The organism is Bifidobacterium imperatoris, assembly GCF_002860405.1.
GTDB lineage: Bacteria > Actinomycetota > Actinomycetes > Actinomycetales > Bifidobacteriaceae > Bifidobacterium > Bifidobacterium imperatoris.
In genome coordinates this window covers 173,015-230,685 of the sequence record NZ_NMWV01000005.1, presented here as the reverse complement: position 1 = coordinate 230,685, position 57,671 = coordinate 173,015, and the positions used below count along the sequence as shown (strand labels likewise).

50 protein-coding genes and 1 riboswitch (1 of these 51 cut by a window edge) are annotated in these 57,671 nt (G+C 57.0%); of the genes, 6 read left to right on the top strand and 44 right to left on the bottom strand.

Going from position 1 to position 57,671, the window contains the following annotated elements; translation table 11 throughout:
- Positions 1–51 precede the first annotated feature (51 nt).
- From eno to glyA, 10 genes are all read right to left on the bottom strand, one after another.
- Positions 52–1,350, bottom strand: coding sequence for a phosphopyruvate hydratase (gene eno, locus Tam1G_RS02135; protein ID WP_033890350.1), 1,299 nt, complete (start codon positions 1,348–1,350; stop codon positions 52–54).
- Between the two features lie 281 nt (positions 1,351–1,631).
- Positions 1,632–2,543 carry an aldo/keto reductase gene (locus tag Tam1G_RS02130; RefSeq protein ID WP_423220483.1) on the bottom strand — a complete coding sequence of 304 codons (912 nt, stop codon included), beginning with the start codon at positions 2,541–2,543 and terminating at the stop codon, positions 1,632–1,634.
- Positions 2,525–6,130, bottom strand: a complete 3,606-nt coding sequence (mfd, locus tag Tam1G_RS02125; protein ID WP_101625276.1) for a transcription-repair coupling factor — start codon at positions 6,128–6,130, stop codon at positions 2,525–2,527. Before mfd ends, Tam1G_RS02130 begins: the two co-directional genes overlap by 19 nt.
- Positions 6,120–6,719 carry an aminoacyl-tRNA hydrolase gene (pth, locus tag Tam1G_RS02120; RefSeq protein ID WP_101625275.1) on the bottom strand — a complete coding sequence of 200 codons (600 nt, stop codon included), beginning with the start codon at positions 6,717–6,719 and terminating at the stop codon, positions 6,120–6,122. Before pth ends, mfd begins: the two co-directional genes overlap by 11 nt.
- A 58-nt stretch (positions 6,720–6,777) precedes the next feature.
- Entirely contained in the window at positions 6,778–7,281 is a 504-nt protein-coding gene (locus tag Tam1G_RS02115) for a GNAT family N-acetyltransferase (protein ID WP_101625274.1), read from the bottom strand.
- A 483-nt stretch (positions 7,282–7,764) separates the two neighbouring features.
- Positions 7,765–10,911 (bottom strand): UPF0182 family membrane protein, encoded by a 3,147-nt coding sequence (locus tag Tam1G_RS02110; protein WP_423220505.1) that lies wholly within the window; start codon positions 10,909–10,911, stop codon positions 7,765–7,767.
- Between the two features lie 147 nt (positions 10,912–11,058).
- Positions 11,059–11,784, bottom strand: coding sequence for a nicotinate-nucleotide adenylyltransferase (gene nadD, locus Tam1G_RS02105; RefSeq protein ID WP_033890344.1), 726 nt, complete (start codon positions 11,782–11,784; stop codon positions 11,059–11,061).
- Positions 11,781–12,329, bottom strand: a complete 549-nt coding sequence (locus Tam1G_RS02100; protein WP_033890343.1) for a hypothetical protein — start codon at positions 12,327–12,329, stop codon at positions 11,781–11,783. Before Tam1G_RS02100 ends, nadD begins: the two co-directional genes overlap by 4 nt.
- Positions 12,326–13,621: a glutamate-5-semialdehyde dehydrogenase gene (locus Tam1G_RS02095; RefSeq protein ID WP_033890342.1), complete on the bottom strand. Its 1,296-nt coding sequence runs from the start codon at positions 13,619–13,621 to the stop codon at positions 12,326–12,328. Before Tam1G_RS02095 ends, Tam1G_RS02100 begins: the two co-directional genes overlap by 4 nt.
- 132 nt (positions 13,622–13,753) lie before the next feature.
- A complete protein-coding gene (glyA, locus tag Tam1G_RS02090; protein ID WP_101625272.1) occupies positions 13,754–15,061 on the bottom strand; it encodes a serine hydroxymethyltransferase in 1,308 nt (435 codons plus the stop codon).
- 242 nt (positions 15,062–15,303) lie between these two features.
- On the opposite strand from glyA, the gene thrC reads away from it, so the two are divergent.
- Both thrC and Tam1G_RS02080 read left to right on the top strand, forming a co-directional pair.
- On the top strand, positions 15,304–16,794 hold the full coding sequence (gene thrC, locus Tam1G_RS02085) for a threonine synthase (protein ID WP_101625271.1): 1,491 nt from the start codon (positions 15,304–15,306) through the stop codon (positions 16,792–16,794).
- A gap of 186 nt (positions 16,795–16,980) precedes the next feature.
- Positions 16,981–18,699, top strand: a complete 1,719-nt coding sequence (locus tag Tam1G_RS02080; RefSeq protein WP_165781868.1) for an ATP-binding protein — start codon at positions 16,981–16,983, stop codon at positions 18,697–18,699.
- A gap of 70 nt (positions 18,700–18,769) precedes the next feature.
- Here the strand turns inward: Tam1G_RS02080 and Tam1G_RS02075 are convergent, their stop codons facing one another.
- From Tam1G_RS02075 to Tam1G_RS02060, 4 genes are all read right to left on the bottom strand, one after another.
- Positions 18,770–19,489, bottom strand: a complete 720-nt coding sequence (locus tag Tam1G_RS02075) for an ABC-2 transporter permease (protein ID WP_101625269.1) — start codon at positions 19,487–19,489, stop codon at positions 18,770–18,772.
- Entirely contained in the window at positions 19,489–20,067 is a 579-nt protein-coding gene (locus Tam1G_RS02070) for an ABC-2 transporter permease (protein ID WP_242689604.1), read from the bottom strand. The genes Tam1G_RS02075 and Tam1G_RS02070 overlap by 1 nt, the downstream gene beginning before the upstream one ends.
- A gap of 137 nt (positions 20,068–20,204) precedes the next feature.
- The gene (locus Tam1G_RS02065; protein WP_101625267.1) at positions 20,205–21,137 is read right to left on the bottom strand and encodes an ABC transporter ATP-binding protein; all 933 of its coding nucleotides are present in this window, start codon (positions 21,135–21,137) and stop codon (positions 20,205–20,207) included.
- Positions 21,134–21,517, bottom strand: coding sequence for a GntR family transcriptional regulator (locus Tam1G_RS02060; protein ID WP_101625266.1), 384 nt, complete (start codon positions 21,515–21,517; stop codon positions 21,134–21,136). The genes Tam1G_RS02065 and Tam1G_RS02060 overlap by 4 nt, the downstream gene beginning before the upstream one ends.
- Before the next feature lie 246 nt (positions 21,518–21,763).
- Here Tam1G_RS02060 and Tam1G_RS02055 point away from each other — a divergent pair, with 246 nt between their 5' ends.
- Complete coding sequence (locus Tam1G_RS02055; RefSeq protein ID WP_081889994.1) at positions 21,764–22,384, top strand: GNAT family N-acetyltransferase; 621 nt, start codon at positions 21,764–21,766, stop codon at positions 22,382–22,384.
- Positions 22,385–22,470: 86 nt separating this feature from the next.
- On the opposite strand, the gene Tam1G_RS02050 is transcribed toward Tam1G_RS02055, so the two are convergent.
- The 3 genes from Tam1G_RS02050 to Tam1G_RS02040 are packed head-to-tail and all read right to left on the bottom strand — an operon-like array spanning position 22,471 to position 25,816.
- Entirely contained in the window at positions 22,471–23,118 is a 648-nt protein-coding gene (locus Tam1G_RS02050) for an HAD family hydrolase (protein WP_033890334.1), read from the bottom strand.
- Entirely contained in the window at positions 23,115–24,851 is a 1,737-nt protein-coding gene (gene recN / locus Tam1G_RS02045) for a DNA repair protein RecN (protein ID WP_033890332.1), read from the bottom strand. Before recN ends, Tam1G_RS02050 begins: the two co-directional genes overlap by 4 nt.
- On the bottom strand, positions 24,851–25,816 hold the full coding sequence (locus Tam1G_RS02040) for an NAD kinase (protein ID WP_051917325.1): 966 nt from the start codon (positions 25,814–25,816) through the stop codon (positions 24,851–24,853). Before Tam1G_RS02040 ends, recN begins: the two co-directional genes overlap by 1 nt.
- A gap of 224 nt (positions 25,817–26,040) precedes the next feature.
- Between Tam1G_RS02040 and Tam1G_RS02035 the strand changes: the two genes are divergently transcribed.
- The 3 genes from Tam1G_RS02035 to Tam1G_RS02025 all read left to right on the top strand — a co-directional run bounded on the left by Tam1G_RS02035 (position 26,041) and on the right by Tam1G_RS02025 (position 29,032).
- Positions 26,041–27,525 (top strand): TrkH family potassium uptake protein, encoded by a 1,485-nt coding sequence (locus Tam1G_RS02035; RefSeq protein ID WP_033890331.1) that lies wholly within the window; start codon positions 26,041–26,043, stop codon positions 27,523–27,525.
- Positions 27,526–27,579: 54 nt separating this feature from the next.
- Entirely contained in the window at positions 27,580–28,242 is a 663-nt protein-coding gene (locus tag Tam1G_RS02030; RefSeq protein WP_033890329.1) for a potassium channel family protein, read from the top strand.
- Between the two features lie 112 nt (positions 28,243–28,354).
- Complete coding sequence (locus Tam1G_RS02025; protein ID WP_033890328.1) at positions 28,355–29,032, top strand: bactofilin family protein; 678 nt, start codon at positions 28,355–28,357, stop codon at positions 29,030–29,032.
- Here the strand turns inward: Tam1G_RS02025 and Tam1G_RS02020 are convergent.
- The 27 genes from Tam1G_RS02020 to Tam1G_RS01895 all read right to left on the bottom strand — a co-directional run.
- Positions 29,014–29,787, bottom strand: coding sequence for a TlyA family RNA methyltransferase (locus Tam1G_RS02020; protein WP_033890327.1), 774 nt, complete (start codon positions 29,785–29,787; stop codon positions 29,014–29,016). The two genes, Tam1G_RS02025 and Tam1G_RS02020, sit on opposite strands and share 19 nt — an antisense overlap.
- A gap of 8 nt (positions 29,788–29,795) precedes the next feature.
- Entirely contained in the window at positions 29,796–29,945 is a 150-nt protein-coding gene (locus Tam1G_RS11585) for a hypothetical protein (RefSeq protein ID WP_162832212.1), read from the bottom strand.
- A gap of 32 nt (positions 29,946–29,977) precedes the next feature.
- Positions 29,978–31,012: an HAD-IIA family hydrolase gene (locus Tam1G_RS02015; protein WP_033890326.1), complete on the bottom strand. Its 1,035-nt coding sequence runs from the start codon at positions 31,010–31,012 to the stop codon at positions 29,978–29,980.
- Positions 31,013–31,022: 10 nt separating this feature from the next.
- Positions 31,023–32,798, bottom strand: a complete 1,776-nt coding sequence (locus Tam1G_RS02010) for a hypothetical protein (protein WP_033890325.1) — start codon at positions 32,796–32,798, stop codon at positions 31,023–31,025.
- A 23-nt stretch (positions 32,799–32,821) separates the two neighbouring features.
- Complete coding sequence (gene tyrS / locus Tam1G_RS02005; RefSeq protein ID WP_033890324.1) at positions 32,822–34,144, bottom strand: tyrosine--tRNA ligase; 1,323 nt, start codon at positions 34,142–34,144, stop codon at positions 32,822–32,824.
- A gap of 145 nt (positions 34,145–34,289) precedes the next feature.
- Positions 34,290–35,114: a putative ABC transporter permease gene (locus Tam1G_RS02000; RefSeq protein ID WP_033890323.1), complete on the bottom strand. Its 825-nt coding sequence runs from the start codon at positions 35,112–35,114 to the stop codon at positions 34,290–34,292.
- Between the two features lie 10 nt (positions 35,115–35,124).
- Positions 35,125–35,685: an HD domain-containing protein gene (locus Tam1G_RS01995; protein ID WP_101625265.1), complete on the bottom strand. Its 561-nt coding sequence runs from the start codon at positions 35,683–35,685 to the stop codon at positions 35,125–35,127.
- Between the two features lie 119 nt (positions 35,686–35,804).
- Positions 35,805–36,158, bottom strand: coding sequence for a rhodanese-like domain-containing protein (locus tag Tam1G_RS01990; RefSeq protein ID WP_033890322.1), 354 nt, complete (start codon positions 36,156–36,158; stop codon positions 35,805–35,807).
- Between the two features lie 77 nt (positions 36,159–36,235).
- A complete protein-coding gene (thiF, locus tag Tam1G_RS01985; RefSeq protein WP_033890321.1) occupies positions 36,236–37,045 on the bottom strand; it encodes a thiazole biosynthesis adenylyltransferase ThiF in 810 nt (269 codons plus the stop codon).
- 1 nt (position 37,046) lies between these two features.
- Positions 37,047–37,916, bottom strand: a complete 870-nt coding sequence (locus Tam1G_RS01980; protein ID WP_101625264.1) for a thiazole synthase — start codon at positions 37,914–37,916, stop codon at positions 37,047–37,049.
- 45 nt (positions 37,917–37,961) lie between these two features.
- The gene (thiS, locus tag Tam1G_RS01975) at positions 37,962–38,156 is read right to left on the bottom strand and encodes a sulfur carrier protein ThiS (protein ID WP_101625263.1); all 195 of its coding nucleotides are present in this window, start codon (positions 38,154–38,156) and stop codon (positions 37,962–37,964) included.
- Between the two features lie 167 nt (positions 38,157–38,323).
- Positions 38,324–38,425: riboswitch (TPP riboswitch) on the bottom strand.
- 93 nt (positions 38,426–38,518) lie between these two features.
- Positions 38,519–39,991 (bottom strand): argininosuccinate lyase, encoded by a 1,473-nt coding sequence (gene argH / locus Tam1G_RS01970; protein ID WP_101625262.1) that lies wholly within the window; start codon positions 39,989–39,991, stop codon positions 38,519–38,521.
- Positions 39,992–40,113: 122 nt separating this feature from the next.
- Positions 40,114–41,352: an argininosuccinate synthase gene (locus Tam1G_RS01965; RefSeq protein WP_033890316.1), complete on the bottom strand. Its 1,239-nt coding sequence runs from the start codon at positions 41,350–41,352 to the stop codon at positions 40,114–40,116.
- An 86-nt stretch (positions 41,353–41,438) separates the two neighbouring features.
- Positions 41,439–41,954, bottom strand: coding sequence for an arginine repressor (locus Tam1G_RS01960; RefSeq protein WP_101625261.1), 516 nt, complete (start codon positions 41,952–41,954; stop codon positions 41,439–41,441).
- Positions 41,951–42,916 carry an ornithine carbamoyltransferase gene (gene argF / locus Tam1G_RS01955; RefSeq protein ID WP_101625260.1) on the bottom strand — a complete coding sequence of 322 codons (966 nt, stop codon included), beginning with the start codon at positions 42,914–42,916 and terminating at the stop codon, positions 41,951–41,953. Before argF ends, Tam1G_RS01960 begins: the two co-directional genes overlap by 4 nt.
- Before the next feature lie 119 nt (positions 42,917–43,035).
- Positions 43,036–44,331, bottom strand: coding sequence for an acetylornithine transaminase (locus Tam1G_RS01950; protein WP_101625259.1), 1,296 nt, complete (start codon positions 44,329–44,331; stop codon positions 43,036–43,038).
- Positions 44,321–45,277, bottom strand: a complete 957-nt coding sequence (gene argB, locus Tam1G_RS01945; protein ID WP_033890310.1) for an acetylglutamate kinase — start codon at positions 45,275–45,277, stop codon at positions 44,321–44,323. The genes Tam1G_RS01950 and argB overlap by 11 nt, the downstream gene beginning before the upstream one ends.
- Before the next feature lie 141 nt (positions 45,278–45,418).
- Complete coding sequence (argJ, locus tag Tam1G_RS01940) at positions 45,419–46,594, bottom strand: bifunctional glutamate N-acetyltransferase/amino-acid acetyltransferase ArgJ (RefSeq protein WP_101625258.1); 1,176 nt, start codon at positions 46,592–46,594, stop codon at positions 45,419–45,421.
- Positions 46,591–47,685, bottom strand: coding sequence for an N-acetyl-gamma-glutamyl-phosphate reductase (gene argC, locus Tam1G_RS01935; protein WP_101625257.1), 1,095 nt, complete (start codon positions 47,683–47,685; stop codon positions 46,591–46,593). Before argC ends, argJ begins: the two co-directional genes overlap by 4 nt.
- Positions 47,686–47,809: 124 nt before the next feature.
- Positions 47,810–48,436, bottom strand: coding sequence for a DUF4190 domain-containing protein (locus Tam1G_RS01930; RefSeq protein ID WP_033890307.1), 627 nt, complete (start codon positions 48,434–48,436; stop codon positions 47,810–47,812).
- 110 nt (positions 48,437–48,546) lie between these two features.
- The gene (pheT, locus tag Tam1G_RS01925; protein WP_101625256.1) at positions 48,547–51,156 is read right to left on the bottom strand and encodes a phenylalanine--tRNA ligase subunit beta; all 2,610 of its coding nucleotides are present in this window, start codon (positions 51,154–51,156) and stop codon (positions 48,547–48,549) included.
- A 7-nt stretch (positions 51,157–51,163) separates the two neighbouring features.
- A complete protein-coding gene (gene pheS / locus Tam1G_RS01920) occupies positions 51,164–52,219 on the bottom strand; it encodes a phenylalanine--tRNA ligase subunit alpha (RefSeq protein ID WP_193349258.1) in 1,056 nt (351 codons plus the stop codon).
- Between the two features lie 77 nt (positions 52,220–52,296).
- On the bottom strand, positions 52,297–53,166 hold the full coding sequence (locus Tam1G_RS01915; protein ID WP_101625255.1) for a TrmH family RNA methyltransferase: 870 nt from the start codon (positions 53,164–53,166) through the stop codon (positions 52,297–52,299).
- 83 nt (positions 53,167–53,249) lie between these two features.
- Positions 53,250–54,077: an energy-coupling factor transporter transmembrane component T family protein gene (locus tag Tam1G_RS01910; protein WP_101625369.1), complete on the bottom strand. Its 828-nt coding sequence runs from the start codon at positions 54,075–54,077 to the stop codon at positions 53,250–53,252.
- Positions 54,078–54,136: 59 nt separating this feature from the next.
- Positions 54,137–55,663, bottom strand: a complete 1,527-nt coding sequence (locus Tam1G_RS01905; RefSeq protein ID WP_165781866.1) for an ABC transporter ATP-binding protein — start codon at positions 55,661–55,663, stop codon at positions 54,137–54,139.
- On the bottom strand, positions 55,663–56,262 hold the full coding sequence (locus Tam1G_RS01900; RefSeq protein WP_101625254.1) for an ECF transporter S component: 600 nt from the start codon (positions 56,260–56,262) through the stop codon (positions 55,663–55,665). The genes Tam1G_RS01905 and Tam1G_RS01900 overlap by 1 nt, the downstream gene beginning before the upstream one ends.
- Positions 56,263–56,547: 285 nt before the next feature.
- Positions 56,548–57,671: the 3' portion of a dipeptidase gene (locus tag Tam1G_RS01895; protein ID WP_101625253.1), read on the bottom strand. Its footprint extends 244 nt past the window's final position; only the last 1,124 of its 1,368 coding nucleotides appear in the window; its start codon lies off the right edge, out of view — the gene reads right to left on this strand; its stop codon occupies positions 56,548–56,550.

Below are 57,671 nucleotides of genomic sequence, written 5' to 3'. Positions count from 1 at the left end.
CAGCGGGTATTGAGCATCAGTGGAATATCACGCCTTTACAGGCGTTTCAATTCACTTGGCCAGGTACTTCTTGCAGGCCTTGAAGGCGCTGTAGCCGGCGTACTGAGCGGTGGAGCCGAGCTCCTCCTCAATCTCGAGCAGGCGGTTGTACTTGGCAACGCGCTCGCCACGAGCCGGGGCACCGGTCTTGATCTGGCGGGTGTTCTTAGCAACAGCCAGGTCGGAGATGGTGGTGTCCGGGGTCTCGCCGGAGCGGTGGGAAACCATAGAGGTGTAGCCGTTGGCGGTGGCCAGCTCGATGGCGTCGAGGGTCTCGGTGACGGTGCCGATCTGGTTCAGCTTGACCAGCAGGGAGTTGGCAGCGCCGAGCTCGATGGCCTTCTGCAGGCGAGCCGGGTTGGTGACCAGGAGGTCGTCGCCAACGAACTGCAGGCGGTCGCCCAGCAGCTTGGTGATGGCGGTCCAGTCTTCCCAGCCCTCTTCGTTGAACGGATCCTCGATGGAGACGATCGGGTACTCCTCGATCAGCTGCTCGTAGAAGTCGAGCATGTACTGGGAGTCGCGCTCGTCACCCTCGAAGTGGTACTTGCCGGTCTCCTTGTTGTAGAACTCGGAGGAAGCAACATCCAGGGAGATGCCGATCTGCTTGCCCGGCTCGTAGCCGGCAGCGGAGATGGCGTCCATGATGTAGTTCAGGGAGTCCTTGTTGGACTTCATCTTCGGAGCGAAGCCGCCCTCGTCGCCGAGGCCAGTGTTCAGGCCTTCCTTCTTCAGGACGTTCTTCAGGGTGTGGTAGACCTCGACACCAGCCTGCAGAGCCTCAGAGTAGGTCTTGAAGCCGTACGGGGAGATCATGTACTCCTGAATGTCGGTGGCGAAGTCAGCGTGAGCGCCACCGTTCATGATGTTCATGTTCGGGACCGGCAGGATGTGGCCGTTGGTGCCGCCGATGTAGCGGTACAGCGGTTCGTCTGCGGACTCAGCGGAAGCGTACAGAGCAGCCAAGGAGACACCCAGGATGGCGTTGGCGCCCAGCTTGCCCTTGTTCGGGGTACCGTCGAGCTCGATCATCAGGTCGTCGAGAGCGCGCTGGTCGGAAGCATCCATGCCGATGACCTTCGGAGCGATCTCTTCGTTAACGGCCTTGACAGCGTTCAGAACGCCCTTGCCGCCGTAGACGGACTTGTCGCCATCGCGACGCTCCCAAGCCTCAGCTTCACCAGTGGAGGCACCGGAAGGAACCAGGCCCAGGCCACGAGCACCGTCTTCGGTGTCCAGGACGACCTCAACGGTCGGGTTGCCACGGGAATCGAGAATCTGACGTGCGTACACGCTTTCAATTGCTGCCACAACTACTCCTTAAAACGGTTGTGTATCTAATGACAGTCATAAGACTAGTGCGATTTGTGGACGTTGTGAACGACACGCCCAAAAATAGTGTGAGCGCTCACATTTATCTGTGCAATGTCATCAGCTGCAAACTTGCACTCTCAAACAAGCTATTCCTCATGCCGCTCACAGCAGTTGCCTTCAGCTCCCAAGCAACCGCTAACCTCATACATCCATCACAGGCCGACTTTGTGCACGCTTTTCCGGAAAGGAACCGGCCTGCATGCCTGAATAAGGATCAATCAGCTCAGGTATTCGAGCTCATCTTGAGATAAATGCAGCGCTACCGCTTGGAATGAATCCTCGATCTCATGAGGATTGCGAGCTGAAGGAATAGTAAACAGATGCGGATATTGCGCGAGCTCCCAGGCAAGCGTGACCCGCTGATACGAGCAGTCATGTGCCTTAGCGACTTCCTTAAACCGGTCGAACACATGCTCATTGAATGGGTCAAGGAATCCCCCGAGCGGTGACCAACAAACGAACGCCAAGCCAAGCTTTTCGCAGGTTTCCATCGTGTGCTCCGGATCACGATGCACTGGTGAGAACTGGTTCTGTACTGCAACCAGCCTAGACCCGAGAATCTTGTGCGCGGTTTCGATGTCTTTGCTGTCGATTCGCGATATGCCTACTGCTTTTGCAACGCCTTCATCAACCAGCTGTTTCAATGCCTCCATCTGCTCCTCATAAGGCACTTGCGGATCGTTGCAGTGTGAGTACAGCAAATCGAGCGTATCCACGCCAAGACGGCGAGCGGATTCCTTGGCGTTGGCAAGCATGGTTTCCGGTCGGGCATCAGCTTGCCAACCATAATGACCCTGCTCATCAAGGGTGCGCAGCCAACCGGTTTTGGTGGCCACGAGCACTTCATCTTGAGGGCCGTGCCAGCTGGCGAGCGCATCACGGACCAAGTATTCGCCGTAGCCCATATCTTCCGGCTCTCCCGTGCCCGGCTTGCTGGGCAGATAGTACGACCACGCAGTATCCAGGTAGCGTACGCCGAGATCGAGGGCCCTATGGATTGTTGCGATGGCTTCATCGCGGTTTCCCGGACGTCCTTCAATCGCAAGCGCCATCGTACCCATGCCCAGACGTGGGATTTCATGACCGGCAAGCGTTGCCGTGTTCCGATATGTCATCGTTGTGGCCTCCATGCTAAATCGTCAAGGAGTTGGTTGGTCCATAGAACAATCTGGTCGGAACTCATTGGCCCCTGGCCGAGCGACCCGTTGAATGGTGCAGGAACAAAAAGCTGATGCGTGACCGGGCGGTATTGGGCACCTTTGTAGATGCGCGCCATACGCATTTGGATGGATTCCGGCGGATCGATACGGCCAACGCGCACGCGGTTGGACTGTGCGAGGATTTCCGAAATGCCGAGTTTCCTGGCCTTGAACTTGAGACGGGCAACATCGAACAGAGTCTCGAATTCGACTGGTGGCTTGCCGTAACGGTCAGCGAGTTCCTCTTGAAGATCTTTAAGATCGTTCTCGTTGCGAGCGGAAGCGAGCTTGCGGTATGCCTCCAGACGCAGCTTGTCTGAATCGATGTAATCCACCGGAATGGATGCTTCAATCGGCAGGTCTACGGACACGGAGATTGGTTCGACGTTCTCTTCCGGCTCCTTGTACTTCTCCACGGCTTCGGAAACCATGCGCACGTAGAGATCGAAACCCACGCCTTCGATATGACCGGACTGTTCGTCGCCCAGCAGGTTGCCGGTGCCGCGCAATTCCAAATCCTTCATGGCCACATCAAAACCGGAACCCAATGCAGTGTTCTGCGCGATGGTAGCGAGTCGGTCATGCGACTGCTCGGTCATCGGTTTGGTCGGGTCATACAGGAAGTAGGCGTACGCACGTTCGCGGCCACGGCCCACACGGCCACGCAGCTGATGCAATTGGGAAAGGCCGAAGCGGTCGGCATGGTCCACGATCAGCGTGTTGGCGTTGGAGATATCCAGACCGGTTTCGATGATGGTGGTGCATACGAGCACATCGATGTCACGATGCCAGAAGTCGCGGATAATCTGATCGAGCTGCTTCTCCCCCATTTTGCCGTGCGCGATGCCCACACGCGCTTCAGGCACGAGTGTGTGAATCTTATCGGCGATGTGGGAGATGTCCTGCACACGATTATGCACGTAGAACACCTGGCCACCACGCAGCAGTTCGCGGCGTACAGCCGCGGTGACCTGCGCGTCCTCGTAGGCGCCCACATAGGTCAGCACCGGCAGCCGGTCCTCAGGAGGCGTGGCCAGCGTCGACATTTCGCGAATGCCGGTCACCGCCATTTCAAGCGTACGCGGGATAGGCGTTGCCGATAGGGAAAGTACGTCCACATTGGTTCTCAGGGCCTTCAGCGTTTCCTTGTGTTCCACGCCGAAGCGCTGCTCCTCATCGATGATGACGAGGCCCAGGTCCTTGAACTTGATTTTCGGATTCAGCAGCTTATGGGTGCCGATGACCACATCCACCGAGCCGGCGGCAAGCCCCTCGATGGTGGCGTTGATTTCCTTGGTGGTTTGGAATCGGCTCATAGCGGCCACATCCACCGGGAACCCCTCAAAGCGCTCGGTGAACGTCTCATAATGCTGCTGCACGAGCAGTGTGGTGGGCACGAGCACAGCTACCTGCTTGCCATCCTGCACGGCTTTGAAGGCCGCACGCACGGCGATTTCGGTTTTGCCGAAGCCCACGTCGCCGCAGATCAGACGGTCCATCGGCACCGGCTTTTCCATATCCGATTTAACTTCGTCAATAGTGGTGAGCTGATCGGCTGTCTCCTGATATGGGAACGCGTCTTCCAGTTCCTTCTGCCACGGGGTGTCCGGGCTGAACGCGAAGCCTTTCGCGCGCTGGCGGGCCGAATACAGCTTAATCAGATCGTCGGCGATTTCGTGCACATGCTTGCGGGCTTTGGCTTTGGTGGCCGCCCAGTCCGATCCGCCGAGCTTGTTGAGCTTCGGGGCTTCCGCGCCGATGTATTTGCTGACCTGGTCGAGCTGGTCGGTGGGAATGAACAACTTATCCGCTGGCGCACCTCGCTTGGACGGCGCGTATTCGATGACCAAGTATTCGCGGGTGGTGCGGTTCGCACCGGTGCCGATGGTACGCTGGCGCATTTCCACGAATCGGCCGATGCCGTGCTGCTCATGCACCACATAATCGCCCTTCTTGAGCTCCACCAAATCGATGGCCTTACGGCGACGTTTCGGCGTTTTTGCCACGGCCACAGCCGATGTGCGGCCGGTCAGGTCTCGTTCGGTGAGCAATGCGATTTTGGCGGCATTGTCGACAAAACCATCGATTGCCTGGGACCGGATGCAATCGAACGTAGTGATACCGGTGGTATTAATCGCGCGCTTGAGTCTGGCCAAAGTACCAGCTGCGGCAGCAGTAATGGTTACTTGGAAGCCGGCATCAATCAATCCCTCGATACCTTGTGCGGCCTTGGTTTCGTTACCGCGGAACTCAGCCGGATTCTGCGCGTCGAGTTGTACATGACCCGGCAGGGTGGCATCCACGCCGAAGCTGGTCAAACGAATCACATCATGTTCGGAGTATTCGAGCGAACTGATGGTTTCCGCATAGTCGAGGAAGCTGGCCTCATCGAAACTGATGGGTGCGCCTGCGCCGTGGCCGGATGCGGCCACATGCCAACTGGCAGCTAGGAATTCGTTGGCGGTTTTAGCCAAGTCTTCGGCCGAGCGACGCAGTTTTTCTGGATCGCTCAACACGATGACGGCATGCTCAGGCAGCATAGAGCCCACGGGCTCGAGATGATCCACGAGTGCGGGCATCAATGATTCCATGCCTTCGACCGGAATGGCATTGGCGATGGATTCGAGCATGTCTTCGGCATTGGGAATCGAGCCGATCAGCGCTTTGGCTCGCTTTCGCACTGCGTCGGTCAATTGCAGTTCACGGCATGCAGTGGCCCAAATGGTCTTGAGACCCTTGCCATAGGTGCGCTGGTCGGAGGCGTGGAATTCCTTGATGGTGTCGATTTCATCGCCGAAAAATTCGATGCGCACCGGGTGTGGGGCTGTTGGCGGGAATACGTCGAGGATGCCTCCACGCACGGCGAATTCGCCTCGGTCCATGACCAGATCGACGCGTGTGTAGGCGTTTTCGATGAGTCGTTTGGCGGCCTCGTCGAGCGCGAGCTCCTCCCCTACCGTGAATACCAACGGTTCCACGTCGCCGAGGCCTTTGACCACTGGCTGAATCAGCGAGCGGATTGGCATCACGAGGATGCGAATCGGACCGAACATCGGATTGTCCGGATCCGGATGCTTCAAGCGGCGGAATACGGCCATACGGCTGGCCACCGTGTCCGCACGTGGGCTTAGACGCTCATGAGGCAAGGTCTCCCATGCTTCCAATTGGGCGATGTCGTTTGGGTCGCCGTCATACCAGGAGCGCAACGCGCCCACGGTTTCCTCGGCTTCGCGTCCGGAAGCCACAACCATGACCACTGACTTGCCGGGTTTGCCGTTCATTCCTTGCCCGATAGCAGCCACCAGTGCCGGACGCAAACCTTCCGGCATACCGACTAACAGCGAAGGGTCAGCGGCATTTTCGCTGGGCTCAACCTCACCGGATGCAAGGGCTTGAAAATTCCGATCGTGGTTCAGTTCGCTCAATACGCCTGCGAGTGAGCCGTCGATGGGCTGGCCGTTCGCCGCCGCAATAGCGATGGCGGACGCGTCGGCAGACTTTGCGGCGTCAGCGGCCATTGAACTTCTCCTGAGTCTTGGCGAGTCCCTGGAAAATGATGTCTTCGGCGGCGTCGGCGCCATCGGCCAGGAAGTCCGGCAGCTGTTTGCGCTGGTCCGGACCGAATCCGCCAAGCACCCAGTTCACCGTGTTGTCGTGCGCGTTGGGGCCACGCTTGGCATGGCCGACACCCATACGCACGCGCGCGTATTTGGGCGTGCCCAGCGAACGGTCGATGGATTTAATGCCGTTGTGTCCACCCGCGGAGCCGCCGGACTTGACCTTGATACGGCCGAATTCCAAGTCCATGTCATCGTGAATCACAACGATACGATCCGGCTCAATCTGGTAATAGGCCGCGATGGAAGCTACGGCGTTGCCGGACTCGTTCATATAGGTCAGAGGCTTGGCGAGAAAGAACTTCACCGTGCGGCCATCAAGATTCATCGTGCTTTTGCCGAGTATGGCCAAGCCCTTGTGGTCGGCGAAGTTCACCGTCCACCGTTCGGCCAGCACATCCGTCACCATGAAGCCCATGTTGTGACGGGTGCCTTCATACTTTTTACCGGGGTTGCCCAATCCTGCAATCAGCCAAAAATCCGATGCCATGTTTCTCCTTCAAAGCCTAATCAACTTTGAAGATTGTACCCTGACCCCTTCGGCAGAATCACAAATCCAAGTACCAATACGACATATCTCTCATGGTGCCGGTGGAGTCGGTAGCAGCAGCCGGCATCAGGCCAAACTGAGTGAATCCGAAACGGTGCATCAGCGCAATGGAGCCGGCATTGTCGGCGAAAATGATGCCACAAGCTTTGCGCATGTGACGGTTACGAGCTTCATCCAAGAGGTGTTGAAGCATGAATGTGCCCACACCTTTGCCCTGCCATGCGGGGTCGATGTAGTAGGCGAGGTCGGTGACACCATCGTAGCCGGCACGATCGTAGAAGACAGATAATGCACCAAAACCAATGGGTTGGCCAGGCTGCTCGGATGATTCAACCACGAACACACCGTACGGCGGCTTGTGAGAATCCACCCAATCCCGACGCTGTTCAAACGTTCTTGGAGTCAAATCAGCGGTGGAGCCACCTGCGATGACGGAAGCATTGTAAATGTCGGTGATGGCTTGGGTATCAGATGCAGTTGCTACGCGGAATGTGTATGACATGGCACACAGACTAACATTCAGCGCAAGAAATTCAGGAGAATATTGGCTTCATCCCGAATTTCTTGTACTGGCCACAACTCAGTACAAGTATTTTGGGAAATCAGGCGTAACCTCCCGAATTTCTTGTACTCAGCATCACTCAGCGCAAGAAATTCGGGGAAATAACGTTAATCTCCCGAAATAGTTGCACTCACAAAAGCTCAGTGCAAGAAATTCGGGAGATTAGGGGTTATTACCCAAAATTCTTGTGCTGGGATATGACGGGGAGGGATGCCGCTGAGCCACATAAGGAACACCACTGAGCCACATACACGAAGGAACACCACTGAGCCACATACACGAAGAAACACTACTGAACTACAGAAGGCACAGCGGCGCGGCTGAGTCATATAACGCTACTACGCCGTATAAGAGGAGAAGCCAAAACAAATAACGGCTGTGGGTTCGTGTTGGAACCTACAGCCGTTATTTGTTGTAAGGGGATTACTTATCGAGCTCGATGGCCTTGTTGATGGCGTCTTCGAGCTTCTTCTGCGCCTCACCGTAGGCGGTCCAGTCGCCATTCTTCATAGCGTCCTGACTGTCCTTCATGGCTTGAGCGGCATCATTCAGCGCCTGTTGGAGTTCAGGGCTGCGCGAAGTGTTTGCTTCACCAGAGCCATTGGCATTGGACTGGTTGGAACCATTTTGATTCTCGGACTTGTTGGATTCCGTGGACTTGTTGGATGAGCTCGAGGAATCCGAACCGTTCGCGTTCTCGGCATCACCGGCACTGGCACCGGAATCACCACCGAACACCTGATCCAATGCCTCATCCAACGTATCCGCGAAACCGACCTGATCGCCAAAGGCCACCAACGTCTTCTTCAACAATGGGAACGACGTGGCACCCGAGGATTTCACGTACACGGGCTGCACGTAGACCAAGCCACCACCGAGCGGCAAGGTCAAGAGATTACCTCGGACCACCTTGGTATCACCGGACTGCAACAGGTTCAGTTCCTTAGACACATCGGCGTTGGCATTGAAGTTGTTCTGCGCCTGTCCGGGGCCTGGCACATTGGAATCCTTCGGCAGTTCCTGCAGGCGGATGGTGCCGTAGTTGGGCCCGATTTTGCCCTTCTGATTACCGGCATCGGAATCCACCGACAGGAATCCGGTCAGGATTTCACGAGTGGACTGACCTGCCGGAATATACGTGGAGGTCAAGGAGAAGATCGGTTCCTTGGTGCCACCGGTTTGCAGCGTCAAGTAATACGGCGGCTGCAGAATATCCTGATCCTGCTGGGCCTGGGATTCGGTGGGGTCGACCGGCGTCTGCCAGAAATCCTCACCGGAATAGTACTGGCTGGCAGAAGTCACATGGTACTTGGAGAGCAGTTCGCGCTGCACCTTGAACAAGCTTTCCGGGTAACGCATGTGGCTCATCAGGTCGCCGGAAATATCGCTCAGCTGGTGGTACTGGCCGGGGAAGATCTGTTCCCATGCCTTAATCACCGGGTCAGAGGTATCCCAAACGTAGAGGTCCACGGAACCGTCATAGGCGTCAACGGTAGCCTTAACCGAGTTGCGGATATAGTTGGCCTGCTGTGAGCCCAGCGAAGACACCGTAGAGGAGGAGACCGTGGTGGAATCCTGGGTGGCGGTACCGAGATTGGTCATCTGCGAGTATGGATAGGCGTCAGAGGTGGTGTAGCCATCTACGATCCACTTAACACGACCGTCGACCACCGCGGGGTAAACACGACCGTCGAGCGTCAGATATGGAGCCACCTTGGCCACGCGCTCCTTCGGGGAACGATCATAGAGAATCTGCGAGGCGGAGGTCACACGGTCGGAGAACAAGATCTGATCGGAACCGAATCGAATCGCATACAGCAATCGCGACAACAGATTGCCCACCGAAGGACCACCGTTGCCCTTAAACGTGGTCAATGCACCTTCGGAACCAGTCGGGTAATCGAACTCCCACGGTTGGGTACCGCTTGGGGCACCCACAATGGAGTACTCCGTGGTGTTCGGGGAGAAGTAGATACGCGGCTCATACTTCTGGGATTCAGTGAGCTTGCCCTGAGTCGGAATGCCGGATTCGAAGAATTCCGGCTGGCCATCGGCGGTCACCTTGTTACCGTAGGCGGCCACCACACCGTAACCGTGCGTGTACACGGTGTGGTCGTTGACCCAGTTGCGGTTGTCGTTGCCGTCCAAGTCGAGCTCGCGGGCGGCAATCACCGTATCCTGGGAGACTCCATCCACCTCATACTTATCGACGGCAAGCGTGTCTGCGAAGGTGTAGTACTGCTTGGACTGCTGCAGCTGCTTGAACGTGGGGCTCACAACCTGCGGATCCAAGAGACGAATCTGCGCGGTGGTGTCCGCCTCCTTGGCGAGCGCACCCTGTTCGCCCTTGCTGGTGACCTTGTAGTTCTCGGTCTTGAGCTTATCCAATCCGTAGGCGGCACGAGTGGCGTCGATATTGCGCTGAATATAAGTGGATTCCATTTCCTGCGCGTTCGGATTCACACGGAAACGCTGCAGCAGCGCTGGCCATGCCACGGAAAGCACCATTGCCACTACTACAGTGACAGCAATGGAGATGACCGGCACTCGCCAAGCCTTCAATGCAGCGGAGGCACGAACACCCAGCGACGCTGGGCCTTCCAACGCATGTGAGCGCATCAACCAGATACCAAGCACTACGCCAAGAATCGCGGTAATCGCAGCCATGATAATAGTGACCGGGATGTTCGCATGCACGGCGGTATACGAAGCACCGGTAATACGTGAGCCTTGCACAGTGAGCTGGTCAAAGACGCTGAACACCTGACGAACTGCCCAAGCCAGCATGTTGAGAATCAACCAAATACCGAGCTGACGGCGTGCACGCTTGGTGATGGAGAACAGGCCGCGGCCGTTCACCGGCATGGTGATGCGGATGCCGCCCATCAGCACATGGGTAATCAGCGAGAAAACCAGTCCCACGCCGAGCAGCATGGAAACAGCTGCCAGCACCAGCTTCAAGCCGGGGAGCACGAAAACGTAGAAACCATTATCAAGACCGAATTGCGGATCATTGACGCCGAAGCTTTGCGCATGGAACATGAGCAAAATCTCGCTCCAGTTCGCATTGAACTGTGCACCGAAGATTGCACCGACAATCAGCGATATCACCACGGCCACACGGCGTGCGGTTTTGGAGCTGAAGGATTTGCCGACTTCCACCACGTCGCCGTTGATGCGGATGGTGGAGCCGTCTGCCGAATCAGGGCGTGCGCGGATGGCCAGCCATGCGGCAGTGAAACCGGTCAAAGCCATAAGCAGTGCATAGGCCACCCATAGGCCGACTTTGACGCCGAGCTGCACCCAGACCACGGATTGGAAACCGAGCTGGCCATACCACATCAAATCGGTGATGAATCGAGACAGCGCGAAGAACAGGCTGACAACAATGATCAGCGCCAGCACAATGCCGAGCATGATCTTGGTGCCGCGATTGTTGTGCGAAGAGGCAGCGTTTCGCGTCAGGCGAGGATGGGCAGGACCGCCAAACGGTGGACGCCCAGTGCCGGAACCGCGCGTATTGTTGCCGGAAGCGGGGCCATCCCCATCAGCCTCGACGTTGAGAATAATCGGATCATCGTTGTTCGACTGGTTGCGCGCATGATTATCGCCGCCGCCATTGCCGAAGAATACGGAGAAAGGATCATTAAAAGACATGCCTTCCAGCGTACAGACAGGCCGCGAACGGACATTATGCCGCTAGCGCACAGGCAATAATCAACTGCGCGAGTAGAGGCCGTGTTTGCCGATGTATTGCACTACGCCATCCGGCACCAAATACCATACCGGCTCATTGTGCTCGGCTCGACGGCGCACATCGGTCGAGGAGATGGCCAAGGCCGGAATTTCCAACGTATCCACTTTGCCTTCCGGCAGTTTTACGCCTTCCGGAGAAGAGTAGCCGGGGCGTGTAACTGCCACGAAGTGCGCCAAGTCCCACATTTTCTCAGCGTCTTTCCACTGCATAATCTCTGCAACGGCATCAGCGCCGGTGATGAAGAACAGCTCGGCATCCGGGTGTTGGGCGCGAATGTCCTTCAACGTATCAATGGTGTAGGTGACGCCTGGGCGGTCGATATCCACGCGGGAGACCGTGAACTTTGGATTGGAAGCCGTGGCAATCACCGTCATCAGGTAACGGTCTTCCGCATTGGTGACGTGCTTATCCAATTTGAAGACCGGCCGACCGGTGGGCACGAAAATCACTTCATCTAAGTCATACACCCACGCGACTTCGGAGGCTGCAACCAAGTGCCCATTGTGAATCGGGTCAAATGTGCCGCCCATGATGCCAATACGCAGGCGCGTGTGCCAGTTGCCGCGTGCGGAAAGCCGACCTTTGCCGTGCCCATTCACACCGGATTGACCGGATAAATCAGACATGCGGCGACCGGTCTCCTCTTGGGAGATGGCCACAAGTTCCGCGGGCTCACTCGCACTCATGCCTGCCCGCCTTCATTAGCCTCATCACCCTGACCGTCTGCGAATTCGGTTTCCTGCTCCATCTCATCAGCGGTGGGATCGTTCTCCTGAGGGTCAATCTTGCCCATATCCTCATCCCACTCGTCCTGCACCACACGGCGGATTTCCGCGAAGGTTGGCAGCGGGAATTCCGGCTGGTACAGGCGGCGAACTTCAGCCACACGCTCGGTGATGCGAATCAGCGTGTCGGTCATGCCGTCAATATCGCCATCGTGCTCCATCTGGCTGAACTTGGAAATATACCCTTCCATCAGTTCCATGTGCTCGCGCACGACTTTCAACTGAGCGTCAGTCAAATCAACGACCTCGGAAGAATCGGTCTCCGGCCAGCCGATGAGTACAGCATCCGCATACTCCAATGAGGCGCGCTGTGCTGCGGATGCAATGCCATCCTCAATCTGCACGAGGAAGACATAGCGGACAATGCTCAATCGTTCAGCGGCGATTTTGAGGCCGATTTTCGGGTCTTGAGGCTCTACGGTGTTGGTCTCAACGTTTTCGCTCATGCGCGCACCTGTCCTGTTCCGTATCCAATCCATTTGGTTGTGGTCATTTCACGCAGTCCCATCGGTCCACGAGCGTGCATCTTCTGCGTGGAGATGCCCAGTTCGGCACCAAAGCCGAACACGCCGCCATCCGTGAATCGTGTGGAAGCGTTGACCATCACTACTGCTGAGTCTATACGCTTCGTGAACGTTTCGATGGCTTCATAATCCTCAGCAATGATGGATTCAGTGTGGCCGGTGGAGTGCTGGTTGATATGGACGATGGCTTCATCAAGACTGTCCACCACTTTGACGCCCATCTTCAACGCCAAGTATTCGGTGTCCCAGTCCTCTTCTGTGGCATGGTTGAGATCGATGCCCTCGATGGCTGCGCCTTGAATAATGTCATAGGAGATGGTGTCCGCTTGCAGCACGACGTTTGCTTGGGCCAAGGATTCGGCAATGGTCGGCAGAAAATCGGCAGCCACATCCTTATGAATCAACAGTTTTTCGGCGGCGTTGCATACGCCAACGCGCTGGGTCTTCGCATTCAAAATAATCGGTATGGCTTTGGCGAGATCGCCGGATTTATCGATGTAAATGTGCACGTTGCCAGCACCGGTTTCGATAACCGGCACTTTGGAATTACGCACGACAGCTTGGATGAGGCCTGCACCGCCGCGTGGCACCAATACATCGATATGGCCGCGCGCTTCCATCATGGCAGTGGCGCCCGGGCGCCCGTACTGATCAACCGACTGCACGAGTGCAGCATCAAAACCGTGCGCTTCAAGCACCGGCGCGATTACATTGAGCGTTGCCGCGTTGGTACGTTCTGCGGCGTGACCGCCACGCAGAATCGCGGCGTTTCCGGATTTCAGGCATAGGCTGGCAACGTCCACGGTGACGTTTGGACGCGCCTCGTAAATCATGCCGATGACGCCAAGTGGCACACGAGATTGCGTCAGGCGCAGACCATTGGGCAGATTGTAGCCACGAACGATTTCCCCCACTGGGTCAGGTAATGTGGCCACATGACGCACACCCTGCGCTGCAGCTGCCACGCGTGGTACGTTGAAAAGCAGACGGTCAAGCTTACCGGCGTCCATGCCGCCTTCCTTGGCTTCAAGCATGTCAAGGCTGTTGGCCGCCTCAATATCATCGGCATGCTCATCCAGCGCATCAGCGATAGCCAGTAACAAATCGTTCTTAACCACGGTGTTTGCCCGAGCAAGTTTTTCCTGTGCGCGCGCCGCCCGATCGGCTTGCTCGCACACGGCATCGAATACTTCAGGACTCAGTGCTTCGCTCATAACAGATAAGGGTAGCTCACAATGCGGCACACCGCTTGTTTCGGCTCGGTTTTAGGCATAGAAAAGGCTCCCCTTTCAGGGAGCCAGTGAGTTATTGCAGCTGAGTCATAGACTCAAGACCCAACGTGCCGATCAGTGAATCTGGTCGAGGTCCGGGTAGAGCGGGAAGTCCTCAACGAGCTTGTCCACGCGAGCCTTCAGGGTCTCCACGTCTGCGGACGGGCCGGCTGCGAGAGCAGTACCGATGATGTCGGCGACCTCCTCGTATTCCTTCGGCCCGAAGCCACGGGTGGCCAATGCGGAGGTACCGATGCGCAGGCCGGAAGCGACCGAGGCCGGGCGTGGGTCGAACGGCACGGTGTTGCGGTTGATGGTGATGCCGCACTGAGCGAGCAGGTCCTCGCCCTGCTTGCCGTCCATCTCGGAGTTGCGCAGGTCGACCATCACCAGGTGCACGTCGGTGCCACCGGTCAGCACGGAAATGCCGTTGGCCTTGACGTCGTCGGCCATCAGACGGTCGGCGAGAATCTTGGCGCCGTCGAGGGTGCGCTGCATACGATCCTTGAACTCCGGGGTGCCAGCCACCTTGAAGCTCACGGCCTTGCCGGCCACCACATGCATAAGCGGACCGCCCTGCTGGCCCGGGAACACGGAGGAGTTGAGCTTCTTGGCGTACTCCTGCTTGGCCAGGATGAAACCGGAGCGCGGGCCGCCGAGCGTCTTGTGAGCGGTGGAGGAAACCACGTCGGCGTACGGCACCGGGCTCGGGTGCAGACCAGCGGCCACCAGACCGGCGAAGTGGGCCATATCAACCCAGAACTTGGCACCGACCTCGTCGGCGATCTCCTTCATAGCCTTGAAGTCTTCAATGCGCGGGTAGGCGGACCAGCCACCGATGATCATGGCCGGGTGCACTTCAAGTGCGCGCTGGCGGATGATCTCTGGGTCGATGCGGAAGGTCTCCGGGTTCACGCCATAGGCTTCGGCATGGTAGAACTTGCCGGAGAAGTTAATCTTCATACCGTGGGTCAGGTGGCCGCCGTGGTCAAGCGCCAAGCCGAGCACAGTGTCGCCGGGCTCGACGAGCGCCTGATAAACGGCTGCGTTGGCCTGTGCGCCGGAGTGGGGCTGCACGTTGGCGTATTCGGCGCCGAACAGCTTCTTGGCGCGTTCACGGGCGATGGTTTCGATCTGGTCGACGAATTCGCAGCCACCGTAGTAGCGACGGCCCGGATAGCCTTCGGCGTACTTGTTGGTGAGCACAGAGCCCTGGCACTGCAATACCGCGCGCGGCACGAAGTTTTCGGAGGCGATCATTTCAAGACCGCCCTGCTGGCGGCGAAGTTCGGAATCAAGCAGCTCGGCGATTTCCGGATCTGCAGCGCTGATGGGAGCGTTGAAAGCGTCGGTTGCGGTTTGTGCATGGGATGAAGCGGTCATCTGTGCTCCTTAAGGTGTGGATAACGACTGGTTTGCCGTTCGTGTTGCACTGTATTGAACTTTTGTAGCGGTACTGTTTCCTGCTAGTTGTGGCATGTCTCACCACTTGGACTTTTCTATGAAACGCTTGGAACCTGTGCCACGCCTGATAAACGAGATGGAAACCGCTGACTGCCTATAGTGCACGGTAGACTAAAGAAGATTTTTAAATACTTTCCGGCCCTAAGATTCAAAGGATTACCGTGGCTACCACCTTCCATTCCACTCGCAGCACCACCGATTCGCTGACCGCCAAGCAGGCGATTCGTAAAGGTATCGCCGATGACGGCGGCCTGTTCGTCTCGGACGATTTGGGCAAGACCAAGGTGGATATCGCCGACTTGGCCGGCAAGACCTATCAAGAGATCGCCGCCGATGTGCTCGGCGCACTACTGCCGGACTTCACCGCCGAAGAGCTTGCCCAGTGCATCACTGACGCCTATGGCTCACAGTGGTCCGATGAGCGCATCACCCCGTTGAAGCCTCTGGGCGAAGATTACATTCTTGAGCTGTTCAATGGCCCGACCTCCGCGTTCAAGGACGTGGCCCTGCAAATTCTGCCGCGTTTCATGGCGCATACCACACCGGCCGATGGCGACAAAGACGAGAAGATCATGATTCTCACCGCCACTTCCGGCGATACAGGCAAGGCCGCACTGGCCGGTTTCGCTGACGCTCCGGGCACCGCCATCACCGTCTTCTACCCGGAGGGCAAGGTGAGCCAGGTACAGGAACTGCAGATGACCACGCAAGCCGGCGCCAATGTGAATGTAGCTGCCGTGGAAGGCAACTTCGACGATGCCCAGTCTGCAGTCAAACGCATCTTCGGCGATAAGGTCTTGGCTGAGCGCCTCGCCAAGGATTCGCATGTGGTGCTCTCCTCAGCCAATTCCATCAACGTGGGCCGCTTGGTACCTCAGGTGGTCTACTACTTCTCCGCATACGCTCAGCTGCTCGCCGATCAGGTAATCAATGTTGGCGATGAAGTGGAATTCGTAGTGCCGACCGGCAACTTCGGCGATATTCTTGCCGGTTACTATGCCAAGATGCTCGGCCTGCCGGTCAAGCATCTGGTAGTGGCTTCCGACAAGAACAACGTGCTGTTCGAGTTCCTGACCACCGGCACCTACAACCGCCAGCGCCCGTTCTTCCAGACCATCTCCCCTTCGATGGATATTCTCATTTCCTCGAACCTGGAGCGCATGCTCTACTACTTCTCCGAGGGCGATACTCGCCTGATCGCCATGCTGATGAACGACCTCAAGAACTGGGGCACGTATGAGATTCCGGAGCCACTGTTGGCCAAGATCCGTCAGCTGTTCGGCTGCGGTTGGGCCAATGAAGATCAGGTGCGTGAGATGATCGCCGACTGCTGGAACAAGAACCACTACGTGATTGACCCGCACACCGCATGCGCATACTTCGTGGCCCAGCAGATGCCGCGCGACCCGCTGACCCCGCGTGTGATTCTATCCACCGCGAGCCCGTACAAGTTCCCGCGCGTGGTGAACGAGGCTCTGGGCTTCGACGCCACTGGCACCGATTTCGAATGCATGGATGTGTTGGCCCGCGAAACCGGTACCACTGCCCCGGCTGCCTTGCGCGGACTGGAGAACGCCGACGTGCGTTTCGATACGGTCGTTCCAATCGACGGCATGGAACGCTTCGTAGCCAACGCCGCCGAATCGCTGTGAGTTGAAACTCAACTTTCTTAACGGAGTTGATCGAGGGGAGTCTAGGCATGTTGCCGGACTCCCCTCAGTTGTATTACGCCCGACAATCCGATTAAAGCGATATCATCATATCAAACATATTAATTTGTTTGATATGTTTGATATGATGATATTAGTATGCACGGGTATCCGATGATGGAGGCACGCATGTGGACGGAAGAGGAAATCGACGCTTTACTGAATCCGCTGCGCTCGGCACAATCGGATACACAATCCATTGAGATCAAGGAGGCCGTGGGAGGATTACCCGTATCCCTCGCCGAAACCATTTCCGCATTCGCCAATGGCACAGGCGGCACTATTATTCTCGGCATTTCAGAGCACGACGACTTCTCCCCCGTCCAGGGTTTCCAAGCAAAGCCTATCGCAGAAGCACTAGCGCAAATGTGCCGGGATAAAATCACTCCGCCGCTGCAACCGCTCATTGACATAGCAACATATCATGATTCCGCTGTTGTTATTGCGGTTATCGACGAGGCCGATCCGCTCAGCAAACCTTGTTACGTTCGCACTCGAGGACAATACAGCGGCTCATTTATCCGAGTATGGGATGGTGACCGCAAGCTCAGCCATTACGAAATCGACCGACTGTTGGAAAACCGTGCACAACCCACACATGACCGGGCATTGGTGGAAGAAGCCACTATCAGTGATCTCCTCCCCGACCTGCTACAGTCCATTCTTGCCGCACGCCGTAAGCAAAGTCCACGCATCTTTGGCAATCTCTCCGATGAAGAAGCTCTTCAATCGTTGGGGATAGTCAAAGCTGACAGCACTGGTACACTCCGACCAACCGTGGCAGGTCTGCTGGTCGCCGGCAATTATCCTCAGCAATTCATGCCGCGAGTAAATATCACGTTCACTTGCTATCCGGGATACGACAAGGTGTTCGCCGGCGGAGTAAAGTTCATAGACAACTGTTCGTTTGACGGTCCAATTCCAGAAATTCTCGATAACGTTCTGAACTCGGTACGGAAGAACATGCGAATTGGCGGCGTATTGGACGGCCCGTTCCGCAAAGATACTTACGAATACCCTGAGGATGCAGTGCGCGAAGCCGTGGTCAACGCCATCATGCATCGCGATTACTCCCCAATGGCGCAGGGAGGGCAAATTCAGGTCAATATGTACAAGGACCGATTGGAGATACTCAATCCAGGTGGGCTTTATGGCGACGTGACCCTACAGTCTCTCAGCAGCCCCGGAGCCACATCCACGCGCAACCAGACGCTCGCCAAATTACTTGAATGTACCCCGTTTCACGGCGGCATGGTGGCAGAGAATCGCGGCACCGGCTACAGCCTCATTAATCATCTGTTGCAAGATAATGGCAACGGCGAGCCGGAAATCTACAGTACGTTGAATACATTCTGCGTCACCTTCCGCTCGGCAGATACTTCCCAGCTGCCGGACAGTCGCAGAGACCCAAGATATGCAAAATGGTCGGATCGCCCTGATGTTGATTACAGCGCCAAACAAGGTTCATCCCCCAGAGAGTCGGCAACCACGCCCCGACCGAAGATCATCCCCTTCCCGCAAAGCGCCGTTCATGGCGTCGAATTATCAGACCAGGAGATGTACGACAGATACGCAAAAGGCGTTCCCGGATTGGATGAGGCCTATGCGCGCATTCTCAACGTTCAAGCCAAAGCCTTTGCAAGCAGCGGCGAATCGACTTTGGAGGAAACATTGATTCGACTGTTGATGGAGCGAGGAGTAGTGCAAACACCCGAGTTGGTAAAAGACACAGGAGCCCCTCGATCAACTGTCACCTACCAATTACGCAAAATGCTCGACAAAGGCATTATCGAACGTACACAGCCGGCAAGGAGCCCCAAACAATCGTATCGGCTGAAAACCGCATAAACGCAAGGCATCCGGCGCTTCTCATAAAGAAAGCGCCGGACTCTTCAACATCAATTGCGCTGCGTGTGCTCTACAGTTCTTTGGCACTCCAGATGCGTAAGGAAATGCGGTAGGAGACAATCAAAGACAGGATTGCGATGACCGCGATCACAATCCAGCCGATTGGTGACAACGTAATTGACGTGGCCAGCACCTGCGAGCGCAGACCGGCAGGCAACAGTAGCAGGATGATCTGCGCGGCGAAGAACAGGGTTATCGCACCGGTGAACAGCCTTGAATAGGCCTTGACGAAATCACCGCAGGAGTAGAACACTGGAATCACTATGGCGGCCAACACTAAGAAAGCGAACATGGCGAGCGGTACGACCGTGGCGAGCGCACTCAAGCCGATACCGAACCACAGTCTGGACAGTGCGATTTCGATGCCGAGTTCCGCAAAGCAAATCAGGAACAGCACACCCGCGGAGCAGTAGCGCATATTGACCTGCGTGCAGCGGGACACCGGCATCACACCAATCATTCGAGCCGAGGCCAACTGATTATCACTATTAAATTGGAACAATACGGCGATAGACGCGACCCAGTACATAACGGTCAGATATGCCATAACCGTAAGCGGCAGACCTGATTCATCCGGCCCCGATTGCCAGGTGAACGCGGTAAATGCCAGCGGTGCCAGGAATGCGATAACGTTCGTCACCGCGGAATTGCCGGTAAGAGCAGCGAAATCCATACGCAAAGCAATACGCTCGGCATGCAGGTGAATGTTCTTGCTCGACGCGGATACCATCAGAACTCCTTCGCGAGATAAATGCGCAGCGACATGGCAAGTGAGGCAGCCATAGCGACGGACGCCAGAACCACTCCGCACAGAGCCGGCCAAATCACACCTGCACCAGATATGGCCTCGATCGACGACACCGCCCATGAGATGAGAGCATCAATAGAAGCTGGAGCCAGCTTGGCGAGCAATGCGAATACAACAGCTATCGCCGCACCGAGCCCAATGCAGATGAGCATCATCGTCAACAACGCCTTCTGATAAGTGAACCGGTAGCACAGGGGAATCATCACCGATTCGAACAGTGCATACATCACAATCGCAGTCAGCACAGATATTGCCAGCGCTGAAAACTGAATCATTCCGGACTCAAATAGCATGCCGGCACCCACGCAAACCGCAACCTCCAATGCCAATACCAGTACACATGCGCCAATCACGAGATACCGGCCAATCACCTGATGAACACGACGAACCGGAATAATGCCGTTCATCCAGTTGTTCTGCCCCTGCTGTTCAAACGTGAACGTGTTGAGCGGCAGCAAGGCCAGCATGGCTGAGACACCACCGATAGCGGCTCCAGGCATATAACTGACACCGCCTGAGATACTTCCGATCAGTATTATTGCCACGGGGAACCCTATGAGCAGAGCCAGTATCGAAAATACACCCTGCGAAGTAATCCGCCGCACATCCAATCCAAAAGCACGCGCCACCCCAGCCATCATGCCATCTCCATCCCATGAGCAGCGTCACCCGCATTAGTCAAACGGATGATGTCGTCGATGGAGGCCGGTTCGACAGTGAGCGGCACCATCCCATGCCGCCCGTCTTCGGCTTTGAGCCCTGCGATTTTGCCGAGGTCTTCGGCGCGCACGAGCGCGTCGAAGCCGGTCTCATAGCGGTGGATGCCGACCGCTACACCCTTGACATCAGGCGAGAGATCTTTCGGCCCTCCTTTGACCAGACGGAAGGATTCCTCGAATTCATCCTTGGGGCCAGTGAAATAAAGCTTGCCTCGCGTGATGTAGGTGATGAAGTCGGCGGCCCGCTCGAGGTCGGCGGTGATGTGCGTGGAGAAGAGTACGCTACGTTCCCCATCCGCAATGTAGTTCTGGAGGATATCCATGAGTTCGTCGCGGGCAAGTACATCGAGGCCGCTCGTGGGCTCGTCGAGCACCAACAGTTTGGCATCGTGACTCAGCGCCACAGCAAGCATGAGCTTCATCTGCATGCCACGGGAAAGCTCCTTCACACGCTTTTTGCGGTCCAAACCGAAGCGTTTGAGATAACCGTCGAACGCGGTATGGTCCCACGCGAGGTACATCGGCGCCATAGCCTGCTCGACCTTGTTCACCGTCCACATTTCGATGAAATAGCTGGAGTCGAAGACCACACCGAGATTTTCTTTGACGGTTTCTTCGTCGGCGATATTATCGAGGCCCAACACATGTATTTCACCGGCATCACGGTGAATCATGTTCAGAATCAGCTTAATCAGCGTGGATTTGCCGGCACCATTCGGCCCGATAAGGCCCATAATGTAGCCGGCCGGCAAGTCGAAAGTGATGTCGTCCAGCGTGAAACCGGAATCGTAATGCTTGGTTGCGCCGGTGATGGACAATGCCATCGGTGGTTGATCTATTGCAGCGGTCATGATGCCACGTCCTTTTGGTATTCCTTGGCGAGCATCGTTTCCAAATCGGCAAGCGGGATGTCGGCGGCCTTGGCCGCGCAGACGGCTTCGGCAAGGCTCGTACGGGCCTGGGCCTCAAGCTGATTACGCATCAACTCATTGCCTTTGTCCATCACGAACGTGCCTTTGCCCTGGATATTCTGCACCACACCCTCATCGGCCAACTCGTTGTACGCCCTGGTGACAGTGAGCACGGAAATGCGCAGTTCCTTGGCCAGCTTGCGCAAGGAAGGCAGCGCCTCCCCCGCTTTGAGTTCGCCGTTCAACACACTCGCACGAATCTGGTTCTTGATTTGCTCGTAGATAGGTTCACCGGACACGGATGAGATGATCAGTTTCACCTATGCCCCTTTCGATTATTTTCCGTTATAGCGCTCGCAGCTGTTTAGCTGTTATACATCACAGTATAACTGTTATCGCCAACTGTCAAGGTGTGTTACATAACAGTACAACAGCTCTGTTTGACGGCATGAATATTTCTTGCAAGGCAATGTGTGAACACTTGATAAACAATGCAGCAGAAGAACTTTCCGTCTACGAGTCGAAACATAAGGCATGCATACAATGGCACTGGAAAGGGGCTTGCTATGCCAAACAACGTTGTTACCTTGCGCACTACAGAGCCAAATGATTACCCATACCTTGAAGCTTGGTGGAATGATGCATCCGTTGCGGATGGATGCAGGGTCACCACTGACACCCTTCCGCGAGAACGGGTGGATGCCCAGTTCCACGGATGGAGCGACACCGACGACAGCCACCGGTTCGGTCGGACCGTATTGGATCCAGGTGGCATGCCCATCGGTCACATCGCCGCATGGAATTGTGAAGATCCGGATCGCGACGCTACGATGGGCATTCTCATCGGCCCGTATTTCCAGGGTCTTGGCTATGGCAATCAGGCCATGAAACTCGGTATTCAGCTCGCCGCCAATCAACTCAAAGCGAAAACCATTACCGTGAAAGTCTGGTCGTTCAACCTTCGTGCGCGGCACATGGTTGAGTCTCTCGGCTTTAAGGAAGTCGAGCGTAAGGCTGAGGTCGTGGAGCGTGATGGTCGTGTATACGACGAAGTCATTTACCGCGCCCCGACTGCCACATTGCTGAAGCGTATTGCATCCGAAAAGGCCGAACGCCAGGAGGGCGAGGAGCTGGAACGTCAGCGGTTCAAGTCGAATCGCAGCGCTGATTTGCAGTCGATTTTCTAACTAAGGTCGAGACGCAGCATGTTTTGACTCCCCTCAGTCAGCTACGCTGACAGCCCCCTCAGCGAGGGGAGCCAGAACATGATCCGCTAATGCAAACGCGGCGCGTCATGAAAATCATGAAGCGCGCCATCGGCGACGCGCGTGATTTCCGGCCAGTCGGCTGCCGAAGAATCGTCATACATGGCCCAAGCCTGCATGCCAGCCGACTTGGCGGAGCGAATCGCCACTAGCAAATCCTCGAACACCGTGCAATCCTCCGGTTTTACCCCAAGTCGTCTGGCAGCAAACAGATATACATCTGGCTCGGATTTGCCAACTCCCCCGGCATCATCCACGGAAACGATCACATCAAAGTACTTGCTCATACCCAAGTGGTCAAGAGCCGCGGTACGCAACTGCGGCATCAGCGTAGTCGCAACGCCTAAACGCACGCCGACAGCCTTAAGCTCACGTAAATATTCCACCGCTCCTGGCTTAGCTTGAACCGTGGTGCCATAGGCGATGCGAGCCATCTCATCCCATTCAGCCAGCAACTGTTCAGGTGTATCCGGCAAATCGAATCTTGCAATAGTGTATTCAGCGATTTCCCGAAACTGCATCGATGCCACAGTAGTCATATAGTCGGCCGGCACGGCAATACCACGGCGACCAAGAAAATCAATGTCTATCTGATTCCAGACACCCATCGAATCGAGTAAGGTGCCGTCAAGGTCGAAGATGGCGGCTTTACTCACAGCACTGACTCCTTCAGCAGTTCGCGGGCGTGATCGAGAGAGGCTTCGGATTCGGATCCGGAGAGCATACGCGCGATTTCATGCACGCGAGCATCATCGGCGACCTCATCCACCGTGGTCACGACTCCCACAGCATCGTCATCAGCATCCGGTGGAATCTTGGTGACCACAAACTGGCTGTCTGCCCAAGAAGCCACCTGTGCCAAATGCGTCACCACAATCACCTGCGAAGTACGCGCCAGACGAGCTAGACGCTTGCCCAGTTCAGCTGCAGCCTTGCCTCCAACGCCGGCATCGACTTCATCAAAAATGAACGTCATATCAGAGTTTGCGTCGGCCCCATCATGATTCGATTGTCCGTCATGCATATCCGCCGCAGACAGCTCCAAGGCAAGCATCAAGCGGCTCAACTCGCCGCCCGACGCGCTTTTGCCCATCGGCAACTGCGGAGAACCCTCATACGGAGTAAACAGGAATGCGATATCGTCACCGCCGTTGGCATCCAAAGCATCCCGCCTGGAAACCTGAATTTCCAACGATGCGCCCGCCATAGCCAACGATTCCAATTCCGAGGTGACCCGATGAGCCAATTGCGCAGCCGCGACCGCTCTAACGTGGCTTAACACATCCGCTGCCGCAACGGCCTTATGATGCAAATCCGCGCGCTGAGATTCAAGCTCGGCAAGCTTCTCAGGAGAAGCATCCAGGTCTTCAATCTCAAAAGCAGCCTTATCCCGCCAAGCAATAACATCGGTCAAAGTAGGACCCCAACGGCGGGTCAACTCCCCCAACTCATGAATCCGCGCATTCAACGTATCCAAGTCGGCATCGCCAAAGTCCTCGTCCAAATGACCGGACAAGGTGAACACCACATCCTGCAATTCAGCGTTCAATGATTCAAGCCGATCGGCAAGCTCGTTGAAATCACCCGACGCATGAATGCCACGCAAAGCCTGAGCCGCCTGCAGTAGCAGATCCGAAGCACTTGCACTATCGGAAGAAGAATCAAATTCCAACTGCGAGGAGTCCAACGCAGCGAGTGCACGAGAGACGCCTTCCGCAATATCAGCTGCGTTTTCAATACGATCGCGCTTCGCCTTGAGATCTTCATCCTCTCCCGGATGAGGATCGATTTCGTTGATATGTTCCACCGATTCGCGCAGATAGTCGGCACGTTGACGAGCCGACGATTCCTGCGAGCGCAAGCGCGCAAGTTTCTCGTCTAAGTCAGCGAGCGCCCGCCATGCTGCACGATAAGCATCGAGTTCGGCATCGTCGCCGGCAGCCCTATCCAAGAATTCACGTTGGCGCGCAGCGGATGCGATTTTCAACTGCTCGGCTTGTCCGTGAATGGTTACGAGCTCGCCAGCCACACTGGCGAGCACGGATTTGGGCACGCTTTTGCCGCCCAGAACAGCACGCGAGCGGCCTGCCGCCTTAACGGTGCGAGAGAGAAATAATTCGCCATCTTCTGCGTCGACACCGGCCTCATGCGCAATGCTCGCGGCAGAGGCATCATCATGTACAGCGAAAATGCCCTGAGTCCAGGCCTCATCCGCTCCTGTGGTGACACGGCCGGCATCGGCCGGCCCACCGGAAATCAGACTAAGCGCAGACAGCAGCATGGATTTGCCGGCTCCGGTTTCACCGGTGATGGCGGTCATGCCTGGAGCCGGAGCAATGGTGGCCTCGTGAATCGGCCCAAGATTGCGGATATCAAGCTCTTCCAGCATCAGGCTTTCACCTCGCCCGGCGTATTGGATTCATCTGCAGCAGTCATCGAATCATGCCCATGAATCACCGGCCGACCGCTAGCTTCGGCCCTGGCATGTTCACGCCAGCCAACCACTGGCAAATCAAACTTGGAAACGAGACGATTCGTAAACGGAACACCGGAAAGTCGCGCCAGTCGCAGCGTATCGCGGGATTCACGCACCATGATGCGCGTACCTTGCGGCAGCGCCCGTTGTCTGCGCCCATCGCAGCAAATCCAGCCTTCGGACATGGATTCATCCAGAATATCAATAGTAAACGTGGAACCTGAACCGATAATCAGAGGTCGGGCGAACAGCGCGTGCGCAGCCAACGGAATCAATTGCAACGCCTTGACGTTCGGCCAAATCACCGGACCACCTGCGGAAAACGCATATGCCGTGGAACCAGTGGGAGTGGAAACGATAACGCCGTCCGCGCCGAAGGAATTCATTTCCACATCATCCACGCGGATGGAAAGCTCAACCATTTTGCCGCGGTCGGCGCGCTCCAAAGTAATGTCATTCAGCGCCCAATCCTCAATGGGTTCGGTGGCACCAGGCAGCCACACATCCACATGGGCAATCATGCGTTCATCGATGGAATAGTCGTGTTCAGCCACCCTACGAATCGCTTCGTCAATCTGGAAGCTTTCGAATTCGGCCAAGAAACCCACATGCCCCATGTTGACGCCCAAAATCGGCACCTGAGTGCAATGCACCAGTTCGGCGGCGCGCAGAATCGTACCGTCGCCCCCAAGCACCACAACGATTTCCGTATCCTCGGGAACACAGGCTGGCTGTACACCAAAATCAGGCGCTTCGGTGTTATCGATAATCGTCACTTCGAAGCCCGCGACTCGCAGCTGGCTTACCGCTTCAGATACCACGGTTCCGGACTGCCTGAGCCTCGTATGCGTTACTACCACCGCATTGCGCTTGGTCATGGGCTTCCTCCTCCTGATTGTCACAGCCGCCGACTGCACCTAGTGACCATCCTAACCGGCGAACACGTCAGTGGATTATCGCACTCCATACTCAGAACAACAAGCACGGAATTCCACGGAGTCGATTATCGTAGAGCAACGGCATACAATGGCTTTCGTCCGTGGAACACACGGGCAGGCCAATAGACAGACGTAATCACAGAGTTTGAGGAAGCACAGGAACCATGCCTAACGACTTCGATGAATCCTTCCTCAACCAACAGGATTCCAAAGGATTATCCTGGTGGTTCTCGAATGATGAACCGAATGATAAGGCTGCGGTCAAAGCCAAGGATGAGGCTCGTTCCGCACGCCGCATCCGACGCATTGGACTCACCGATCGCCTGCTCAGCCATCCTGGCCGACTTTCGATTCTTTACTTTCTGGTGCTCATCGTCCTCGTCACCATTCTGCTGCTGCTGCCATTTTCCACGCATGATTGGGTATTCACCAATTTCCCGGTAGCTTTTTTCACCGCCGTTTCCGCCTTATCCACCTGCGGCATTCCCGTGGTGAACACCGCTCAGTACTGGTCGATGTTCGGCCAGGTGGTCATCCTGTTCTCCATCCAGTTCGGCGGCCTTGGCGTAATGACGTTCGCTTCGATGGTGGCATTGGGAGCTTCCCGCCGTCTCAAAGTCTCCCAACGTATGCTGACCGCCAGCGAATTGGGAACCACTAAACTTTCCGAAATCAAAAGCGTATTGTCCGTGGTGTTCGCCACGTTCGCCATTGCGGAAAGCCTGACGTTCGCATTGTTGCTGCCTGAACTGTTCCGCGTGAACCACGGCGATTTCGGCCGCACGCTATGGCAGGCATTGTTCTATGCGGTTTCCGCCTATAACAACACCGGCTTCACTCCGGATGCCACCGGTTTGCATATCAATCGTTGGGGCGTTGGCCTGCCGATTCTGATGAGTGCATTCATCGGTACGCTCGGCTTCCCCGTGGTGTTGAACGTGGTCCAATGCGCGCGCAAAAAGCTCAGCCCGAAACGTTGGACATTGCACACCAAGTTGACGCTGGTGACCACGGCCATTCTAGTAGTCACGTCGCTCGTCTGGTTCCTGCTGGTCGAATGGGGCAACACCGGATTGTTCCCGGCCGACGATCCCAGTATGAAACTACGCCGCGCACTTTCCGCGGCCGTTATGCCGCGATCGGCTGGTTTCGATATTTCCTGGGTTCCGGAAGTCTCGAATGAAACCAAGGCGTTCATGAGTTTGCTGATGTTCATCGGCGCCGGTTCTTCCTCCACTGCAGGTGGTATCCGCGTCACCACATTCGCCGTTATCGTACTGATTTGCGCCGCCTCCTTTACCGGTCACCGTGACGTGACGATTTTCCGCCGTCGTATCCCCCGCCGCATTCAGATGACGGCTGTTTCGGTAACCACCGCATGCTTCTTCCTGGTGTTCGTCGGAGCCGTGTCACTTATGTTCGTGACCGGTTGCAACTTCGTGGATGCCATGTTCGAAGCCTGCTCCGCGTTCTCGCTCGGAGGCTATTCGGTAGGAGTGGCGAACGCCGGCAATCCGGCATGCCTGTTCATTCTCGCCGCCGAAATGATTGTCGGGCGTCTTGGCCCGTTAACCATCGCCTATTCAATCAGCAGGCCTATGGCACCTGAGCCTATTCGCTACCCACAGGAAAACATCATCGTTGGCTGATTCGCTCGGCCCATTACTCTTGGATTCAACGGAATCATATTGAGGAGGTTCATTATGGCATCCAAACCAAGCGGCAGCAAAAGCGTGCTGGTCATCGGTCTCGGACGATTCGGCGGATCGGTGGCCTCCACACTCGACGCAATGGGCCAGGACGTTCTGGCTGTGGATAAGAACCCCGAAATCGTGGCACGCTGGTCCGCTCATCTGCCAACAATTCAGGCTGATATGACCGATGTGATGGCCATCGAGCAAATCGACGCCTCCCAGTTCGATACGGCAGTCGTTGCCATCGGCGATAGTATCGAGGCTTCGGTAATCATTACCGGTAACTTGTTGGACGCTGGCATCTCCGACTTGTGGGCCAAGTCCGTTTCCCAAGAGCATGCGCGTATCCTGCAGCGTATCGGTGCTCGCCATATCATCAACGCGGAAACCGATGCCGGCAAGCGCGTGGGACATCTGGTGGCCGGTAATTATCTGGATTACATCGAAATCGATGGCCCTTACACGGTTGTTAAAATCCATACTCCGCTTTATGCCGTTGGTCGCTCCATTGAAGACGTTCAGGTTCACGATAAATACGGTGTGACCGTAGTGGGTATTAAAGCGCCCGGCAAAGAATTCCAGTATGGTTCGCGCGAACTGGTCATGCATCGTAATGATGAACTCATCATCATGGGCAAGCAGGAACAGATCGATCATTTCATTCGCGGATAGTACCCCCTATTTTTCTTTCATCAATACCCCCTATTTTGTGAACATTGCTGACTCAACTACGTAGTTTTGTGCGTAAGCTGAGCCGCAGGACCCAAGCAAAGGGGGTACAACGATGTACACAGAAGATACGGGCGCCTCGGTGGTGCATAGTGGCGACTATGACCTTATCGATGTTGATCAAGACACTATATTCGCCAATGGTGTTCACTTCCACACCACAATGGTGGAAGGTACATTGCAGGCCAAACTCATTACCGGCGAGCGTCTCATTATCAATAACGGCACCGTACGATGTTCGGGCACAATTCGAGTAACCAGCATCAGCGGCTGTGGAACATTGGAGGTCAAAGGCAATCTGATATGCGACAGCATCGAATTGATTGGATCCTTGTATTCCGAAGGTAATATCCGCTGTTCAGGAGATCTAACGGTTACCGGAAAACTCAGCAATATTCACCGCATCAACGCAGACAGTGTGCATTTGAACGGCGTGGTTCAAGGCAATTCGATTTACGGGCGCACCCTGTTGATGCAACCATTATGCAGCACCATGTATTCGCGTTTCGGTATGACGAACTATCAGGAACGCAGCAATGTCAGCAACATTCATGCTCAGGAAGTGGACGCACATAAACTCACCTGCCAAACTTTGCATGCAGATACGGCAGCCTTACGTGATGGCAGCGCTGTGCAAAACGTCATATGCTCCACCACTTTGGGTCTTGACCGCACGTCAAATGTGCTACTGCTGGCAGGCAACTGCCAGCGTATTCATTTGCGCACTGCGTAAAGCAAATATTCCGCGTTACCGTGTGTGCCTTCAATCGGACTGTCTGCTGTGGCTTTCACCTGAAGATGATGTTGGGACGCGCAATCGACCACGGTTTGCAGCGCCTGCGCCCGCAATGCCGGATCCTCAACGATGCCGTTCTTGCCGAGGCCTGAACGGCCTACTTCGAACTGAGGTTTCACCAGCAATACAATCTGCGCACCCGGCTGGGTGATGCGTTCAATCACCGGAATCACATAGGTCAGTGAAATGAATGAGACATCGGAAACAATCATTTGCGGAGTGTATGGCAGGTCTTCAGCCTCGACTTCGCGAATATTGATTCCACTCATTTCGATGACTCGTTCATCGCCGGCGATGCGCGGATCAAGCTGCCCGTGGCCCACGTCCAATGCTACGACCTGTGCTGCTCCCCTACGCAGCAGCACATCAGTGAAACCGCCAGTAGAGGCACCGATATCCAAACAATGCAGATCACGCGGTGATGTGAGACCGGCATCCGCGAATGCGCCGAATGCGCCGAGCAGCTTGTATGCGCCGCGGGAAACGTAATCGTCGCCCTTGTCCACGGCGAGCTCGCTGTGCCCGGCTTTGACCATATAAGACGGTTTGGTGACGGTCTGGCCATCGACGCGCACATGGCCCGCTTTGATAAGTCGCTGAGCTTTGGCTCGCGATTCAACGAGCCCTGCGGCCACCAGCATCATATCGAGTCGATCAAGCGGGGTGGATGGGTCAAGTTCTGGTTGAGGCATGGATGCTCCTACTGCCGGCTGGTGTCGAGCTCGTGCTGCAACGCCGAAAGCACATCGCGAAACGCCTGGAGCTTGCCGTCGTTGTCTTTATGGTCAAGATCGGCAAGCTCAGGATAGCGTTCGGTGATTGGCGAATGGTCGGCGTTGCTATCACTCATTGTTGCTCCGTATTCCTGTATAAGAGCCCCGGTCAGAGTGCGAATACAGGCACGTTATGTTCGCTCAGGTCAGCGCCCTTATCCGCAGCTTCCCAAGCCGCGCATACTGCAGCGCGCAGACCATCGATGCTGCCGGCATCGCTCACCTGTACAGTGCCGTTCTCATACCATGCGCTGGCATTGCGGCATTGCCAAGTACCGTCTTCTGCTCGAACCGGCTCGGGTTGTGCGTTGGCTAGTTCACGCAGGTCTTTGGCAATGAACGTCGGCCGCAAATGCGCGGGAGCGAGCATCAGTTCCGTAGGATTGGTGACTCCGGTCAGCACGGCCAACGAATCGTAGCCGCCACGGTTGCCTGCTTCGATATCAGTATCCAGGCGATCACCAATGGCGATGGAGGATTCCTTAGGAACCAGATCATGACCTTCGGCGGCGTTCAGCTCGCGAGCCTCATCATACATGTAGGCTTCCGGCTTGCCAGCCGAAGCCACTGGTTCAACACCAGTAGCTGCAATGACGGCCTTAATCATCGAACCACAACCGGGTGCGATGCCCAGCTCACGCGGAATGGTCAGGTCCCGATTCGTGACGAAATACGTGGCTCCGGCTTCGACCGCGAAAGCGACGTCCGCCATCATCTGCCACGTCATCTGCGGATACCAGCCTTGGATGACGGCCTGAGGATGGTCGGTAGGACCTTCCACGATGGTCAAACCGTTACGCTTGACTTCTTCACGCAAATGGTCAGCACCCAATACCTGAACGCGGGCGCCAGCCGGCAGAGCCTTGGCTACCATGCGTGCGGCAACCACCGATGAGGTGATGACCTGCCAAGGCTCCACGTTCAGGCCGAAGCCCTTGAGCTGATCGGCTACCACATGCTGGAATCGCGAGGAATTATTGGTGGTGTATTCGATGGTCATGCCAGCATGTTCTGCGGCCTGAATGGATTCGGCCGCATACTCGACTGGATTCTTGCCTCGATACACCACACCATCGAGATCAAGCAGCGCAAGCTGATAGGTCTCGGCAAGGCTGCGACTGGTTCCTTTGAGGAATCGGGTCATACTTGCTTGGTCACTCCTCGTTGGATTCGTCAGAATCTTCGGAATCATTGGATTCCGACTGTTCATCAGCGTTTTCAGACTCGTCTTCGGACTTGTCTTCTGCGTTGTCGGCCTCTTCGGAGTCATCCACGGTGTCGACAGACTCGGATTCTGCGGAATCGTCATCGGATTCCTCTGCTTCTTCCGGCTCCAATTCTGGAGCGTACTGAGCGTCGGCCGGATCAATGCCCAGCTGCTCGAGTACTTCGGAATCGTCGGTCAACTCTTCAAGATCGTGGTCGATGACCACGTCTTCGCTGTTCTCGTCGAGGTCTTCGTCAGCGTACTGCTCTTCCAAACGGTCGAGCACGTCGTCAAGCTTCTCAGCTTCACCGCTGCGGCCAGCCTCCTCAAGGAAGTATTGCTCAGCCTGAATGGCACGCATGCGGTATTCACCCGGCAGACCCTGGGAACGGCCTACGGTGTGAACCACTTCGATGGCCTTATCCCACAGTTCCAAGTCACCCAAAGCGCCGGCGTACACCAGGAACATTTCCACCTTAGGAGCGCCGTGCAGCTGCTTGCCTTCCTCGGACTGGGCGATTTCCACAGCCTTCTTCGGGTTGCCAACACCGCGTTCGCAGTCGGCAATGAACGGCAGGTAATCCTGGAAGCCGTTCATGCGGTAAGCAGTGCGGAACTCACGCAGAGCCAGCTTGTAGTTGCCCTGACGGTAAGCCACGAAAGCCAGCGTCTCACGAGCGAAGTCGATGCGGGAAGCCTGACGGGCCACCCACTTGGCATGCTCAAGAGCCAGATCCGGATCCTTCTCCTCCAGCGCGTAGGCAGCCAGAATATGCAGACCGATGTTCTCGGCGTGCTCCTTGGACAGGCCGCGCAGACGTTCGCGCTCGTCCTTGGAAAGCATGGACCATTCCATGCCCTTCGGCATGCGCGGCTCGTCGGGGCGACGGGCCGTGTACGGGTTCTGGGAGGGGAAGCTCATCGTGCCGTCGGAGTTACGGCGCGGACGGCTCATGTATTCGCTGCGCTTGTTCTCGCGGTACTCGCGCTTCTCCTCGGCGTTGAATTCACGACGCTCGCCATCACGGCGATCATCGCGGCGGAAGTCCTTGCGATCATTGTCGCGGCGGAAGCCACCGCGATTATCGCGCTTATCATGATGGAAGTCGCGGCGCTCACCACCATCGCGGTTGAAGCCACGGTTATCACGACGGTCATCGTCACGGCGGAAGTTACGACGCTCACCGTCGCGATGGAAATCACGACGATCATTATCGCGGCGGTCATCGCGGCGGAAACCGCCACGCTCGCCATCACGGCGGAAGTTGCGACGGTCGCCATCGCGATGGAAATCACGACGATCGTTGTCGCGACGGAAATCGCGGCGCTCACCGTCATTGTGCTGGTAACGCGGGTTCTCGCCGGCCTCGCCATCACGGCGAGGCTTGAAACCACCGTCGCGGCGCGGACCACCCTTGTGGAAACCATCGCGGCGGAAACCGCCACGCTCGCCATCCTTGCGGAAGCCGCCCTTGTGGAAGCCACCGGACTTGCCATAGGACTTACGGAAACCACCGTTTTCGTTGCCTTCACCATCACGGCGAGGTGCATAGCCCTCGCCATCACGATGACGCGGCTTGAAACCCTCACCATCACGGCGAGGCTTGAAACCACCCTTGCCACGCGGCTTGAAACCCTTGCCGCCACGGTTGGAGGGGCGACGGTCGCCATAGGACTTATGGCCGCCGTAAGACTTGCCGGAACGCTCGTTACCTTCTGCCATCTACTTTTCCTTAATCCTTATACTTAACGGTTTTCCACGGCGCCGAGCGCCTTCTTGCCACGACGAATCAGAGCGAAGCGACCTGCGAGGAAATCATCCTCGCCGAGTACCTGCTCCTCATCCTCGATACGATTGTTGTTGAGGTACACGCCACCGGACTTGATGGCGCGGCGGGCCTCGGAACCAGACTTGAACAAGCCGGCTGCCTGAGCGGCATCAATCACACGATCGCCAGGCTTGGCAACCGGGAACACATGCTCGCCATTTTCATCAACGACCTTGAAACCATCCAGTACGGATTCAAGCGTCTCTTCGTCAATATCCTCAAGATTGCCGCCGCGTCCGAACAGAGCACCAGAAGCATCAATAGCGGCCTGGGTTGCAGCCTCACCATGCACAAAGCTGGTGACTTCCCAAGCAAGCGCCTTCTGCGCTTCGCGCTTGCCTGGGTTGGTCTTGGATTCCTCCACCAGGCGTTCAATCTCTGCCTTCGGCAGGAAGGTGAAGGCCTTCAACAAGCTCTCCATCTCCACATCCGGGCGGTTAATCCAGAACTGGTAGAACTTGTAGGGGCTGAGCATCGTGGCATCCAGCCACACAGCGTTGCCTTCGGACTTGCCGAACTTCTTGCCCTGTGCATCGGTGATAATCGGGCTGGTGAACACGTTCACATCCACGCCACGCACCTTATGAATCAGATCAAGGCCGGAGGTCAGATTGCCCCACTGGTCGGAGCCGCCAAGTTCCAGCGTGCAGTGGTATTCGTCGAATAGGTGCAGGAAGTCGTTACCCTGCAGCACCTGGTAGCTGAACTCGGTGAAGGAAATGCCTTCCTCGGAGTTGAGGCGGCGTGCCACCGTATCCTTGGCGAGCATGGTACCGAGGCGGAAGTTCTTGCCAACATCACGCAGGAAATCGATGACGCTCATCTGCGCGGTCCAATCATAGTTGGACACGAATCGCACCGGATTGACACCTTCGGTTTCCAGAATGCCGCCAATCTGGTTCTTCAAGCGCTCAGCCCAGCCGGCCACAACATCCTTCGGATTAAGCGTACGCTCGCCGGACTGGCGCGGGTCGCCAATCAAACCAGTCGCGCCACCGACCAAAGCAATCGGATGATGACCTGCAAGCTGCATGTGACGCATATTAATCAGTTGCACCAGGTTGCCGATATGTAGTGAGGCAGCGGTCGGGTCGAAACCACAGTAATAGGTGATCGGCTCGCCGTTCAGTGCCGCTGCGAGTCGATCCCGGTCCGTGGACTGGGAAATCAACCCGCGCCATTCCAGTTCCTCAAGCAGGGTGTTGAAACCCGCTTCCTTGAAGTCGGTGACGTGAGCCATAGCGTGTAGCTTCTCCCTATCGAATTGTGTGATATACGATGCTTAATTCTGTTTTCAAGCGTCTATAAGTCTCGCAGAACACACCGACAGTGTCAGAGGAGCGGGTTTCTTTAGTGAATCAACGTCTTGAGTATCATCACTAAGCTCAGCGGCGATACAGCTTCTCCAGGGTTTCGCGCAACTGCTGGAGCGTCTCATTATTATTCGTGGTTTTCAATCGCGGGAAGGACGCAATCATACGGCGCTGCTGACGGTTGAACACGGAATCAGCAGCATCCTTGACACGCATCATAAATTCGGAAGACATCTCCTTGCCGCTCTGCCAAGACTCACCGACCTTCTGCCCGACCACGGATGGCATACCGCCGAATTTATCGGTGGCCCCGGATACCGCATCTCCCACTTTCTCGCGTACCGCATCACCATACTTGGCCACAGCAAGCTTGAACTGTTCGAGGCTCTGTTCGAAGTTCACAATGCCGCATACGGTGACGATGGTGTCGGCAATGGTCAGCGCCATCAGCACGATGAACAGCACATGAATCACTTGCAGTGGAATCATATTGGTTACTCGCACGACCTGCGGCTGAATCACATCCACAATCAGCACTCCCCCGATGCCGAACACCACGGCACCGAGCAAGCAAATGCGGCCGTTGAGATTGAACCGAAAGTGCGAATAATCCCACCAACGTGCGTGGAATAGTTGTTCCATAGCCCATGAGGTGAAGTATTCAAGCACTGATGCGCCAATCATCGCCAGCAGGAACAAGGCCACGGGATTATGAATGTGACCGAGAATCACCACGCCGGCCACCGCGCCCGTACCATAGATTGGGCAAAGCGGACCGTTCAGGAATCCACGGTTCACCCAGCGATGCTGCTGGATGGAAACCAAGATCGATTCATAGACCCAACCGGCGAAACTGTAGAAAATAAACCAGAGGAACAGGTATTCAAGAAACAGCATCACGATGGGATCACCGGCCTTGTGTGATTTCCGGTCGCAGGCGGCTCGGCTGCAGGGCTGCACTGAGTGGCTTGGCCGGCAATGCCTTCTTATGGAATCGGCCCATCGAGAACGTTTCTCGGGTGGCGGAAATCTTATCCGCCAGCGTAACCAGATATCCTTCGATATAGCGCGGCGGGATTGGCGTCATGGGGAACATATGCTTTTCGATGCTGTCGCGCTCGATGGCATTGAGTTTGAAATCTTTGAGCGCATTGACCAGCGCTGCATGGCCGTGGGTAAAGCCATGCCAGCGATGGGTGCCGTTATCCCAGTCATGCCAATCGTAAAGGAAATAATCATGCAGCAGCGCCGCACGGATCAGGGATTTCACGTTTACGCGACGCCACAGGTGCGCACGGTCTGCCATCCATACAGCCAAGCATGCCACGCGGATGGAATGCGCGAATGTGGTGATGTTGCCATGCTGATAGCAGCAGCGTTCAATCTCCATGTGATGATGTTCGATGATTTCGCTGCCATGCTTGGCAACCAGTTGTTGAATCTGCGTACGAGTGAGCAGACGTCCCACGATATCGGGCTCCTCGGAATTGTTCGGTTAGTACTTATCGTCGTTGCCGATTGTAAGACAAGTGCAGAACGCCTGAACTCATTCGCTCGGATGATTATGCAGTGAACTACGCGCCCGACTTATGCCCTTTGAGCTGCCAAATACTGCTGGTAAGCATGGAATCCGCCGTCAAGGCTCGCCACTTCATAGCCACGGTCGGCAAGGATTTCAGCGACTTCTTCGCTCCACCAGCCTTCAGCGCAGTAGACGATGACCTTGCGATCTTTCGGTACGTTTTTGAGCACATGCGCCAATGGGTCGAGCGGTGCGTTGATGGCACCTTCAATCGGATGCGCTTCCACATCTGCTGGTTCTCGCAAATCCAGCAACGTAACTGTTGCCGGATCAAGCGCCGCAAACTCAGCCGGCGTGATATGACTGAACACCGGTTCTTCGGCGTCCGCTTCCGGATGGTTATGCAATGCGATGGGCATAACTAGTACTCCCCCTTCATCATTCCGGCTCCTCCGGAGAGGAACCGGAACCATTATCAAACGGTGCTCAATGGCACTCAGATGGCACAAGCCGGCTGAACATAGTTGGCCGGATCGATTGACGTGATGGTTGGATGTTCACCACACACCGGGCAATCCGGCACATGCTTGGGCAACGGCACACGGCGAATGTTCATCGTCAACGCATCAACGGTGAGCATGCGGCCAATCAACGGCTCCCCCACTCCAACGATGAGCTTGGCAGCTTCAGTGGCTTCAATGCTGCCGATGATGCCCACCACGGCGCCGAGCACACCGGCCTCTTTGCAGGTCGGGATCTCTCCGGCCGCAGGCATATCGCGGAAAATGCATCGGTAGCACGGCCCTTCGCCAGGCACGACGGTCATGACCTGACCGGAGAATCCCACAACACCCGCATGAATGTATGGCTTATTCGCCAGCACGCAAGCGTCATTGATAAGGAATTTCGCCGCAAAATTATCCGTGGCATCAATCACCAAATCATATGGCTCGATGAGTGCGCTGATATTGCTGGCATCTACCAGTTCGCGGTGAGTCTTAATCTGCACGTCTGGGTTCAACGCGCGAATGGATGCCGCAGCTGATTCCACCTTGGGGGTGCCAACCGAGGCGGTGGTATGGATAATCTGACGCTGCAGGTTGCTCAAATCGACCACATCGCCGTCGACCAAACCGATACGACCCACGCCGGCAGCGGCAAGGTAGAGCGCTGCTGGTGAGCCGAGGCCACCGGCACCAATGATGAGCACACTGGAAGCCAGTAGACGCTTTTGACCTTTAACGCCCACGCCCTTCAGAATCAGGTGACGAGCGTAACGCTCCACTTGTTCGTCTGACAGTGCCATATCAGTGCAGGTATCCGGTGGTGGGGCTGGACGGCACGGCCTGGCCTTCGGTCACCTTGCCAAGACCGGAGAGATAGGCGGCGCGGCCGGCGTTGATGGCGTTCTTGAAGGCTTCAGCCATCAGTGGAATGTTGCCAGCGGATGCCACGGCAGTGTATGCCATGACTGCATCGGCACCCATTTCCATCGCATCGCAGGCCTGGCTTGGGCGACCGATGCCAGCGTCGATGATCACCGGCACATGCGCATTAGCGATGATGATTTCGATGAAGTCGCGCATGCGCAAGCCCATGTTGGAGCCAATCAGCGAGCCCAGCGGCATCACGGCCGCGGCACCAGCTTCTTCGAGCTGGCGTGCCGCAATCGGATCGGGGAACATGTAGGGCATGACCACGAAACCTTCCTTGGCCAGCATTTCAGTGGCGCGGATGGTTTCGGCGTTATCCGGCAAGAGGTACTTGGTTTCATGCTCGATTTCGACCTTGACGAAGTCGGTATGGCAAACCTCGCGGGCCAGACGGGCGATACGCACGGCTTCCTCGGCGTTGCGGGCACCGGAAGTGTTCGGCAGCAGCGTGATGCCTTCCGGAATGTAATCAAGCACACTGTTTTCAGTGGTTTGCGCACGGCGCAGTGCCATCGTGACGATCTGTGTACCGGCATGCTCCACAGTAGCTTTGATCAAGTTCAGGTCATAGCGGCCGGATCCCAGAATGAATCGGGACTGGAATTCGTGACCTCCCAGATTGAGCGGCTTGTCTTCCACCGGCAGCATCGGCGCTGCGGTACCGACGGGATTGACGACTTTGGGCTGTGGCGGCAACGGCGTCGCCTCAACGGATGCTTCGGTAACTGGATTGATATTCATGATGTTTCCTTCTTTGGATTGGCTTGTAAGAGCGCTGAAGCTTTGTGCTCAGCCGCCTTGCACAAACTGGACGATTTCCATGACGCACTGGTCGTCGAGCATGGCCTCACCACGCTTTTCGCGCGGAATAATCTCTCCGTTGAGTTCGATGGCCACGCGCTCGGCTCGAAAACCGTGAGTTTCCAAGTAGTCGGTCACGCTGACCGGCGCTTCGAGCTTGACCTGCTCTCCGTTAACCTGCATTCGCATCCCTTCCTGATACTAAAAAAGGGTGCACGAAACGAACCGTACCTTAAGTGGTGCGCCCATTCATGAACCCAGTCATGCGACCGTGCATGGCTGATGGCGCATTGGCTACACCACAAGCCGCACACGGCTTAGTTATACGTACGAACTGTGGCGAACCCAACAAATCTGTAATCAACGATTCCTTACGGCGGCATGACCCGCGTCAAGTTCCCCGGTCGAAGCTGGCGCTTCCTCTCAGCCTTGCGGCTCCCGTTCGTTACGATTACTCAGTGTAAGTGCGGCGCGTGACATACGACGGCATACAAAAAACGGCTCCCCGCTGTAGTGCGAGGAGCCGGAAGACTATCGGCAAACGATTAGAACGTGCCGGGAGCCTTGTAGGCGGAACCGTCGGACGTGGAGGCCGGGAAGAGCTTCAGCTCTTCAATCTGCGCCTTGGCGTCCACAATCTGCTCGCGCACGCGACCATAGGCGGTGCCACCCTTGCCATTGCGGGAATCCACGGAACCGTGGCTAGAGAGCACTTCGCGCACGCCCGGAGCCTTTTCGGCCGGCAGGAATGCAGCGAAGGTGTCGATAAAGTCCTGATCGGTCAGGTCCCAAAGTTCCTGGCCACGGCCTTCGGCGATCTTGACGCAGGCGCCGGAAAGCTCGTGGGCGTGGCGGAACGGTACACCGTTCTTGACCAGCCATTCGGCGATATCGGTGGCCAGAGCGAAGCCGGTCGGGGCTTCCTCTTCCAGACGCTCGGCATCGAAGTGCATGGTTTTGACCATGCCGGTGAAGGCGGGCAGCAGCACTTCGAGGGTATCCACCTGGTCGAAGACCGCCTCCTTGTCTTCCTGCAGATCGCGGGCGTAGGCGGTCGGCAGGCCCTTCAGGGTGGCCAAGAGACCGGTCAGGTCGCCAATCAGGCGGCCGGACTTGCCACGGGCCAGTTCGGCGATATCCGGGTTCTTCTTCTGCGGCATGATGGAGGAGCCGGTGGAGTAGCCGTCGTCGAGCTTGACGAAGGCGAATTCCTGAGTGTTCCAGATGATGATTTCCTCGGACAAGCGGGAGATATCCACGCCGGTCATGGCGGCCACGAAAGCGAATTCGGCCACGAGATCGCGGGCTGCGGTGCCGTCGATGGAATTGTCGGTCACGCGAGAGAAGCCAAGCTCGCGGGCCACAGCTTCCGGATCGAGGCCAAGCGTGTTGCCGGCGAGTGCGCCGGAACCGTACGGGGAGGCGTTGATGCGCTTGTCCCAGTCGATGAGGCGCTGCACGTCGCGAATGAGCGGCCATGCGTGGGCCATCAACTGGTGCGCGAGCAGCACCGGCTGGGCGTGCTGCATGTGGGTACGGCCCGGCATCACGGTGCGTCCGGCCTTCTCGGACTGTTCGATCAGCGCGTTGACAAGGTCAAGTAGCAGTCCGGCGATCACGCGGGAGTGGCGGCGCAGCCACATGCGAATCAGGCAGGCGATCTGGTCGTTGCGGGAACGACCGGCACGGAGCTTGCCGCCGAGTTCGTCGCCGGCAATGTCAATCAGACCACGTTCGAGTGCGGTGGCCTCGTCCTCGTCATCTTCGATTGGAGCGAAGGAGCCATCATCCACATGGCGCTGCAGGGTGTCGAGCGCATCCTCCATGCGCTGCAATTCGTCGGCAGTCAACAGACCTGCGCGGCCGAGTGCACGGGCGTGGGCACGGGAACCGGCGATATCATCATCAGCCAATCGCCAGTCGAACTGGGTGGACTTACTCAGTCGAGCCAGTTCCGGGGACGGACCGGAGGTGAAACGGCCACCCCACAGTGCCAGATGTTCATTGTTTTCAGGCATGAATCACTCCTTATACGCAAAAACGGCTGCACTAAGCGTATCAGCGCGTTCAAACATGGGTCATATGACAAATAAGCTCCCCTCAATGAGGGGAGCTACACAGCAGCGTCGAAAAGTAATTATTACTCCACGGTGTTTGTGGGGACTTCGATGCCGTTGCCGAACTTCACGTCGCGGGCTGCGGCCACACGGGACGGCAGGCCGTAGATGTCGATGAAGCCGTTGGAGGACTTGGAATCGAAGCTGTCGCCAGAATCATAGGTGGCGAGCTTGTAATCGTACAGCGAGGAGTCGGAACGACGACCGGTCACCACGGCACGACCACCATGCAGGGTCATGCGAATCTCACCGGAGACGTACTTCTGAGTATCTTCGATAAAGGCGTTCAGGGACTGGGTTGCCGGGGAGAACCACTGCGCATCGTAGACCAGCTCGGCCCAACGCTTGTCGATATCGCGCTTAATGCGGTGCTGTTCACGCTCAAGGCAGCAGTTTTCGAGTTCCTGGTGGGCGGTGATCAGAGCCACGGCACCCGGAGCCTCGTACAGCTCGCGGGACTTGATGCCGACCAGACGATCCTCAATCAGGTCGATACGGCCGATGCCCTGGGCGCCGGCGCGGCGGTTCATCTCTTCGATGGCCTGAAGCGGAGTGACATCGCGGCCGTCGATCTTGACCGGAATACCCTGCTTGAACTCGATGACCACTTCATCTTCGACCGGAGGGAAGGCCGGATCGTCGGTGTAGGAGTAGCAGTCCTTGGTCGGGCCGTTCCACGGATCCTCGAGGAAGCCGGTCTCGATGGCGCGGCCCCACACGTTCTGATCGATGGAGTACGGGGACTTCTCGGTCTGGGTGATTGGCAGCTTGTGCTCCTTGGCGAACGCGATTTCCACGTCACGGGTCAGAGCGAGATCACGAATCGGGCTGATGGCCTTCAGGGTCGGGTCGATGGCGGCGATGGACACCTCGAAACGAACCTGGTCATTGCCCTTGCCGGTGCAGCCGTGGGAGATGGTGTCGGCGCCGAACTGGTGGGCGGCACGCACGAGGTGCTTGGAGATCAGCGGGCGGGAGATGGCGGAGACCAGCGGGTACACGCCTTCGTACATGGCGTTGGCCTTAAGGGCCTTCATGCAGTACTCGTTGGCGAACTCGTCACGAGCGTCCACCACGTAGGATTCCACGGCACCGCAGGCGAGAGCGCGCTGCTTGATGGTCTCGAGGCTTTCTCCACCCTGACCGACGTCGAGGGATACGGCGACGACATCCTTGCCGGTGCGCTCCTTCAGGTACGAGATGGCGACGGAGGTATCGAGACCACCGGAATAGGCCAGAACAATGCGCTTGTTATCTGCCATTGATTCCCTTTCCTAAACAATCAAAAACAAACTGAGTGCAATTATATACAGAGCTATGCATATTTATGCATGGGCGTGTTGGAGAATTATTTGGAGGCGAGGGCGAGGAGCCAGTCGGCTCGCCCGGCTGCGGTATCGTCATCCGTGCAGATGACCAGCACCGTATCGTCTCCGGCAATAGTGCCAAGCACACCATCGATAGGCTGCTTATCCACCACGGAAGCCACATATTGCGCGGCACCAGAAGGCGTATGCACCACGATGAGGTTACGAGCAGCGGCAACCGAAGTGACCAGGCCACTGAGCACTCGGGCCATCTGAGCTTCGGACCGCTCCCCTACAACAACTTCTCCCTCGCCTGCGGTCGCGCCTCGATCAACCGCATATGCCACAGTGCCATCTTTAAGACGCGTTTTTACCGCATGCATCTCGTCAAGATCACGGCTCAGCGTTGCCTGAGTCACCACAATGCCCTCATCAATCAGAATTTTGGACAACTGCGATTGCGATGTGACGATATGCGTGGCCAGCGCCTGCTCAATGGCACTCAGTCGAGCGGCCCTGGTGGCGGGCCGCTGCAACGATGAAGAGGAATCGCTCATGCCAGCAGGCTTTCGTCTCCACGAGCCTTGCCTGCGAGCCAGGTCATCAAAGCCTTCTGCGCATGCAGACGGTTCTCAGCCTCATCCCACACCACAGACTGCGGGCCGTCAATCACTTCAGCAGTGACTTCCTTGCCACGGTAAGCAGGCAGGCAGTGCTGGAACAGCGCGTCCGGCTTGGCGAGCGCCATGAGTTCGGCGTTGACCTGATAGTTCCAGAACGGCTTGGAACGAATGGCGTATTCGGCTTCCTCACCCATCGAAACCCAGGTGTCAGTGAAGATGCAGTCGGCATCCTTCACGGCTTCCTTGGCATCAGTGGTGACCAGAATGGAGCCACCGTTTTCAGCTGCGATACGCTCGGCATCGGCGACGATGTCCGGACGCGGCAGATAGCCTTGAGGACCGGCTACGCGCACGTTCATACCAGCCACGGCACCGCCGAGCAGGTAGGAGTTGGACATGTTGTTGGCGGCATCGCCCACGTAGGCGATAGTCTGGTTCTTCAGGTTATCCACGCCGCCGCGATGTTCAGCGATGGTTTGGAAGTCCGCCAGGATCTGGCAGGGGTGGAAGTCGTCGGTCAGGGCGTTGATCACCGGATGAGTGGAGTACTTGGCCATTTCTTCCACTCGGTCCTGGCCGAAAGTACGCCAGACCACACCGTATGCCATACGATCGAGTACACGAGCGGTATCAGCCACCGGCTCGCCACGGCCCAGCTGTGAGCCGGACTTGTCGATGACCAGCGGATAACCGCCCAGTTCGGCCACGCCGATGGAGAAGCTGGAACGGGTGCGGGTGGACGGCTTGTCAAACAGCACGGCGACGGCTTGCGGGCCGGCGAATGGCTGCTTGTAGAAGCGATCATGATGGAACTTGATGGCAAGTTCCAGAACCTGCTTCTGCTCCTCATGGTTGAGGTCATCGTCGCGCAACATGTGGCGAAGTTCGGGGGTCATATTGGTCTCCTTTTATTACGGGTAACGCGGGGACTCCACTCAGTCAGCTTTGCTGACAGCTCCCCTTACAGAGGTGAGCCGGAGAGAAAAGTCAAGTACCGTTACGGTTTTCCCTTAATTCAGTCGTTAGGCAGGTCAGTCGGAACGCTCTTGAGCACTGCCAAAGCCTGATCAACGTCTTCGGCGGTGACGATCAGCGGCGGTGCGAAACGCAGCGCATCAGGTGCTACGGCATTCACAATCAACCCATGTTCAAGGCAGTAGTTCATTACCGCGTGAGCGCACGGATGCTTCAGTTCCACGGCATCCAGCAGGCCGCGGCCTCGCACGGATACGTACAGCGGATTGCCTGTGGCCATGATTCCTTCGCGCAGCTGCTTGCCGCGTTCTTCGGCGTTCGCCACAAGGTTTTCCTCCTCGATCACACCGATGGTGGCAAGACCTGCCGCAGCGCCTAGCGGATTGCCGGCGAATGTGGAACCGTGAGAACCCGGGGTGAACAGCGATGCGAGCTTGGCGCCGAAGGCAATCATGCCACCCATCGGGAAGCCGCCGGCCACACCTTTGGCGAAAGTGATCATGTCCGGGGTCACGCCACCGGAAAGTTCCTCGTTCTGGAATGCGAACCAGGAACCGGTACGGCCCATGCCGGTCTGCACCTCGTCAATGATGAGCAGCGCATGATTGATGTCACACATCTCACGCACGAACTTCACATAGTCAGCGCCCACAGGCTTGACGCCTGCCTCACCTTGGATGAGCTCGAGAATCACCGCGGCCACAGGACCCTTACCGTAATGGCCGAGACCGGTTTGCGCGAACGCATCATGCAAAGCGAACTTGTCTCCGGCACGCACGAATTCGATATTCGGCACCAGTGGATCATAGGGCTTACGGATTCCCGGTTTCCATGTTGCGGAAAGCGCGCCCATCGTACGACCGTGGAATCCATGAGTCATGGCGATGATACGAGCCGGCTTACCACCCACGGCAGGCAGTGCGCCGGGCAATGTGCGGCCATACAGCTTCGCCAGCTTCAACGCCGCTTCATTACCTTCGGCACCGGAGTTGCCGAAGTAGACCTTGGAACCTTCGGGAGCGCCAGCGAGCTTGACCAGCTTGGCTGCGAGCTCAATCTGCGGCTCGGACGCGAAATAATTGCTGATGTGCGCGACCTTTGCCGCTTGATCGGCAACCGCCTTAACCCACTTGGGGTGTGCGTAGCCCAGCGAATTAACGGCAATGCCCGCCAGGAAATCGAGGTATTCGTTACCGTCCACGTCCCAGACATGAGCACCCTGGCCATGATCCATAACGCGCAGCGGGATGCCGAACACGTTCATATGAACTTGGGAGTACTCCCCCAGCCACTTGCTGTCTTCAGCGCCCAACGTTTCCTTATGCTCAGTAGACATATGAGCTCCTCATTTCCAGTCCATCCTCAGGCACGACCATAGTGCCGATACCTGCGGAAGTGAATATCTCATTCAAGATGGAGTGCGGTTTGCGACCATCAATGATGTGTGCCTGAGGCACGCCGCCATCAATAGCACGCACGCAAGCTTCCATCTTCGGGCGCATACCGGATTCCAGATCCGGCAGCATGTCACGCAGATTCTCCACGCCGATACGGCCAATCAGAGAGTTCTTGTCCGGCCAATCGGCATACAGACCATCCACGTCGGTCAGAATCACCAGCTTGTGGGCGCCAACAGCGGCAGCCAATGCGGCGGCGGCGGAATCGGCGTTCACATTCAACACTTCAGTGGCGTCTTCTTCATTCGGAGCCACGGAAGACACCACAGGAATACGGCCTGCGGATACCAGATCTTCCACAGCGGAGGCGTCTACAGACACCACATCGCCAACCAGACCAATATCCGTAGGGGTGCCGTCGATAACCGGCTTGCGCTGGGTTGCGGAGAACAGGCCACCATCCTCACCAGATAGGCCCACTGCCAACGGACCATGCGCATTGATCAGACCCACCAGTTCGCGGGAAACCTTACCGGTCAACACCATGCGCACCACATCCATGGCTTCAGGAGTCGTGACGCGCAGGCCGCCCTTGAATTCGGATTTGATGCCCAGAGCTTTCAACATGTGGGAGATCTGCGGGCCGCCACCGTGCACCACGATCGGGTGAATGCCCACCTGACGCAGAAACACCATGTCTTCCGCGAAGCATTGCTTCAAATGTTCGTCGACCATAGCGTTGCCGCCATATTTGACCACAATGCGCTGGCCGGCAAACTCTTCCAACCACGGCAATGCCTCAATCAGCACTTCCGCTTTCTGATCGGCGCGCAAATCCGTATGCACGTCAAAATGGAACCCAGGTCCCTTTAATTCCGTAGCCATAAATCTATTATTTCCCCTCATAGTTATTCAACGCGTAAAGGGTTTGGTGCCGGTGTTTGTTGCCGGACCGTAAGCTTGGCCGAACGGCCTTGAGTGTGTCGGGCAACGAACACCGGCACCAAACCTGCACACGGAATGAGTTCAGCTTTCGTAGTCGGCGTTGATGTGTACGTATTCGTGGGTCAGATCGTCGGTCCACACGGTTGCTTCGGCATTCGAACCGGTGTTCAGATCAATGTCGATATGCACTTCGCGCGGGGTCATGTCAACTTCGCTGCGATCGCGGCCGGCTCCACCGTTCTCGCAGATGCGCACGCCGTTGACGTCCACGGTCACCTTGTTCGAATCGTATGGAGCCACGTCTTCAGGTACGGTGCCGAGGGAGCTGACGATACGCCCCCAGTTCGGATCGTTGCCGGAAATCGCGCATTTGAGCAAGTTGGAGGCAGCTACCGCACGGCCGCAAGCCAAGGCTGCTTCCTCGCTGGTGGCACCGGTGACGGTGATGCGAATGTCGTGGGATGCGCCCTCACCGTCGCCGATGATTTGGCGGGACAGGCTGGCGCACGCTTCACGCACGAGCTTGTTGAATTCGTCCTTGTCTGGTTCGATGCCGGAAGCACCAGAGGCAAGCAGCAGGACCGTATCATTAGTGGACATGCAGCCGTCCACATCAATGCGGTTGAAGGAATGCTCTGCAGCCACAGCGAGTGCGGCCTGCATTTGACCAGCGGAGACCACAGCATCAGTGGTGATGACGCACAGCATGGTGGCCAGCTGCGGAGCGATCATGCCGGAGCCCTTGACCATGCCGCCGATCTTCCACCCGTTGGAACCGGTTAGTTCAACCGTCTTGGGCTTGGTGTCGGTGGTCATGATGGCATGTGATGCATCCGCACCAGCTTCGGCGGTATCAGCCAGAGCTTCATACGCTTTGGCAGCACCATCGAGCACATGGTCGAGCGGCAGCAGTTCACCGATCAGACCGGTGGAGCAGACCGCCACATCTTCTGGCTTGGCGGCAACCAGTTCTGCGACTTTTTCCGCAGTGGCTTTGGACTGCGCGTAGCCTTCCTCACCGGTGCAGGCGTTGGCGCCACCGGAGTTCAAAATCACGGCTTTGACGTGGCCATCTGCCACGATTTTGCGGCTCCATTGCACCGGCGCTGCGCAGAAACGATTCGAAGTGAACACGCCGGCAGCGGCATCAAGCGGACCGTTGTTGACGACCAGCGCCAAATCCTTCTTGCCTTCGACTGCGGAAATCCCGGCTTCAACGCCTGCTGCGGTAAAGCCTTGTGCGAATGTGACGCTCACGGTGCTACTCCAATCTTGGTCAGGCCTGTATCCTCCGGCAGGCCCAGTGCGACATTCAGAGACTGTACCGCTTGACCGGCTGTTCCGCGGTTGAGGTTATCAATAGCTGAAAATGCGTACAGTCGCTTGGACTTGCGATCAACGACCACTTGCAGGTGAGCGGCATTGGAGCCAATCACGTTACCGGTTGCCGGCAGCATGCCTTCAGGCAGCAGCACCATGAAGTCCTGACCCTCGTATGCTTTGGCCCAGACGTCACGGATCTCCTCATCGCTCATATCCAGCGCCTTTTCGCTCATATGAGCGGAAACGGTGGCGAGAATGCCGCGAGACATCGGAGCCAAGACCGGCGTGAAGCCGAGCGTGAATTCATTGGCTGCTGCGGCGTTCTTGCCTGCAGCATGTGCGAAGTTCTGCAAAATCTCAGGAATATGGCGATGCGTGCCACCGACACCATACGGCAGTGCGGACTGCAATGCCTCAGAAGCAAGCAGATTGGTACGCTTCAGATTCTTGCCTGCGCCAGAATATCCAACGACCAAATCAGCCACGATATCAGTCGGCTCAACAAGTCCTTCAGCGATAGCCGGCTGGAGTGCCAGCGTGATTGCAGTGACATTGCAACCCGGCCCAGCAATGCGCTTAGTGCCCGGCAATGCCGTACGCTGGCGAGTATATGTGCCGTCGCTATTCTTACCGGTGATGAGCTCCGGCATACCGTAGGTCCAGTGATCGTAGAAGTCGCCACCGTAGAACTCATCCCATGCACTGCGTTCTTCAAGACGATGATCGGCGCCTAAATCCACAACCACTGCGTTCGAATCAAGCTGGGAAGCAAGTTTGCCGGATGCTCCGTGCGGCAAGGCGAGAATAATGATGTCATGACCGTTAAGGACTTCCGGCGTGGTGTCTTCCACGGTAAGTCCGGCCAGCTGCGGAATGTGCGGCATGTGTTTGGACATGGAATCGCCCACGGAAGAATGGCCAGCCACACAGGTGACTTCAAAGTCGGGGTGGGCAGCAAGAATGCGCAGCGCCTCGCCTCCGGCATATCCCGTGGCACCGGCCACGGCCACTGAATATTTCGGCATACTCATCTCTTTTCAAACTGATGTAACCGAGATGAGTATACATGATTATGCAGACTTATGCATAGTTATGCACAGGTGTGTTGATTCACTTTTCGCACAGGAATCGTTCAGCCAACGTAAACAATCATGCAGAGATAGAATCACCGGAAGAAGAGCCTGCGCCACCGGTAAGCTGCTGCAACGCTTCCTGATAGAGGCTCATGGCATCATAGCCGTTGAGCGCCATCCAAATAACGGCCAGCGTATACAGCACATTCAATACCACAGCGGCAACAGCCAGGCCAAAGCCTTTCATATGGAAAGTGCGGGTGCGCCACATAGCCACAATGCCCATCAGCGCGGAGAGCACCGGCACAGGGAAGAACAGTGCCAGCACGAATGAAATGATTGCATACGAATCCCAATGCCCATACAAAGGATTCTGGTTGGGATCGTTCAAGTCGATGCCGTTGTAGTAATGCGGCTGATACGGCTTGCCAGCCTGATGTTGCTGACCGGCCTGACCATATGGCTGACCCTGCGCTCCGGGATATCTGCCCGGATAGTAGCCGGGCATATTCTGCTGCTGCGCATTGCTACTAGCGGCATTAGCAGTTGCCGCCTGTTGCTCAGCAGTGTTCTGCTTGGAATCCGGTTCAGGAGCGCCATACAGATATGGATTGTAATTGGGGCCATATTGGCCAGCCATAGCACCGTATTCAGGCTGCTTGTACTGCCCGTATTCCGGTGTTTGCTGTTCTGGCTGGCTCATGGCGCTCCTTATGTATTACTTCACAGATGGGTATGGCTCCCCTTAGTCACCTTCGGCGAGCTCCCCTCTTCAGAGGGGAGCCATATTTATTCGGGGAGCCAGAGGGCAGGTCAGGCGCGCAGCTGCGCACCGAGCTTTGCGGCTTCGGCCACGATATTCGCACGAATCGCTTCGCTGTCTTCAGCGGAGAGCGTCTTGCTCGGGGAGCGGAAGACCACAGCGTATGCCAAGGACTTCTTGCCTTCGCCCACCTGCTCACCGGTGAACACATCGAACAGTTCAATGGATTCGAGGTTGGCTCCTGCGGCTTCGCGAATCACATTCTCCACCTGAGCAGCGCTGACCGTATCGTCCACGGTGAATGCCAGATCCTGCTTGACAGGCGGGAACGTGGAAATCGGCTTGGCCTGGACCGGCTTGCCTGTCAGCGTGGCGAACAGATCGGTCAGGTTCAGCTCGAAGGCAGCGGAATGCTCTGGGAAGCCAAGAGCTTCGTTGACGCGCGGGTGCAGCTCACCCACCCAACCGGCGAACACATCGCCAGCCATCACGCGGGCGGCACGGCCCGGATGCCACTGTGCGGGTACATCGTCGGCAGCTGGCTGGTCAAGCGTGATGTTCGCGCCGATACGGCCAGCGATGCGGCGCACCGCTTCCACAGCATCGGACCAATCAACCGGGCGCTTGCCGCCCAGCCAGCCGGCATCCTCAGCCAGACCGGTCAGGATGCCTGCCACATGGTCGGGCTGGTCAGGCAGACCAGCATCGAGTGCAGCCAGCTGCTCGTCGGTCGGGCGAACGCCACCCGGCAATGCCGGGATGGCCGGAGCCTCAGGATCCCACAGGTAGACATGGCCCAGCTCATAGAGGGACACGTTCTCGATGCCACGGCGAATGTTGCGCTGCACGGTGGTGGCCAAGGTCGGCAAAATCTCGCGACGCAGGTACGGGCGATCGCCGTACAGTGGGTTGGCGATTTCCACGCTGACCTTCTTGGTGGACTCAGGATCATAAGCGAAAGCCTTGTAATCCTCATCGCCCACGAATGGGTAGCTCAGCGCTTCCACCATGCCATACTCAGCCAGTTCGTCAGCAATGCGACGGCGACGCAGCTGGTTCGGAGTCAGGCCAACGAGACCTTCCACGGGAGCCGGCGGCACGGAAATCGGAATCTGATCGTAGCCGACCAGTCGAGCAATCTCCTCAACCAAATCGCACGGAGCGGTGAGATCCGGACGCCAGGTCGGCGGAGTGACGGAGAATTCGCCGTTGCCGCCACCGGCAACCGTGCAGCCGATATCGGTGAGAATATCGGAAATACGGTTGATGTCCACGTCGAGACCGGCCACACGCGCCACTTCGGAGGCCTTGAAGTGAATGGCCTTGCGACGATGCGTGTTGTTCACATCGTTCGGATGTTCGCTCGGCTCACCATTGCCGTACTTGGCCAGCAGTTCGGCGGCCATTTGAGCGGCGGCCGGCTGCAGCGCAGTGTCCACGCCACGTTCGAAGCGACGGGATGCTTCGGATGGGGTCTTGTGGCGGCGTGCGGAGCGGGCGATGGTCACCTGATCGAAGTGTGCGGCTTCCAGAAGGATGTTCTTGGTTTCGGCGGTCACTTCGCCGTACAGGCCACCCATCACACCGGCAAGGCCGATGATGCGGGAACCGCGCTCACCGTTCGGAGAGTCGGTGATGAGCAAATCTTCGACGCTAAGCTCGTGCTCCTTGCCGTCCAGCGTGGTGAGCTTCTCACCGGCGTTGGCACGACGGACCACAATCGGGCCTTCGAGCTTGTCGAGATCGTAGGCGTGCATCGGCTGACCGAGATCCAGCATCACGTAGTTGGTCACGTCCACGGCCAGAGACAGGGAGCGCATACCTGCACGGGTCAGGCGGCGGCGCATCCAGTTCGGAGTCTTGGCGGTCGGATCGAAGTTCTTCACGATGCGTGCATAGTAGCGGTCGCATCCGGGAACACCGTGAATCGGGTTGTTGTCATCGATTTCGATGTCGATGTCCACCTTGGTGCCCGGCTGGTAGTCAGACGGTTCCGGAGCCTTCTCGTTCAGGGCAATCGCCGGATCAGTGTACGGAGCACCGGTGGAGTGGTGGTATTCGCGGGCCACACCACGGTAGGACAACGTGTAACCGCGATCCGGGGTGATGTTGATTTCGAGCATCGGCTGGTCGAGGTGCAGCAGGTGCATGGCATCCTGGCCGGGCTTCAGAGCCTCGTACTCAGCTTCGGTGAAGCCGTATTCGCGCAGCAGGATGATGCCGTTGTGGTTATCACCCAAGCCCAGTTCGCGCTCGGATGCGCACATGCCGTTGGAGATGTGGCCGTAGGTCTTGCGCGGTTCGATCTTGAAGTCGCCCGGCAGCACGGCACCCGGCAGGGTCACGACGACCTTCTCGCCGGCCTTCATGTTCGGAGCGCCGCAGATGATGCCGCGCGGAACCTTGTTGCCGTTCTCGTCGGTTTCGTTCCATTCATCACCGCAATCAACATGACACCAGTTGATGATCTTGCCGTTCTTCTGCGGTTCCGGAGTGGCATCCACCACGTAGCCGACCACGATCGGGCCGGTCACCTGAGAGGAGTGAATCTCCTCTTCCTCAAGACCCACCTTGACGAGGTCCTTGGCGAGCTGCTCATAGGTCAGGCCTTCAGGAACCTCAACATGGTCCTTGAGCCAATCGATATCGATCATAGGCATGGCTGAATCACTCCCCCATCACAAACTGTTCGGCGAAACGCACGTCGCCTTCAACCAGGTCGTGCATATCGTTGATGTCGCTGCGCAGCAGCAGCGTGCGCTCCATGCCCACGCCGAAAGCGAAGCCGGTGTATACGTCCGGGTCGATGCCAGCGGACTTCAACACATTCGGGTTCACCATGCCGCAACCGCCCCATTCGAGCCAGCCCGGGCCACCCTTCTTATCGGGGAACCACAAGTCGAGCTCGGCGCTCGGCTCAGTGAACGGGAAGTAGCTCGGGCGCAGACGGGTCTTGGCTTCCGGCCCGAACATGGCCACGGCGAGCTTGTCCAGCACGCCCTTCAGGTCGGCCATAGTCAGGTGCTTGTCAACGGCGAGGGCTTCGCACTGGTGGAACACCGGGGTGTGGGTGGCGTCAAGCTCATCGGTGCGGAACACACGGCCCGGGCTGGCGATGTACAGCGGCACGCCACGGGTGAGCAGTGCACGAACCTGATCGGAGGAGGTCTGCGTGCGTACCACCATGTTGGAGCCCACGAAGCCTGCAGCATCCTTGGCCTGGTTGCCCTTGACGTAGAAGGTATCCTGCATCTGGCGAGCCGGATGGTCAGGGCCGAAGTTCAGGGAGTCAAAGTTGTACCATTCGGCTTCAATCTCCGGACCGGAGGAAATCTGCCAGCCCATAGAGATGAAGAAGTCCTCAACGTCTTCCATCAGCTTGGCCAGCGGGTGACGGGCGCCCAGCGGCTTGCGGTTCACCGGCAGCGTCATATCCACGGTTTCGGCAGCCAGAGCAGCCTTTTCAGCAGCTTCCTTGAGCTCTACTTCCTTGGGTCCGTATGCGCGGCCGAAGTCGGCGCGCAGCTTGCTCATAAGCTTGCCCGCGTCCTTCTTCTTATCTACAGGGAGCGAACCGATGGCCTTGCTGGCACGAGTCATCGCAGAGTCAGCGCCTGCGTACTGTGTCTTGATGGCTTTCAGCTCCTCCAGATTGGAGGCGTTCTGGATTTTCTCGATGCCCTCGGCAACCGCAGCGGTTACCTGGTCTGCATCGAACACCATTTGTTCTGCCACGAGAACCCTTTCGTTCGATGATTACTCAACGCGGTTTTCTAATGTTTGCAGCGTATTTTCCAAACTCACATTGTTTCAATATGACCCGACATAGCCAAGCTCATCAGCATGACCGCGGCCGAAGTACCGAGGTTCAATGATTCGGCTTTGCCATAGAGAGGAATGGAGATGATTCGCTGGCATTGTTCAAGGATTTCAGGCTCCAAACCGCGCGCTTCATTACCAAAGAGCACAGCTTTGCCGGATGCTACTGCAGCAGTATCTGCCAACACTTGGGGCAGGCTTTCCGGTTTGCGTTCCTTGGTGCCGTACACATCGGCGGCACAAACGTCCACATGTTGGTCAGCAGCCCAGCTGAAGAACTCTTCAGTTCCCATCTGCAGCACAGGAATATGGAACAACGAGCCGACCGTGGAGCGAATGACCTTAGGATTCAATTGGTCCACACAATCATCCACAAAAATGACAGCATCGCAGCCAGCCGCATCAGCCGCACGAATCACCGTGCCGGCATTGCCGGGATCGCGAACCTGCCAGAATGCGGCAATCTGAGGATTCTTCTGCAGCTCTACATCCTCAATGTCGGTATGCATCGCGCGCGCGTTACCTACAGCGAGAATGCCTTGTGCGTCCTTACTGATATGGCGAATGACCTCGCCTGTGCACTGATGCACGTAAATGGTGGCATCCTGCGATTTATCCACGATTTTCTCCAACGTGGACGAAATAACGCGCGGATGCTCCAGTGCTTGGGAAACCTCCACATACAGGTCCTGCACCACATCCGGCCGCCAGGTGACGGCTTCGCGCACCGCTTGCGGACCTTCAATAAGGAAGCGGCCTGAGCGTTCGCGACCTTTGGTGCGAGCGAGGTCAGCGATGCGGCGCACACGGTCCGACTTGGGATTATCAAGAATCTGGGCATTAATCGGCATAGGCCTTAGCCTACCGCAAGGAGGTACAGCGGAGGTGGAATAAACTCAGGCACCTTGAAAAGCACTGTGCTCGTCGACGCTTTTCAGGCACCCTGAAAAGCGAAGTGCCAATTGCCGGTGGCGATAGCTAGGGCTAGGGCGGCGAATGGGATGGCGAGGCAGATGGCGTAAAAAACCCAATCAATGGTGTGGAGGCTGGAGACACGCGCCTGCGAGCGTGGAGCGTCAGAGCCGAAGCCGCGGGCTTCCATTGCGGTTGCCAGCTTGGTGGCACGGCGAATGGAAAGCACCAGAAGACCGAATGCTTGCGAAAGCGCACGCATGATGGCATTGCCGTCACCTAGTCCGCGGGAACGTTGGGACAGGCCTAAAGCGCGCCAATCATCCTGCAGCAGGGTGAACATGCGCAGGCCTGCCAGACCGCCGTAGACGAATCGCGGTGAGAAATGCAGGATTTCAACCAATCCATCTGCCAAATCGGTGGGATCGAGTCCAAGCGCCAAAATCACACCGGGTACGGCGATGGCGGCCACACGGATAGCCGTGGCAAGAGCCAGCGGAAACGAACCCTCCGAAATCACAATCCAACCTGCGGACCAGAGAATCTCACCAGAGACTCGCGCATATAGGAATACGGAGATGAAGCTGCCCAACGCGGCTATCCACACCGGCCAGGTTTTGCGGCATACCGTCCACGGTGCCACGCCGCCAATCCACAGCAACACGAATTCAATGGCAAGCGCGCTAGAAGCGGAAACCAAGTCCAAGCTGAAGAACATCGGAATGCACAACAGCAGCGCACCGATAATACGGCTCACCGGATTGATGCGTGCCACAAACCATGAGGGCGAAGCTGGTTTGACCGGCTCCACACGGGTATCCTGCGGACTGACCGTCACATAATCGGAGATATTGACGGCTGCAGTGTCATCCGGCTCATTCGTTTGCACAGTAATCTGCACGGATTCGCTCATGCCCGGCTCCCCTCCTGGAACATCACACGGCGCGCACCCAGCGCATTCACCAACGCCTCGTCATGCGTCACCATGATCACGCAGGAACCTTGATCGCGAATGGCTGCGATGAGCTTGACCATTTCGGTCCATGTGGTGAAGTCTTGTCCGAAGGTCGGCTCGTCCATCACCAAGACCTGTGGTGCAGCAGCCAGCATCGAAGCCACGGAAAGACGCCGCTTCTCGCCACCGGAAAGCGTATATGGGTTCGCCTGCGCGAATCGGGTCAGATTCATACGTTCCAGCATGGAATCCGCAATGGCATACGCTTCTTCTTGGGTTTTGCCCATCGACTTCGGACCAACGGCCACTTCATCGCGTACGAAATTCGCAGCGAACTGATGCTCCGGCTCTTGGAACACCATGCCAATGCGGCCGAGCAGCTCACGACTTTTCCAAGTGATCGGCTCGCGACGATCTGCCCGCGGAGCAAGATTCTCAGCGATCAGTACTTGCCCATCAACAGGTGGCAGCAATCCGGCCAACGTCAGCGCGAATGTTGACTTTCCGGCACCATTCGGACCCATCAGAGCAGTGACTTCGCCCGGATAGAAATCAAGGTTGATACCACCGCCCAGCGCACTGCCTCGGCCGAAGCTTAAGTTGCGGCAGCTCAACACCGGCGTGTGCTCGTCGGTCTGAGAAGTATCTGCTGTCACATTGCGCACATGTACAGCCTGAGATGCAGCCGACCCGGGACGATAATCAGGGATTGTGCGCCCAGGCACCCATGCGCCACCGGATGCCAGCACATCACCCATCGCGGCAAACACTTCATCCGGCTTGCCATCGGCGATAACAGCACCGGCTGGCGAGCCTGGTTCGGGGCGGCCGAGCACAATCACACGGTCGACCATATCCAGCCATACATCAATATGGTGTTCCACCACCACCATTGTCTGGCCGGTTGATTCAACGACTTTTTTGACCGCGTCATGCACTTCGACCACGCCTTCGGGATCGAGGTTCGCGGTTGGCTCGTCAAGCAGCAACAGTCCCGGCTTCATGGCGAGTACACCAGCCAAAGCCAGACGCTGGCGTTGGCCACCGGAAAGATGACGAGTGGAGCGATTAAGGTCAAGGTCTCCCAAACCGACGAGGTTCAGGGACTCGCGCACACGCTGCCAGATTTCTTCGCGCGGCACGTTGAGGTTTTCACAGCCGAATGCTGCGTCATCGCCCAATCGTTCAAGAATAATCTGCGAGTCCGGGTCTTGGAGCACCAAGCCCACACGGCCTCGCGCTTCGCGGGCGTCCACGCCGTCGATGGTGAGCGAACCTTCCTGTTCGCCTTCCTCATCGCCGCCGAGCACGCCTGCAAGCCCAGCCATCATTGTGCTTTTGCCGGCGCCCGAAGCACCGAGTAAGAGTACACGCTCACCTGGCTGGATAGTGAAATCAACGGCACGCAACGCGAAATCCTTACGCGTTGCGTGCCTCCAGCCCCAGCCGTTGGCTTCAACGGCGGCCGGTTGTACCTGCATCAGATGCGAGCCTGAGCGCGACCGGACTCGAAGCGATCAAGCACGCCGGTGGCGGCAATCGCGCGGGAGAGGAACCACACCACGATACCGGCAATCACGAGGCCGGAGATAATGGAGCCAACGAGGTACCAGGTAACGCGCAGACCGTTCCAGCCCGGGTTGGTTGCCCAGTAGTAAGCCCAGCAGCCGACACCGGCCAGAGCGCCGGAGAGTAGGGTGGTGCCGATGTTCCACTTCTTGTAGGCGAACACGGCGAATGCGATTTCGGCGCCAAGGCCCTGAATGATACCGACGATCAGGGAACCGCCGACGCCCCACTGGTTGCCCAGAGTGAGCTCGAGGAAAGCGGCGAGGGTTTCAGCGAACAGTGCGGCGCCCGGCTTGCGCACGATGATGGCGGCCAGCGGGCCAGCGAACAGCCAGAAGCCGTTCAGCAGGCCTTCGAAGCCCGGGGTGACGCCTTCGAACAGGGTCAGCGGAACAGCGCAGACGATGTCCCAACCCCAGAAGATAACGCCGGATGCAACGGCGATGATAGCGGCGACGACGATATCAACAACGCGCCACTTGTAATTGGCCTTGGCCACAGCTTCAGTCATGATTGTGCCTTTTCTTCTCTTCTCATGCGATGTAAGGCTGTGAATCCTTCACATCGCTTGGGTTCAGGCACGGGTATGTAAGAGCGACAATTCCGTGACGAACGGCATTACCCGGTCACGTTCCATCGGTCGAGACTGATGCGTCTCCTCTCAGCCGCCTTAAGGCAGCTCCCGTGTCAACTCCATGACTATAAGGCAAACCACGGTCAAAGGCAATAGCTGAATATGAGAAAGCGGAATCAACAAATCTGCTGACTCCGCTTTCTTACCATCTGATGAGGGTAACTACTTACCCAGCTTGGCAAGCAGCAGGGCTTCGGTGATCACGTTGTGCTTCAAGCCGTAGAGAGAGATGGACTCGTTCGGGCTGTGCGCGTTGGCTTTCGGGTCTTCCGGACCGGTGACTAGCACCTGGGCGGATGGGAACAAGCGCTGCAGTTCCGGAATGAATGGAATTGAACCGCCCTGACCCTGATTGATCGGAGCAACACCGAACGCTTCTTCCATAGCCTCAAGCGCATCCTTCGTGGCCTCAGCGTTCGGGTCCATAGCCCAACCCATGCCGTTCTCCAGCTTGGCCACTTCAACCTCGGCACCAAATGGCGGATTGGCCACAAGGAATGCAGCCAACGCATCCTGAGCCTCTTCAGGGCGCTGGTTTGGCGCAGTGCGCAAAGACAGGCGGAAACGGGTCTCCGGGGCAATCACATTGAAGGAACCCTCCACCGGGTGAGCGTCAAAACCAATCACCGTCAGGCTTGGCTTGGTCCACAAGCGAGAGGCCAGGGAACCGGTGCCAGCGAGCACATATCCATCAACAGCACCGGCATCGGCACGTACACCGGCCTCATCAACATCCTGCTGCAAACCGCCAATCGGCTCCTCGGAGGCGATGCCCGGCACGGCAATATCGCCGTTAGCGTCGTACAGCGAGGCAATCAGCATGGCGGCCAGCGTATTGGAGTCCAAGATCGGGCCGCCGTACTGGCCGGAGTGCACCGGATGCTTCAGGCCACGTACGGTCACGTCCACGCAAGTATTGCCGCGAAGCGAGGTGGTCAGCGACGGAATCTCAGCGGACCAATTGCCGGAATCGGCCACGATGATCACATCAGAGTCGAACTCGTCCTTGTGCGCGGTGATGAACGGGATGAAACTCGGCGAGCCCATCTCCTCCTCACCTTCAATGAACACCTTGATATTCACCGGCAAATCATCGCCCAGCGCCTTCAGAGCACCGGAATGAATCGCAATGCCGCCGCCATCATCAGCGGAACCGCGACCATAGAGTCGACCATCAATCTCAGTGCCCACGAACGGATCGGTGTTCCATTCGGCAGGGTCCGGCACCGGCTGCACATCATGGTGGGCGTACAACAGCACGGTAGGCGCACCGGGATCCACAATAC

Bases quoted from the DNA above. Each gene is read 5' to 3' on its own strand.
- Tam1G_RS02130 (WP_423220483.1), bottom strand. From the start codon at position 2,543: ATGGAGGCCACAACGATGACATATCGGAACACGGCAACGCTTGCCGGT.
- mfd (WP_101625276.1), bottom strand. From the start codon at position 6,130: ATGGCCGCTGACGCCGCAAAGTCTGCCGACGCGTCCGCCATCGCTATT.
- pth (WP_101625275.1), bottom strand. From the start codon at position 6,719: ATGGCATCGGATTTTTGGCTGATTGCAGGATTGGGCAACCCCGGTAAA.
- Tam1G_RS02115 (WP_101625274.1), bottom strand. From the start codon at position 7,281: ATGTCATACACATTCCGCGTAGCAACTGCATCTGATACCCAAGCCATC.
- nadD (WP_033890344.1), bottom strand. From the start codon at position 11,784: ATGAGTGCGAGTGAGCCCGCGGAACTTGTGGCCATCTCCCAAGAGGAG.
- Tam1G_RS02100 (WP_033890343.1), bottom strand. From the start codon at position 12,329: ATGAGCGAAAACGTTGAGACCAACACCGTAGAGCCTCAAGACCCGAAA.
- Tam1G_RS02095 (WP_033890342.1), bottom strand. From the start codon at position 13,621: ATGAGCGAAGCACTGAGTCCTGAAGTATTCGATGCCGTGTGCGAGCAA.
- glyA (WP_101625272.1), bottom strand. From the start codon at position 15,061: ATGACCGCTTCATCCCATGCACAAACCGCAACCGACGCTTTCAACGCT.
- Tam1G_RS02080 (WP_165781868.1), top strand. From the start codon at position 16,981: ATGTGGACGGAAGAGGAAATCGACGCTTTACTGAATCCGCTGCGCTCG.
- Tam1G_RS02075 (WP_101625269.1), bottom strand. From the start codon at position 19,489: ATGGTATCCGCGTCGAGCAAGAACATTCACCTGCATGCCGAGCGTATT.
- Tam1G_RS02070 (WP_242689604.1), bottom strand. From the start codon at position 20,067: ATGCCTGGAGCCGCTATCGGTGGTGTCTCAGCCATGCTGGCCTTGCTG.
- Tam1G_RS02065 (WP_101625267.1), bottom strand. From the start codon at position 21,137: ATGACCGCTGCAATAGATCAACCACCGATGGCATTGTCCATCACCGGC.
- Tam1G_RS02055 (WP_081889994.1), top strand. From the start codon at position 21,764: ATGCCAAACAACGTTGTTACCTTGCGCACTACAGAGCCAAATGATTAC.
- recN (WP_033890332.1), bottom strand. From the start codon at position 24,851: ATGCTGGAAGAGCTTGATATCCGCAATCTTGGGCCGATTCACGAGGCC.
- Tam1G_RS02040 (WP_051917325.1), bottom strand. From the start codon at position 25,816: ATGACCAAGCGCAATGCGGTGGTAGTAACGCATACGAGGCTCAGGCAG.
- Tam1G_RS02035 (WP_033890331.1), top strand. From the start codon at position 26,041: ATGCCTAACGACTTCGATGAATCCTTCCTCAACCAACAGGATTCCAAA.
- Tam1G_RS02030 (WP_033890329.1), top strand. From the start codon at position 27,580: ATGGCATCCAAACCAAGCGGCAGCAAAAGCGTGCTGGTCATCGGTCTC.
- Tam1G_RS02025 (WP_033890328.1), top strand. From the start codon at position 28,355: ATGTACACAGAAGATACGGGCGCCTCGGTGGTGCATAGTGGCGACTAT.
- Tam1G_RS02020 (WP_033890327.1), bottom strand. From the start codon at position 29,787: ATGCCTCAACCAGAACTTGACCCATCCACCCCGCTTGATCGACTCGAT.
- Tam1G_RS11585 (WP_162832212.1), bottom strand. From the start codon at position 29,945: ATGAGTGATAGCAACGCCGACCATTCGCCAATCACCGAACGCTATCCT.
- Tam1G_RS02015 (WP_033890326.1), bottom strand. From the start codon at position 31,012: ATGACCCGATTCCTCAAAGGAACCAGTCGCAGCCTTGCCGAGACCTAT.
- Tam1G_RS02010 (WP_033890325.1), bottom strand. From the start codon at position 32,798: ATGGCAGAAGGTAACGAGCGTTCCGGCAAGTCTTACGGCGGCCATAAG.
- tyrS (WP_033890324.1), bottom strand. From the start codon at position 34,144: ATGGCTCACGTCACCGACTTCAAGGAAGCGGGTTTCAACACCCTGCTT.
- Tam1G_RS02000 (WP_033890323.1), bottom strand. From the start codon at position 35,114: ATGCTGTTTCTTGAATACCTGTTCCTCTGGTTTATTTTCTACAGTTTC.
- Tam1G_RS01990 (WP_033890322.1), bottom strand. From the start codon at position 36,158: ATGCCCATCGCATTGCATAACCATCCGGAAGCGGACGCCGAAGAACCG.
- thiF (WP_033890321.1), bottom strand. From the start codon at position 37,045: ATGGCACTGTCAGACGAACAAGTGGAGCGTTACGCTCGTCACCTGATT.
- thiS (WP_101625263.1), bottom strand. From the start codon at position 38,156: ATGCAGGTTAACGGAGAGCAGGTCAAGCTCGAAGCGCCGGTCAGCGTG.
- argH (WP_101625262.1), bottom strand. From the start codon at position 39,991: ATGCCTGAAAACAATGAACATCTGGCACTGTGGGGTGGCCGTTTCACC.
- Tam1G_RS01965 (WP_033890316.1), bottom strand. From the start codon at position 41,352: ATGGCAGATAACAAGCGCATTGTTCTGGCCTATTCCGGTGGTCTCGAT.
- Tam1G_RS01960 (WP_101625261.1), bottom strand. From the start codon at position 41,954: ATGAGCGATTCCTCTTCATCGTTGCAGCGGCCCGCCACCAGGGCCGCT.
- argF (WP_101625260.1), bottom strand. From the start codon at position 42,916: ATGACCCCCGAACTTCGCCACATGTTGCGCGACGATGACCTCAACCAT.
- Tam1G_RS01950 (WP_101625259.1), bottom strand. From the start codon at position 44,331: ATGTCTACTGAGCATAAGGAAACGTTGGGCGCTGAAGACAGCAAGTGG.
- argB (WP_033890310.1), bottom strand. From the start codon at position 45,277: ATGGCTACGGAATTAAAGGGACCTGGGTTCCATTTTGACGTGCATACG.
- argC (WP_101625257.1), bottom strand. From the start codon at position 47,685: ATGCCGAAATATTCAGTGGCCGTGGCCGGTGCCACGGGATATGCCGGA.
- Tam1G_RS01930 (WP_033890307.1), bottom strand. From the start codon at position 48,436: ATGAGCCAGCCAGAACAGCAAACACCGGAATACGGGCAGTACAAGCAG.
- pheT (WP_101625256.1), bottom strand. From the start codon at position 51,156: ATGCCTATGATCGATATCGATTGGCTCAAGGACCATGTTGAGGTTCCT.
- pheS (WP_193349258.1), bottom strand. From the start codon at position 52,219: ATGGTGTTCGATGCAGACCAGGTAACCGCTGCGGTTGCCGAGGGCATC.
- Tam1G_RS01915 (WP_101625255.1), bottom strand. From the start codon at position 53,166: ATGCCGATTAATGCCCAGATTCTTGATAATCCCAAGTCGGACCGTGTG.
- Tam1G_RS01905 (WP_165781866.1), bottom strand. From the start codon at position 55,663: ATGCAGGTACAACCGGCCGCCGTTGAAGCCAACGGCTGGGGCTGGAGG.
- Tam1G_RS01900 (WP_101625254.1), bottom strand. From the start codon at position 56,262: ATGACTGAAGCTGTGGCCAAGGCCAATTACAAGTGGCGCGTTGTTGAT.